This is a genomic window from Nocardia sp. NPDC004573, assembly GCF_053602135.1.
This window is the reverse complement of the sequence record NZ_JBSGDA010000035.1, coordinates 1-56473: the sequence shown is the minus strand read 5'-3', so window position 1 is coordinate 56473 and position 56473 is coordinate 1. Positions and strand designations below refer to the sequence as shown.

The following is a 56473-nucleotide window of genomic DNA, read 5'->3' as shown; positions in this document are numbered from 1 at the left end:
AGCCGATCGGTGCGGCGCCGGTCGATGGCGAGCGCCCGGGCGTGGATGGCCTCGGGCGGGTCGGGCCAGCGCCGGAATTCGATCACCGCGAGATGGTCGGGTCGCTGCCGGTCGGGTACGCGCGTGGTGTCGGTGTGCCAGCCCTGGTCCGCGAAGGCGGTGCGCGCGTGATGCAGCACGGCCCCGCAGCTGATCACCAGTTGGCGGCCGTGCGGGTCGGTGGAGGGCAGCAGGCGGTCGGCGTCGGTGTACAGGTGCAGGCGCGTGCCGTCGAACACCCAGCGCCACGGCTGGGTGTTGTGCACCGAAGGCGCCCGGGAGGCGAGGCGCAGCGCAGTCATGAGGTCTCGGCGCTCGGGCACCGAGCGAGCGGGGGCTTCATCGTTCGCGGTCATGCTCCCAGCCTCCGCGGACCGGCTCCGAGGGGATACGGGCGTTCCGCCCGTGATACGAGGTCCTTGGTCCCTCAGATATCTGTCGCGGCTTCGGGGGTTGGTACGGACGCGCGGCGGTGTTCTTCATGGCGTCCTACTCCTCGGTCTCCGGCACCCGGGCACGCAGGATCGCCACCCCCCACCACAACAGCCGGACCGCGAGGGCGGCATAGACCACGACACCGAGGTACACCAGGCTCGCGCCATAGTCGCGGGCCCAGTCGGGAAGCATCACGACGAGCGCCACGAGCATCCCGAGCAACATGATCGAAGCGAGCACCACCGCGGGGACCGCCAAGGGCACGGCCTCCGGGTCCGGTGCCCCGTCCAGCGGGCGTCGGGGAATGAGACGCGGCGACATAGAACACAGCTTGCTCGGGCAGTGCGGCCGACGGGAGGGTACTGCTACCCGGAAAGCATGGGTCGAACGTCCCGTTTCCGGTGCGGCTCAGTCCGCGTGCTCTGCGGCCCCGGGCATGTCGAGGATCTCGTCGAGTGGGCGGCGTGGCGTCTGAGGGGCATGTTCGGCAGTGGCGGGTGTCGAGCCGACACGAACCAATACTTGTGGAACATCCGAGCCATCGAGCAGCGTGCGGACGGCGGCGCGGCTCTGCGGGACTTCGGTCAGGTGGGTGAGGGGGCAGGTCGCGTATCCGGCGAGGGTGCATTCCAAGAGCACCGTGGAGAGCGCCTCGCCGCACCGCACCAGGTCGTCGGCGGTGTCGTCACCGGTGGACAGGACGATTACGACCGAATGGTCGTCGGCGACCTCCTCATGCCGTTCCCCGGTGACGGTGGGGAACTTGCGGCCCACGCTCACATGCTGCCGTTCCTGCTCCGAGATCAGAGCTTCCTTGGGAACCCCTGCGTCGGCGATGACGTGTCCTGTCCACCACTGGAGTTCGGCGTGGTAGCCAGGGTCATAGCGGCGCAGCGACGCGCTCATCTCCGATGCCCGGGCCAACGTGGGGCGGCTGTCGTCGTGCAGCACGGTCAGAGTGGCGTCGGCGGGATCGACGGTGCTGCGCAACACGGTTTCGAAATCAGACCATCCGGCGGGCGCCGCGAACGGCAGTCGGTCGGTGTGCCTGCGCAGGATCGCGTCGGCGCGGGCACGGTCCCCCTCGGTCACGAAGCCGGCCGGTCGGAACGTGATGGTCGCCAGATGAGTACGCCGGTTCGGGTCCGGGAAGCGTGCGACGAGGATCCGCCAACCCGCGGCGGCCATGGCCGCGCGGAGATGGCCCAGTGCTATGCCGCAGCTGATCAGCATCTGGCGCCCGGCGGTGTCGGTGGCCGGAAGTCGGCGTTCGGGCACGGCGAACAGCCGTAGCGCGTGGCCGTCGAATGTCCAGTGCCAGGGCTGGCTGTTGTGCAGCGACGGCGCCCGGCCGGCGAGGAGGACGGCCTTCTCGATGGTTTGTCCGGTGGGTAGCTCGTTCATATTGCCGACGCTAGGTGTCCCTCGCCGAGGGGAAAGGAGTCGTTGGTCCCCGATTTCGCCGCTGGTGGCCCCATGTCACGCGGCTGTTGCGGACTTTCGTCCCTGGACGCGGCGCCCGCGGTTCGGTCAGGCTGGGACTGTGCGCAACGGTGTGCCGGGAACGCCGCAGATTGATTCCCGCCGCCACGGCGTGGTGATCTTCGATATGGACGGGGTGGTGACCGACACCGCGTCGATGCACGCTGCCCGGCCGTGGATCGCTATCACTTCACAACGGACGGCCTGATGGAGGAGGACGAAACCCTCTACGACGCTTTCGATGTCACACAGCGTGCCGGAATCCTGCCCCCGGCAATTCCGCGCGCTGTTGACCGCATTCAAGATTCCGCCCCTCGCCAACCGTCTGCGAAAGTGACGCCGATACCCGTCCTACTTGCGATAGGCGCTGAATGCGGCGCGCAGGTCGGCGATGATGAGGTCGGGTTCTTCCATGGCGGCGAAGTGGCCGCCCCGGTCGAATTCGGTCCACCGCACGATGTTGTTGTTCTGTTCGGCGATGCGGCGCACCGGGGCGCCGATGTTGTGCGGCAGAACTGCCACGGCGACCGGAACGCCGGTGTAGGGCTCGGGCGTTCCCCAGGTGGCCGCCCCCTCGTAGTAGTAGCGTGCCGAGGAGCCCGCGGTGCCGTTGAGCCAGTAGATCATGACGTTGGTCAGCATCGCGTCGCGGTCGACGGCGTCCTCGGGAGCGTTCGTGGAATCTGTCCAGTCCTTGAATCGTTCGACGATCCAGGCCAATTGCGCGACCGGTGAATCGGTGAGCGCGTAGGACAGCGTCTGCGGGCGGGTGGCTTGCAGCATCGCGTACGCGCCGAGTTCGTACTCGTAGCGGCGAGCCAGCTCGACCGCACGCTGTTCGGCCGGATCGTCGGGGTCGGCCGTCTCGGGGGTGGCCGAGGCCATATCCGTCAGGTGTACGGCGACGACGTGCTCGGCATCGATCGCCGCCAGCTCGCGGGAAATGGCTGCGCCGGTGTCTTCACCGTGCGCGGCGTACCGGTCGTAGCCGAGGCGATCCATCAGCACCGCCCAGGCCCGGGCGGCCCGCCTGGTCGACCAGCCCACCGCGGGGCCGGACAACCCGTACCCGGGGATGGTCGGCACCACGACGTGAAAGGCATCCTCGGCCTTGCCGTCGTGCGCCACCGGGTCGGTCAACGGCCCGATCACGTCGAGGAACTCCACGATCGAGCCGGGCCATCCGTGTGTGAGCACCAGCGGCAGCGCGTCGGGCTCAGCCGAACGGACGTGGATGAAATGCACATGGTGGCCGTCGATCTCGGTACGGAACTGCGGGAAGGAGTTCAGCCGGGCCTCTTGGGCGCGCCAGTCGTAGGTGTTGCGCCAGTAGTCGGCCAGTTCCCTGGTGTAGTCGAGTGGAATGCCGTGCGCCCAGCCCACCCCGGGGGCCGAATCGGGCCAGCGGGTGGCATCGAGCCGTCGATTCAAATCATCGAGCTGCTCTTGGGGGACGTCGATCCGGAAGGGAGTGATCTCTGTGCTCATGGAAATCACCCTAGGATCGACCTAGGACAACTTCCGCCCTAGGTTTCGGGCAGAATTTCGGTGTGTTGGAAACATCGGCCAGACTGCTCGAACTGTTGTCGCTATTGCAGACCCCCCGCGACTGGACCGGCGCCGAACTCGCCGAACGCCTGCGGGTCGATGTGCGAACCGTCCGCCGCGACGTCGGCAAGCTGCGCACCCTCGGCTATCCCGTGGACGCGGTCGCGGGCGCGGCCGGATACCGGTTGGGCGCGGGAGCGCGGCTGCCCCCGCTGCTGTTGAGCGATGACGAGGCAGTCGCCGTCGTTCTCGGGCTGCGCACCGCGGCGGGTGGGACCATCGCAGGCATCGAGGAGAGTTCGCTGCGGGCGCTGGCCAAACTGGAGCGGATCCTTCCGACCCGGCTGCGCCACCGCGTATCGGCACTGCAGGCCGCCACGGTCAGCATGCCGGCGGGAACCCCGGCGGTGGACCCGGACGTGCTGACCGCTATCGCCGGCGCGATCCGCGACCGCGAACAGCTCCGCTTCGACTACCGCACGCACACCGGGACCGAAATCCGCCGGGCGGCGGAACCGCATCGGCTCGTGCACACCGGCCGGCACTGGTACCTGGTCGGCTGGGACGTCGATCGGGCCGATTGGCGCACATACCGTGTCGACCGCCTGCGTCCGCGCATCCCGAACGGCCCGCGGTTCAGGCCGCGCGAGGCGCCGGAGCCGGGGCTGGCCGATTTCGTCTCCCACGGCGTCAGCACCGCTCCCTACCGGTACCGGGCGCGCATCACCCTCGACGTACCCGCAACCGTGGCCGCCGCACGCATCGCACCCACCGTCGGTCTCGTCGAGGCGATCGACGACGGACACTGCCTGCTGCACACCGGCTCCAACTCGCTAGACGAATTGGCGGTTTACATAGGGCTCTTCGGCTTCGGATTCCGAGTCCACGAACCCCCCGAACTCATCGCCCACTTGCGTGCACTGGCAGACCGTGTCGCCGAGGCAATCTCTTCCGAAGATCGACGAGCGCACGAAGAGCGAACAAGGGGCTTCTCGACCTGAAGTTCCGTCACAGAGCTGCGGCGAGAGCAAAGCGCCTATGGCGCACATCACGCGGTCGAGGTGTTACAGGGATCGGGTCGGCGGTGTCTGATGCACGACCGAACGCGGACCCGGTTCCGAACCGGGGTCGCCGAGAACTCGACGAGGAGCACTCCATGAACCTCACACTGTGGATCGCTGCCGGACTGCTGGCCGCCGTCGCCTTGGGCAGCGGCATCACCAAGACGTTCGTGCCCCAGCAGAAACTGGCCGCAGCCCCCGGCGGCAGATGGACCGGGCAGGTCGGCGTCGGCTTCGTCAAGACGCTCGGAGTTCTCGAGATCCTGGCCGCCGCCGGGCTGATTCTGCCCGCCGTGCTCGACATCGCGCCGATGGTGGTGCCGGTGACCGCCATCTGCTGGATCGTGCTGATGATCGGCGCGATCATCACTCACCTCCGCGACGGCGAGGCCGAGTTCATCCTGCTGAACATCGCCTACCTCGCCCTGGCTGCCTACGTCGCCTGGGGCCGACTCGGGCCCGAATCTTTCGGCAGCTGACCTATGCGGGAAGCTCGTCCAGCTCGGATCAGTCGCCGCGCCCACTGCTGCCCGGCGAGTGCGGCTGCGACCATCGCCATTTCCGCACAGCTTCGGAATTCAGCGTGGCGCCCATCTTTTCGCCGCAACGTGGTCGTGGGCGGGAACGACCTCGATCCCTGGGGGGAGACGATGCAGGCGGTGGATGGCGGCGAAGGCGGCGGATCGATCGTGATCGACCAGCAGCCCCGGCAGCGGCGGCTTCTGGCGGAGCAGCGTGATCTGCTCACGGCGCCAGACCGCGTCGCCGGCCAGCAGCACGTAGCCGCCGTCTTGCACGGCGAGCACGAGCCCGATGCTGCCCGGCGTGTGTCCGGCGAGGTCCACCGCCAGGACCGAGCCGTCACCGAACAGGTCGTGGCTTCGGGAGAAACTCAGTACGGGAGGACCGTCGAGATCGAAGCAGGGCGTGGGCCGCGCGCCGAGCGGCTCGGCGACTCCCATGGGTGCCGTCGCGGGGTTCGTCGCCCATTCCAATTCGGCCGTGGCGACCCGCAGCGCGAGTGCTTCCGGGAGATCGAGCAGTCCGGCCACGTGGTCCCAGTGGATGTGCGTCGCGATCGCGAAGTCGATGTCCTCGGGGGCGACGGCCGACAGCGCCAGAGAATCCGCCAGTCCGACAAGCGCTTCCGCGGGAGCGACGAGCCTGCGATACGGGCGGCGCAGCTGCGGCAGGATCCGCGCGTGCACGTCGGTGCACATCGCCGGATCGACTATGAAACGGGCCCGTGGGTGTTCGACCAGGAAGCTGGTCATCGCGATCGCCACGGTGGACGGTGGCCGCGCTCCTTCGATCACTCCGTAGGCCGGGACCGGGCGCACGCCGTGGACCAGCGCGGTCAACCGGACCCGGGCACGCGCCGCGGGCAGGTCCGCGTCGGTGATCGAATCGAGCAGCTGTGGGTCGCGGCGGCGTGGGCGCAACGTACGCCACGGCATCGACATCCCGGCCGTGCAACACGACCACCATGTCTCGACGGCACCGGTCCGCGCCGTCAATGGTCCGGCTGATGGCACTCGCACATTCGCCCCTTCCGGCCCGACCCGACAGCGACACGGTCGAGGAACAGCTTACAAAGGCCACGTACTATGTGAATAAGTATTCAGCCAAACAAAGTTGCCTACTTCCGATGGTCAACCGCAATACATGCGAATAAGTTGATCGCGATTCATATTCCGGATACGGCTTGCCGTGTACCTAGGGAGGCGAGAGGCGATGGCAGAATCAACACGTGCCGGCGAAAGCAGTGCGGCATCGACGGCGCGGCGGCTGGCCGTGCTCTTGTTCGGCGTGGGAATACTGCACTTCCTCACGCCGACCGTTCGATTCGGTGATTCCCGCGCGGCTGCCCGGCCGGCCCCGCCTGTACACCCACGGGTCCGGCGTCGCCGAACTCGTCGTGGCGGCCGCACTCGTGACGCCGCGGACCCGGCGTCGGGCCGGGCGGTGGGCGGCTTGGTTGTTCCTGGCGGTATGGGGTTCCGGTAGTAACCGCCGAAAAATCAACGGATATGGCGTAGCCGCGGCTGATTCCTGGTGAGGGCCCGGTTCGGCCTGCGGTGGAGGCGGACTACTGGTTGGCTTGGCTCCCAACGTGGTTGGTTGCTGGGAGGTCGGTTTCGTGGCGACGCGGGTGTTCGCGGATGAGGAGTTGGCGCGTCTGCGGGAGTTCCCGGAGATCGGCCGGGAGCAGCTGTTCCGGTTCTTCACGCTCTCGCCGGCGGATCTGGCGTTCGTCGATCCCGGCCGCGGTCGTGGCCCGGCTGATCGGCTGGGTATCGCGATCGCGTTGTGCACGTTGCCGTGGCTGGGATTCGTGCCCGATCGTGTGGTGACCGCCCCGCCGGTCGCGGTAGCGCGGTTGGCCGAGCAGCTGCGGCTCGACGGTAGCGAGATGCGTTCCTACGGCCGCCGCGCCCAGACCCGCACCGATCATCTACGCCTGGTCGCTCAGTATCTGGGCTGGCGGGCGGCGGGTGCGCTCGAACTCAAGGAGCTCGACGAGTTTCTGCTCGCGCGGGCGATGGAGCATGATTCCCCGACTCTGCTGTTCCGGTTGGGGTGTGAGTATCTGATCTCGGCGCGGGTGATCCGGCCCGGTCCGGTGACCATGGTCGAACGCGTCGCCCACGCCCGCGAGCAGGCCCAGCGCGAGACCTACGACCGGCTGGCCCACGAGTTCACCCCGGCCCGCTGCGCCGAGTTGGACGCACTGCTGACCACCGATGCCTCGCTGGGGGTTTCGCGGTTGCGGTGGCTGTCGACCGGGCCGGTGGAGGCGTCCGCGGCTGCGGTGCGCGCCGAGGTCGACAAGCTGGCGTTCCTGCGCGGCCTGGGTGCCGACCGGCTCGATATGTCGGTGCTGCCCGCCGAGCGGCGACGGTTCCTGGCCACGATGGGGCGCCGGTTGACCCCGCAGGCGTTGGAACGCCGGGATCCGCAGCGGCGGTATCCGATCCTGCTCACCGTGCTGGCGCAGTCCGGAACCGACGTGCTCGACGAGGTCGTGGCCTTGTTCGATCAGGCGATCTCGGCGAAGTTCGGTGCCGCCGAACGCCGGATGCAGCAGGAATTGGCCGAACGCGGCAAATCCGGAGAGGACCGCCAGGCCCTGCTGGACGACCTGCTGGCGATCGTGACCGATCCTGCGGTGGCCCGATGAGGAGATCGGTGCGTTGATCCGCGGCGATGCGATCGGGTGGGAACGTCTGCGGGCGGCGATCGCGCGGGCCAAACCCCGGTTGCCGCGTGATCACGGGCACCTGGCCGCGCTGGACTCCTCCTACAATTACCTGCGTCAGTTCACCCCCGCGGTGCTGTCGACGGTGGAGTTCGCGGGCGGGACCGCGGCGACGGAGTTGTTGATCGCGGTCGCGATGCTGCGTGAACTCAACGCGACCGCGCGGCGGAAGGTGTTCGACGAGGCCCCGACCGGGTTCGTGCCCGCGAAGTGGCGCGGCTACCTCGACGCGGCGCGCAAGTCCGGCAGCGCGACGGCCTACCGGCACTACTGGGAGCTGTGCGTGATGCTCGGGCTGCGCGACGGGCTGCGCAGCGGGGACGTGTACGCTCACGCCGCTACGCCGACCCGGCCGCCTACCTGCTCACACCGCAGCGGTGGGAACCGCAGCGCGGCGAGTTCTGCCGTTCGGTCGGGCGATCGGCCGATCCCGGCGTCGCCCTGGCCGCCGTCGTCGAAGAACTGCACACCGCGGTCGATGAACTCGAGACCATGCTCGCCGAAGGTGAGGGGCCGGTACGCCTGGACGGCGAGTCCGGGGAGCTGATCATCTCCCCGCTGACCGCCGAGGACGTTCCGGCCGAGGCGATCTCGCTCAAGGCCGAGCTGACCGAGATGCTGCCGTTCGCGCCGATCGTGTCGTTGCTGATCGAGTTGGACAAGCGCACCGGCTACCTGGACTGTTTCACCCACGCCGGTGGCCAGGCAACCCGCACGCCGGAGTTGAAACGCAACCTGATCGCGGTGCTGCTCGCGCACTCGACCAACCTCGGGTTGACCCGGATGGCCGAGGCCTGCGGCATCTCCTACGACATCTTGTCCTGGACCGACGAATGGTATGTGCGCGAGGAAACCCTGCGCGCGGCCAACCTAGTACTCATCGACTACCACCAGCGGCTCCCGCTGACCCCGGTGTTCGGCACCGGGACCTTGTCGTCGAGCGACGGGCAGCGGTTCCCCACGCGCGGGAAATCCACCACCGCGCGGCCGATGAGCCGCTACTTCGCCGGTGAGGGCCTGTCGACCTACACCCATGTCACCGACACCCACGCCACCTACGGCACCAAGGTGATCGTGGCGACCAGACGCGAAGCCCACTACGTGCTCGACGAGATCCTGGGCAACGCCACCGATCTGCCGATCACCGAACACGCCACCGACACCCACGGGGTCACCCTGGTCAACTTCGGCCTGTTCGACCTTCTCGGAATGCAGCTTTCCCCGCGCATCCGGGACCTGGGCCGCATCACCCTCTACCGGCCCGGCCCGCGCGGCGACGCCGAGTCCCGGTTCCCGCACGCGGGCCCGCTGATGACCCGCAAAGCCAACCTCGATCTGATCGCCGGGCACTGGGACGACCTGCTTCGGCTGGCTGGCTCGCTGAAGTTCGGACACGCCACCGCCTCCCTGCACGCACTACGCCGCGACCTGCTCTACGCCCACGAGGGCACGATCCGCGCCCGCCAGCTCGCCGACCAGACCGAGCAAGCGTGGTGCCTGACCCTGGCCACCAACGCCGTGATCGCCTGGACCACCGAGTACTACGGCCTCGCGGTCGAGCAGATGCGCCGGGCCGGGCACCGCATCGACGACGAGGTCCTGGCCCACATCAGCCCCGCGCACAGCGCCAACATCAACTTCTTCGGCGCGATCGAAGTCGACATCGAGGGCGAACTCGCCGCGCTCGGCCCGACGGGCTACCGGCCGCTGCGGGTGCGCGACACCCTGTTCTGACCGGTCCCGGCGTTACCCCAGGGCCCGGTTCGTGTGCTCGTGGTCGAGCCATTCGGTGGTCCTCATGTCCGGGATCAGGTCCGCGCAGGATCGTCCGTCCTGGGTCCAGTCGTGGTCCCAGGCCCGTGAGTGGTGCGGTCCGGCGATGTAGCCGAAGGAGTACGGGCGCCCTCGACTCCGATCCGCAGCGTGTCGGCGGTGATGCCCGCCCACTGGCGTCCGGTGTGCCGGCTGATCACCCGCCGTGCCCGGCCGGTCCAGACGTGCAGGGCGTATTTCGGGCTCGCTGTGGGCGACGCCGGGATTCCATGCCGGCTCCTGGGTCGACTGCGCGGGCGGGGCGTCTGGTCGGCCGGTGACCGCGGCGCCGAAGGGGCGGCGCGGCAGTGGGGGCGATGCGGTTCGGCGTCGCGTTGGTCGGTGACATGCGTACTCCAGGTCCACGCTTCCCGCCGGGCGGTGTACGTCGGGGACCTCGCGGTTCCGAATGGCGAGCCCGACATATGCAGAAGTTAGGACTTACTGCGTGCGAAGAGAATCGCTTGCTGAGCTTTCGCATCCGGGTCGAGCAGCATCTGGGCCTCGACCACGAATCCGGCATCGTGCAGCCACGATGCCACCTGGTTCGGCTGACGTCGGTGGACATGGACCTTCATCGGGTGACCGCCGTAGCCCTCTGTCTTCAACAGCGACTCGCCGCCGACGTGAAACAGGAGTTGCAACGGTCCGCCGGGACGCAATGCTTGGTGGAAGCGCCCGAATACAGTCGGCACCTCGTCGTCTGGGATGTGGATCAAAGACTGCCAGGCGAGCAGGCCGGCCACCGAAGCGACGGGCAGGTTCAGTTCCGTCATCGAGCCCACCTCGAACCGCAGGCCGGGGTGGTCGCGCCGGGCCACGTCGATCATCGCCGGGGAGAGGTCGATACCGAAGGCGTCGACACCGAGCTCATGCAGGTGGGCGGTGACTTCACCGGGGCCGCAGCCGACGTCCGCGACCGGTCCGCCGCCAGCGGTCCGCACGCTGTCGGCGAACAATGCCAGAGCCGCGCGAAGGTACTGGTGTCCGGCGAGGGCGCCGCGCACTTGGTCGGCATAGCTGACCGCAACCGTGTCATAAGAGGTTCGGGTGTCGGCCAACCAATCATCCGTGGTCATGACCGGCACGATATTCCATGATCGCGGCGGACTCGGCGCTACCCGGGAACGGCGAAGGTGCCTCCACCCGGCCGGGTGGAGGCACCGGTAGGCAGGACGGCGTTGCTCATTGCGCGGGCCCGAGAGACCCTGGCCGACTCTGTCATACGGTGGCGTGGGCATCGGTGACTGCGGCGAACGGCGGTACGCGTCTGGCCGTGACCGCTCAACGATAGCAGTGATACCCCGGATAATGGCCTGTTATCCGGGGTATTGTGAGGTTCGATCTGCGGCGGACCTGCTCCGGCGCGTACACGAAGCGGCCCCGTTATCCGGGGCAAGCACTGACAAGGGGAATCCGATGGCCGCGAGGGTGACCCGGCTGCGCACCGTACCGCCGGCGCGCACCCTGCGCACCGCCGCCGAAGAGTTCCTAGACACCATCGGCTCGGCGAACACCCGCCGCGCCTACGGCATCGCCGTCGTCAAGACCGTCGACCAGCTCGACGCCCGCCACGACGGACTCACCGCCGCCAGCCGCGCCCTGGACTCGGTCACCGACACCGAAGTCGGCGCCGCACTGGAAACCCTCTGGGGCACCGCCGCGGTGAACACCTGGAACGCGCGCCGCGCCGCAGTCGGCAAATGGCTGTCCTGGTGCGCCGAGCAGGGCTGGACCGCACCGAGCGTCCCGGCCTCGGCCGCGCGGTCCACACCGCCGGACTCCGACACCCCCGTCCGCTCGCGTACCGCGATCGACCGGCTCATCGCCCGCCGCGAGATCCACCTGCGGGAGAAGACGCTGTGGCGGATGCTGTACGAAACCTGTGCCCGTGCCGAGGAACTGCTCCAGCTCAACATCGAAGACCTCGACCTCGCAGGGCGGTGCGCGGCGGTGAAGTCCAAGGGCGCCAAACCCCGTACCCGCCGCCGCGGCGCCGCCCACCACGAATACGTCCTCGAGAACGTGTACTGGGACGCGGGCACCGCCCGCCTGCTGCCCCGGCTCATCCGCGACCGCACCCGCGGCCCTGTTTTCGTGACCCACCGCCGGCCGGGGCCCGGCAAGTACCTCGCCGACCGCGACGTCTGTCCCAACACCGGCCTGGCCCGGCTGTCCTACGACCAGGCCCGCGACCTGCTCGACGCCGCCACCGCCGTCGATGGACCCCGGACCGGCTGGGACCTGCACGAACTGCGCCACTCCGGCCTGACCCACCTCGGGGAATCCGGGGCCAGCCTGCTGGAACTGATGGCCAAGTCCCGCCACCGCAAAGCCGAGAACCTGCGCCGATACTTCAAACCGTCCCCACAGGCGATGCGCGAGCTGACCTCGATCTTGGGCCCGGGAGCCGAACGCCGACGCTGACCAGCAGCTACGTCATATCCGTTGGTTTTTCGGCGGTTACTACCGGAACCCCGGTATTCCCGGCCAACGTTCAGATGGCGGTCGACTGGCTGCGCAACGACCGTATTCCGGCGCCGTTGAAGGCAGTGGCCTTGGCCCCCAGATTCCGCTGGTCCTCGCCGCACGCAAGGTGCACAGAGCCGACAACGGTCGACCCTGGGCGAGGCCGCCGGTCGAGCCCCGCGAGCCTGCGGCGCGCTGCCCCGATACGCGCGATGATGGAAGGGTGCGCACCCGCTATCACGATCACCTCGAGCAGTTGGCCGATCAACTGCGGGTGATGTGCGCACGCAACCGCGAAGCCATCGCGATGGCCACCGACGCCCTTCTCGGCGCGGACCTGGAACTGGCCGAGCGCACCATCGACTACTGCGCCGAAACCGTCGCTATGCGCGAGGAGACCGAGCATGCCGCGATGACACTGCTGGCGCTCGAAGCCCCTGTCGCGGGAGAACTCCGGCGGGTGGTGACCGCGCTGCAATTGGTCGACGACCTCACCCGTATGAGCGCGCTGACCGAGCACATCGCCCGCGCCGCGCGGCGCAGGCATCCCGCCGACGCGGTCCCCGAACCGGTGCGAACTCTGGTGACCCGCATGGGGGAGACCGCGGTCGACTTGGCGGATGCCGCGGTCGGCGTACTGACCACCGCCGACCCCGGCGACGCAGCGGACCTCGACGCGCGTGACGACACGATGGACGACCTGCACCGCGACTTGCTCGCGGCGATCCTCGCCGACGAATGGGACAACGGCACCGCCGCGGCCGTGGACGTCACCCTGCTGGGCCGCTACTACGAACGTTTCGCCGACCATGCCGTAGAGGTCGGCCGCCGCACTCTCTATATGACCACCGGTCACCGCCCCGACGACGCACCCGCGCACTCCGGCTAGATCGAGGCCAGGCGCAGCGAACACCGGCGACGATGCGGCCTGCCCGCAGATGCCGGCTGAAATCTGCCGCAGCACAAAAAATCCAGGCCGGTCCCGAAGGGCCGGCCTGGATTCCGTCGATGCCGATCAGGCAAGGTCGAACCGATCGTTCTCGACCACCTTGACCCACGCGGCGACGAAGTCGTTCACGAACTTCGCTCCGGCGTCGTCCTGGGCGTAGACCTCGGCTACCGCGCGCAGCACCGAGTGCGACCCGAAGATGAGGTCATTGGCGGTGGCGGTCCACTTGGCGGCGCCGGAGGCCCGGTCGAAGCCTTCGTAGACGTTCTCCGCGGACTCCGACGCCTTCCACTCGGTGTTCTGGTCGAGCAGATTGACGAAGAAGTCGTTCGTCAGCACGCCCGGCCGATCGGTGAACACGCCGTGACCGGTGCCGCCGTAGTTGGCGCCCAAGGCGCGCAAGCCGCCGATGAGCACCGTCAACTCCGGAGCGGTCACGTCCAGCATGTACGCCCGGTCGAGCAGCAGGCGCTCGAGCGGGGCTTTCTCGCCGGTCCGCACGTAGTTGCGGAAGCCGTCGGCCCGCGGTTCCAGAACCGCGAAGGAGTCCACGTCGGTGTTCTCCTGCGTCGCGTCCGTCCGCCCGGGAGAGAACGGCACGGTGATCTGATGACCGGCGTCCTTGGCGGCCTTCTCGACTGCCGCGGAACCGGCCAGGATGATCAGGTCGGCCAGCGAGACCTTCTTGCCGCCGGAGGCCGAACCGTTGAAGTCCTGCTGGATCTGCTCGAGCACCGGCAGCACCTTCGCCAGCTCGTCCGGCTCGTTGACTTCCCAGTTCTTCTGCGGCTCGAGGCGGATCCGAGCGCCGTTGGCGCCGCCGCGCTTGTCGGTGCTGCGGTAACTGGCCGCCGCGGCCCACGCGGTCTTGACCAACTGTGCCACCGACAGACCGGACTCCAGCACCCTGCTCTTGAGCGCCGCGATGTCGGACTCGTCGATCAGCTCGTGGTCGACCTCGGGGACGGGATCCTGCCACAGCTGCGGCTCGGGGACCCACGGGCCCAGGTAGCGGGTGATCGGGCCCATGTCGCGGTGCAGCAGCTTGTACCACGCCTTGGCGAAGGCCTCGGCCAGTTCCTCGGGATGCTCCAGCCAGCGACGGGTGATCTCGCCGTAGATCGGGTCCTCGCGCAGCGCCAAGTCGGTGGTCAGCATCGTCGGGGTCCGTGCGGGCCCGTCGAACGGGTCGGGGATGGTGCCCTCGCCCGCGCCGTCCTTCGGCTTCCACTGCCATGCCCCGGCGGGGCTCTTGGTCAGCTCCCACTCGTAGCCGTACAGGTTCTGCAGGAAGCCGTTGCCCCACTTGGTCGGCGTCGACGTCCAGACGACCTCGAGGCCGCTGGTGATGGCGTCCTTCCCCTTGCCGGAGCCGTAGGCGCTCTTCCAGCCGAGGCCCTGCTGCTCGATGGGTGCGCCTTCGGGCTCGGCGCCGACCAGTCCGGCATCGCCCGCACCGTGGGTCTTGCCGAAGCTGTGGCCGCCGACGATCAGCGCGGCGGTCTCTTCGTCGTTCATCGCCATGCGGGCGAACGTCTCGCGGATGTCGCGCGCCGCGGCCACCGGATCCGGGCGGCCGTTGGGCCCTTCCGGGTTCACATAGATCAGGCCCATCTGGACGGCGCCGAGGGGGCCCGCCAGTTCGCGGTCACCGCTGTAGCGCTCGTCGCCGAGCCAGGTGTCCTCCGGACCCCAGAAGACCTCTTCCGGCTCCCAGATGTCGGGGCGGCCGAAGCCGAAGCCGAAGGTTTTGAAGCCCATCGACTCCAGGGCCACGTTGCCGGCGAACACCAGCAGGTCGGCCCACGAGATCTTGTTGCCGTACTTCTGCTTGACCGGCCACAGCAGGCGGCGCGCCTTGTCCAGGTTCGCGTTGTCCGGCCAGCTGTTCAGGGGCGCGAAACGTTGTGCGCCCTGACCGCCGCCGCCGCGGCCGTCGGCGATGCGGTAGGTGCCCGCGGCGTGCCAGCTCATCCGGATGAACAGGCCGCCGTAGTGGCCGTAGTCGGCGGGCCACCAGTCCTGCGAATTGGTCATGACCGCCGCGACGTCGGCCTTGAGGGCATCGACATCGAGCTTCTTGAACTCTTCCGGGTAGTCGAAATCCTCGCCCAGCGGGTTGGACTTGGACGAATGGGCGTGCAGCACCGAGACATCGATCTGCTCCGGCCACCAGTCCTTGTTGCTGCGGGGGCGATGGTCCGTCTTCGCGGTGGGGGACGGGATCGCCGGGTTCTCGCTCTCGCTCGCGCTGTGCGTCTGGGTGTCAGGATTGGGTGGGCGGCTATCGGATGACACAGCATTCCTTCCTGAAATGAGTGATGGGGGCTGCGATCACGGATGTGATCTGGAAGCTTGTCTTGCCACACAGTCGGGGCACAGGCCCCAATAGATGACCTCGGCCTCATCGATCGAGAACCCGCTGTCGTCGGACGCGGTCAAACAGGGGGCGTCGCCGATGGCGCAGTCGACATCGGCGATCACCCCGCACGTCCGGCATACGACGTGGTGGTGATTGTCACCGACCCGCGATTCGTAGCGGGCGACCGATCCGGACGGCTGGATACGCCGGACGAGGCCGGTGGCGGTGAGCGCGTTCAACGAGTCGTACACCGTTTGATGGGACACCTCGGGCAGCGCGGAACGCACGGCGCGGATGATCGACTCCGTGTCGGCGTGCGGATGGTCGTGCACCGCGCTCAGCACCGCGACCCGGGGGCGGGTCACCCGCAGCGAAACTCCTCGCAGCATCTGCTGGAAGTCCGAGGCCGTTGGCATGCACGGAAGTCTTGTCCGTTTTCTGGAACGAGTCAAGAGTTTGTTTCGAAGTCGCAACCCCCGTTGCGCGGCACCGGGCGACCGCGTGCGCAGCGTACCCAGCGACACGTCATGCCCGGGAGCGTTTGCCCAGATCCGATCTCAGAGCGCCGCACGGCGGATCGAGTTGCCGGACCACGAGCGGTCCAGCGGCCGCTGAAACCGCTCCTGGTCGGGCGCTATGGTGTAATGCCGGTCATGGGCGGGGATCGGTGCGGCTGCGGCACAGCGGCGACAGGTGGCGATCACGTGCCAATGCGTGGGCCGGCATCAAGGCCGGAACACCGAACGAATGCACCCTTCCTTCTTGTGCTTGAAGATGTCGTAGCCATACACCGCATCGCTGAGCGGCATGTCGTGGGTGATCAGATAGGACGGGTCGAGGTCGCCCTGCTGAATGTAATCGAACATCCGGGGCACGAACCGCTGACCGTATTGTTGTGCGGTGCGAATGGTGAGACCTTTGTTGGTCACCGCGCCCATGGGGAATTTGTCGGTCAAGCCGTAGATGCCGAGCACCGAGACGACGCCACCCTTCCGGCACGCGAGAATCGCTTCGCGCAGTGGGGTCGCACGATCGGATTCGAGCCGCAGCAGCTGTTTGGCTCGATCGTAGAACTGCTGGAGCCCGGTGCCGTGGCCTTCCATTCCGACGGCATCGATGCAGGCGTCAGGGCCCCGGCCACCGGTGCTCTCGCGCAGGGTCTCCTGGACGCTGTCGACCGCGGTGTAGTTGATCGTTTCCGCACCGAACTGCTCACTCGCCATGCTCAGCCGCTCGGGAAAACGGTCGATGACGAAAACGCGGTCGGCGCCGAGCAGGCGGGCGGTGTGCCCGGCCATCAAGCCGACGCCACCGCTGCCCCAGACCGCGACGGTGTCACCCGGGTGGATGTCACAGAATTCGGCGCCCATCAAGCCCGTCGGCACCGCGTCGGACAAGAACAATGCCTGCTCGTCGGTGATGCCTTCCGGGATCCGGAAACAGTTGACGTCGCCGAACGGGACGCGGAGATATTGCGCGTGGGACCCCTGATAGCCGCCGAAGGGGTGGGTGTAGCCGTAGATGCCGCCGGTGGGGTAACCGAAAACCGGTTGTTGCAGGGCGCTGTTGGGATTGGTCGTGTCGCAGAGCGAATACAGTTCGTGGTCGCAATACCAGCACGAGGAGCACCCGATGAACGACGGGACGACGACGCGGTCGCCCACCTTTGTCGAAGTGACTTCGGTGCCGATTTCGACGACTTCGCCCATGAATTCGTGTCCGAAGACGTCACCTTCCCGCATTCCCGGCAGGTATCCGTCGATGAAATGTAGGTCGGACCCGCAGGTGGTGGTCAGCCGAACCTGCACGATGACATCGTGCGGATTGACCAGCCGCGGATCGGGGACGGTCTCAACAGCCAGATCGTTGACGCCGTTCCAGCAGAGCGCTTGCATGTCGCCTCCTGTTCATCGAGCGGAAGAGCGGGCGCTCGGATTGTGGGCCAGGGTGGGTATCTCGCCGGTCTGCAGACGGGCTCGGGCCCGGTAGAGGGCGGTGAACATCGCCGCACCGGTCAGCAGGTCGGGCAGCGGGGTGCGCGCCCGCATCGTCACCTCCGTCCCGAGGTCCTGCGGCGCGTCCCGGAAGCTCAGTTCGATCTCGAGGCCTTCGGCGGACGTGGCGTCTTCCCCGGCCGAGCCGACGAACCGGAGGTGCCCTTCGTCCGCGCGCAGCGTGGTCTTCCAGGTCGTGCGGCCGTCGGTGCCCGACTGCAACGTCCACTCGTAGGTGGACGGTTCCGTCGTCCGTACCTCGGCGACGTCGCCCAGCACCTCGGACAGCTTCGCCGGGTCGCGCCAGAATTGCTGGACTTCGGCGCGCGGACGGGCGATCGTCACCGTTTGACTGCTCGAGTAGCTGCTCGCCGACTCGATCACCCGTCCCACCAGATCGCTCAGCAGGTGTTTGGTGTCATCGATGTAGTGCATGAGCCCTCCTCTCGCTCTCCGTCGTCGCGGGTCTTGCGCGCTCGAAAAGCGCCGTGCCTGCGGTCTCGCGGACACGGGATGTCTGCCGCAAAGGAACGCGGCTGCCGCAAGTCCTGTGCGGTCTCGGAGCGGCTACCCCGGGCCGCCGATGCCAAACCGCATTCGCCCGGAAGCGTCGAATCCGGGCAGCGTCCGACGTCGCTGCACCGCGTCGAGACAGTGCCGTTTCGAGTCGACCGATAGCGACAGGGCCTGCCACTCCGGCGAAGTGCGTCGGGAGCCTGATCGCGCCACCATGCCGCGCCTTGACCGATCTCGCGGGCTGCGCGAGGCGGGCAACGGCAAGTGCGGTCGCCGTATGGGCGCTTCGCACCTTTCCCGGCGCCGGTCAGGGGTGTTCGCGGGGTCAGAGGTCGCCGCTCACCGAGGGCGGCCGATCTCGGCCTTCTTCGCCGCCAGTCGCGCGGTGAACTCGGGAGATTCGAGGGACGCGACCTGAGGCCCGATCTCCGCGTCGACGGCGTCGGCGTGGGCGTCCAGGTTCGCGGTGTGGCGCATGGTGCGCTTGGTGGTGAGGAGCAGCTCGCGCGGCGCTTCGGCGGCGCCCGCGGCGAAGTCGAGCGCTCCGGCGAGCAGCGCGTCGTGATCGCCGTCGATCACCCGGTGCGCCAATCCGGCGTCGAGTGCGGCCTCGGCGCCGAGGATCTCCCCGAACAGGGTCATCGCGACGGCCCGTTGCCGCCCGACGGCGTGTTGCAGCATCCAGGTCATCCCGCCGCCGGGATGGAGGCCCAGCCGCAGGAACCGCGCGTCGAACCGGGCGCCTGGCCCGGCGATCCGGATATCGGCGGCCAGCGCCAGGTTGAGTCCCGCGCCGACCGCGGCGCCGCCGACCGCCGCAATGGTGGGCAGTGCACAGCGCGCGACCGCCAGGAAGCCGTCGTAGATCACCCGCAGACCCTCCTCTCGGGCCGCACCGAGCGCGCTCAGATCGGCGCCCGCGCAGAATGCGGGCGGGGTTCCCGTGACGATCACGGCGTGCACCCCGGTATCGCGCTCCGCCTCGGCCACCGCGGCGGCGAGTTGCCCGGACAGCGCCGGTGTCAACGCGTTACGCCGATCCGGATCGTGCACGGTGATGACCGCGACCTTGTCCCGCCGCTCACTCCTGATCTCCGCCATGAACCGGATCGTAACCGCCTCGGCTCGGCCGATCGGTTCACGCGGCACGGTTGTCGAGCCAGGTCCGGTAGCGGCGTAGCGCACGACGCTGGAGCGCGGTCTCCTCTAGGAGAGCGACTTTGGGATTGATGCCGGGGCGCGTGCGCCGGCCGACGCCCAGGCGGCGAAGCTGGCCGGCGCCGACTACATGATGTTCACCGGCTCCACCGCCAGCGGCCGCCGGATCGCCCGCGGAGCAGGGGAGCGCCCGATCGGAGCATCACTGGAACTCGGCGGCAAGAACGCGATGATCGTCCTCCCGGACGCCGACATCGAGAAGGCGACCGCGGGAGCCGTCGCCGCCTGCTTCCCGTCGGCGGGTCAGCTGTGCGTGTCCATCGAGCGCCTGTACGTCGCTGAGCAGATCTACGACGAGTTCGTCGCGGCCTTCGTGGCGCGCACGCGCAAGCTGCGCTTGGGCGCCACGTACGACTTCTCCGTCGACGTGGGTTCGCTGACCACGCCCGCGCAGCTCGAGACGGTCACCGAGCACGTGGCCGACGCCGTCGCCAAGGGTGCGACCGTCCTCGCGGGCGGCCGTGTGCGGCCGGACCTGGGGCCCTTGTCCCACGAACCGACGATCCTGGCCGACGTCACGCCGGAGATGACGCTGTTCGCCCAGGAAACCTTCGGCCCTGTGGTCTCGATCTACCCCCTACCGGGGCGTGGGGGAGGCGATCACCATGGCGAATGCCACCCCGTACGGCCTCAACGCCGTCGTCTGGTCCCGCAACGGGGCCCGGGGGCGGGCAGTCGCGGCTCGGTTGCGCGCCGGCACCGTCAACGTCAACGAAGCTTTCGCCGCCGCCTGGGGCAGCATCGACGCTCCCATGGGCGGCATGGGCGACTCCGGACTCGGTCGCAGGCACGGCGCCGACGCGCTGCTGAAGTACACCGAACCGCAGACCGTCGCGCAGCAGCGCCTGCAAGGTTTCAGCCCGCCGCGCGGTGTCACCCATGACCGGTGGTCCCGAATCTCGACCCGCGCACTCCGGACATTGCGACGGGTGGGTGCACACTGAATCGACCGAGTGCGTACCAGTGATGAGACCACGTGGAGAAGTAGATCAACGACGCACGAAGGAAGATCACGCATGACCAAGCGCATCTTGAACGTCGTCACCAACGTCGGCCACTACGACGACCCGTCCCACCCGACCGGACTGTGGCTGTCGGAGCTCACCCACGCCTGGCAGGTCTTCGAAGAGCACGGATTCGAGCAGACCATCGCCAGTCCGGCGGGCGGTCTCGCTCCCTTGGAACCGCGGTCGCTGAAGTTCCCCAGCTACGACAAGACCGCGAAGGCGTGGCGGGCCGATCCGGCGCGGATGGCGCTGCTGGAGAACACCGCGAGCCCCGACCGGATCGACTCGGCCGACTACGACGCCATCTACTTCACCGGCGGGCATGGGGTGATGTACGACTTCCCCGACAGCGAGGGCCTGCAGCGCATCACCCGGGAGATCTACGAACGCGGTGGGATCGTCGCCTCGGTCTGCCACGGCTACTGCGGCTTGCTCAATACGAAGCTCTCCGACGGCACGTACCTCGTCGCCGGACGCAGGCTCACCGGGTTCGCCTGGCAGGAGGAAGTCCTCGCCCGAGTGGACAAGCTCGTGCCCTACAACGTCGAGGACGAGGTGAAGAAGCGCGGCGCCCGCTACGAGAAGGCCAAGCTGCCGTTCGTCCCCCACGCGGTGGCCGACGGGAATCTCGTGACCGGGCAGAACCCCGCATCAGCGAAAAGGACCGCGAAGAAAGTCGCCGCCCTCCTGTGACTCACCTTCATAGGCGCCCGGCCCGCATTCGGCCGACACGTACACCGACCGTGCGGCAGATCCCGTCGCGGATCCGATCCAACCGCCGCCGATAGGTCCGGGGACGCCGGTCGGTCGCGCGAACCCGAAACGGCAATCCTCCAGCCGCTTCAGCCTCTTCGATTCGCACTGAGTCGAAGGTCGCCGCGTGCAGGGCAGAAAGGTGGTTCGCGCGGTCGGCGTCGTCGACGCGCCCACCTTTCGGATCGTGCCGAGGACAACTCTCGACACGAAATCACGCATGCTCAACGATCGCTGCACTGCGACGCGCCGGTGCGTTGCCGATCGATGAGGGAGAGTGAGCGTGAAAGCGCGCAGCAGGTGCAAGTCGTCATTCCGGAACTCGCGGAGGAACTCGGTTTCTTCGACGGCAAAGTGAAGCTGGAATGGCAGCGCAACACCATCAGCGGCCCGCAGGACATCCAGTCGGCGGCCACCGGGCAGGTCGATTTCGGCGGTGCGTTCGGAGGCGCGGTCGCAAAGCTGGCGCAGGGCGGTGCGCCGATCACGGCGGTGGTGAACTACTACGGATCCGACGAGAAGACCTTCACCGGGTTCTACGTTCCCGAGAACAGCCCGATCAGAACGCCGAACACCGAGGACGCCGTCCGGCGCGGGCAGGTCGACGTCGCGGCATTGAGCGGGCAGTTCCAGCAGCGTGCGATCGCCAATGGCGGATTGCGTCCGGTGTTCACCGATTACGAGGAGTGCGGCCCGTTCAACGGCGGGCAGTACGTCTTTCGTAACGACTTCATCGCCAAGAATCCCGACAGTGTCCGGGCTTTCGTCGACGGGGTGGCCAAGGCCATCGAATGGCAGAAGACGACTCCCCATGACCAGATCATCGCGAAGTTCACCGAGATCATCGAGAAGCGGAAGCGTTCGGGCGAGGACGCTTCGTCGGTGAAGTACTGGCAGTCGGTCGGCGTGCCCGCCACCCACGGCGTGATCGTCGATGCCGATTTCCTGCGCTGGGAGGACTGGCTGCGGGATACCGGCGCGATCAACGGCGCGTTCGAGCCGTCGAAGTTCTACACGAACAAGTACAACCCGTACGCGAAGTAGCGCGTTGGACAGATCAGGCTCCGCTGTCGCGCGAGCCTGATCTGTCGGAACTACAGCTTGAACGCACGATTGATCCGTTTGGGCCATGAGATGTATGTCGGGATGTATCGAGCCATGACTCCGGCCCCGAGCGCCGATACGCCGCCGATGGTCAGGACCGCTACGGCCAGCGGACTGATCGCTGTCAGTCCACTGATCGCCAACGGCCCGACGAAATAGCCGCCGTCATGGGTGAGCCGCCACGCCGCGAGGAACTCGGCACGGCCGGCGGCGGGCGCGATGTCGGCGCCGATGGTCATGATGACCCCGTTGCCGATTCCGTTGCCGATCCCCATGACGATGGCCGCGATGCTGAGCGTCAGCGCCGAATCCGTCAGCGGCACAGAGATATACCCGAGCCCCAGAATCACCAGCGAAGGCACCGCTATGAATCGCCTTCCGTAACGGTCCATCAAATGGCCGGCCGGATAGGCGCACACCACATCGAGCCCCGCCCCGATACCGAAGATCAGACTCGCGGTGGCGGCATCGATTCCGACGTGGTCGGCCCACAGTGGCAGCACCGCCTCCCGGGACGAACGTGCCGCGCCCATCAACAAGGAACCGGTGCCCAAGGTCAGCAACAGTCGACGATGGGTGCGGACGACTCCGGCAAGCGACAGCGGCGGGCGCGAATTCGCTCCGGCTGCCGAACCCTGCGGATCCGGCAGCCTGGCCATCAGCCATCCGGCGATCATGATCGCGATCAACTGGACCACGAATCCGCCGCGTGTGCCGAAGCCGATGATCGTGGCCGCCCCGAGAAACGGTCCGACGAAGAAGCCGAGGCGCATGGCTCCGCCGAACAGCGACATCGCGCGCGCTCTTCGCTCGAAGGGAACGACCTCGGACAAATAACTCATCCGGGCGAGTCCCCATACCGCGTTGGACAACCCGACAATTGCCAGACCGACGCCCAAGGCCGGTACCGTCGGGGCGAACAAGCACAACAGCACCCCGATCGAACCCGCGGCGCTCGCGGCGATGATCGATATCCGCTCCCCGAGCCGGGCAACGACCTGACCGGCGGGAATATCGCCCAGTATCTGGCCGAGGCCGACCAGCGCGACGGTCAGGCCCGCGACGGCCGACGACGCACCCAAGTCAAGGGCGGTGAGCGCCATGACCGGCGCCGCGGCTCCCATACCGATCCCATACGCCGCCGCGGGCACGTAGACGGTGAACAACCATGGCCGAAGCGAAGCGATTTCGACCGAAGTCTCGTCCTGCCGCGACGCGGTCATGGGCGCACTCGGGAATTCACGGGCAGAACTGCGCCGCATCGCGGATCACGCGGAGGATTCATCGAGACCCGGAAGTATAGGGCGTCAAGAACTTCGCAACCTTCAGAGATAGGATCATGGGACCATATGGTCCGCAACTGTACGGATATCCCTATCGCTGCCACATTGTGAAAATCGGCGTGATTCTAACCGGAGACCGCCGGGATTCCTGGAACAACCTGCGAGAGCTGTTCTCCGGGCCGTTCATCGCCACGCGATCCCGCTATCAGGAATCCGTCGGGGCAGGCGTCCGGACGGCGATTTCGCCGCTCAATGCGTAGTCGCCGGACAGTCGCAGCCCGTCTCCGCTCCAGAATCGGCCCGGGTCGTACCAATCCGGGCTGCGGTGCTGCGGCAGCAGGCCCATGGCTTGATAGGTGGCGGCGACGATCTCGGCGCAGTACGCGTTCTCCAGTTCCCGCGCGGCCGATCGGTCCCGCGTGCGGCGGGGGAGGCGTGCGCGGCCGCGTAGCCAGCGCCCCGCCATGCCCGCGGTGGAGGGGAACGGGGTGCCGTCGAGCCGGGCGATGGCGCGTAGCACGCTGTCCTCCATCTCCCGGCCGGCAGGAGGGTTCAGCTGGCGCAACCAGGCTCGCTGGCCGTAGCGGTGGGCCCACACCAGCACGGCGTCGCGCAGATTGTGCAACTGCGCGCCGCGGTGGGCGGTTCCCGACCACATGTCGGGCAGGGACCGTCCGAGTTCCGCGTGCCAGATCAGCGCGGGCAGATCATCGATCACCACGGACATCCCGACATGGTTCACCGGACTGTTGGTCGTCATGCGGATCACGCGGTCGGCCGTGGAATGCCCACGAAACAACCAGATGTCGCCCGTTCTGGTGACCTCGACCGCACGGTCGAGACTGATGCCCGTCCCCGTCATGGTCGTAGCCTATGCGGTATGAGGTGGTGGAAGGCAGTGGGATTGGCGGGTGTGGCCGGTGTGGTTGCCACCGGTGTCGTGGTGGTGCGCGCGGAGCGCCGCCGCCGTGCCTACACACCGGACCAGGTGCGCGAGCAACTGCACGCGCGATTGGCCCAGGTGACTCCGGAGACGGTCGAATCCGCCGCCGCGCAACCGTGGGGCGCGTTCGATATCCGTGGGCTGCTCGGGCGATTGTTCCGTCGCCGGGCACAGCAGCGGAAGTAGTGGCGCCGCTGCCCTATGAGGCGATGCGAGCCATCGGCGCGAAGCCCAGTTCGGCGAGCGCGGCCGCGCCGCGGTCGGCATGATCGCCGCCGGCCAGTACCCTGGTCCGCGCCGCCTGGTAGGGGCAACCGGCTGTCTCGAACGCATCCGCCGTGGCGAGCAGCCGTTCGTGGTCCTCGGACAGCAGTGCTTCGGCTCGCTGCACGATGGCGCCTGCGACGGGATTTCCGGCGACGACGGTCCGGGCCTCGGCCAAGCGCTCGACGGCATCGGCAGCCCCGGCGAGCACACCGGCTTCGGCCCGCAGCGCCACATACCAGTGCAGCCAGATCCAGGTGACCCATCGCCACACCTCGCGCGGCTCGGTCGCCATCCGTTCGAGTGCCTCGTGCACCTGCCCCCGGTGGAGCAAGGCGAGAGCGTCGAAGACCGCGCCGTATCCGTGCGTGCGCGCTGGTGACGTACCGAGCCCACGAACCACCGCGTCCCACTCGCCGCGAGCTTCCTGGTCGTCACGGAGCTGGTGAATCATCGCCACACCGGCCACCGCCGGACCGAGACCCGACTTGGCGGGATCGCCGATTCGTTGCCATGCCTCGAGGAAGCGAACACTCTGGGCGCGAACGTCGTCGACGTTGCCCGCCAACGCGTCGGTCACCAGCAGCCAGCTCGTCGCGCGATGTCCGACCTCGGCCAGCAAGGGATGATCCGCGAGCTGTTGTGCCCATCGGCGGGCGCTACGCAGGTCCCCGGCGCCGAGCTCGGCTTCGGCGGCCTCACCGAGCGCGTCGATCAGCTCAGGGGTGCCGACCGGAGTATGCGGGGTGGACTCCAGCAGCACCATTCGCCGTCGTGCGACGGCCGCGGCGGTGAAGGTGTCACCGGCCAGGCTGTGGGCGCCCGCGAGTGTGTCCAGTGCGGCGGACTCGGCAAGCGGATCGCGCGTACGGTGCGCGAGTTCGACCGCACGCTCGGCCCGCGCCACGATCTCCGGCACGTCGCCGGACGAGTGCTGCGCGGTGAGCGCATCGGTGAGCACCCGCCCGGCCTCGGCCAGCGCCACAGCGGCCCGAGCCGCCGGATCGTCACCGGCGAGCTGCTGCGCCTCGGTGATGAGTGCGGTCGCCTCCTCCGGTGGCAGGGGACGGACGAACTTGCTGGCGAACCGGTACGCGTTGGCGGCGGCGGTCGCCAGGTCGCGGGCCGCGCCGGCGGAGTCACCGGACCGGAGGGCTGCCTCAGCGGCCGCGCGGTGGAGGCGATGCATGTCGTCGCCCCGCATCTGGCATCCGGCCGCGGCCGCGGCGTGCCGGAACATCACGGCGGCGGTGGCCGGGTCGTCCGCGAGTGCGGCCGCCTGCTCGTAGCGCATCTGGGACTCGCCGATCAGATTCCGGGTGAAGCACAGTTGCGCCATGTGCTCGGCCAAGCGGGACGCCTCCGCGCGCCGCCCCGGTTGGTCGGCCGCCCACGCCATCGCAGCCCGGAAATCATCGGCCACCGCGTCGAATCGTGGCCGCCATTCCGCGCGTACCACCGTCAGATCGGCAGCCACGGCCAGACACCAGCTCAGGTGACGAGACCGGATATCGGCGAGTTCACCGGCTTCGGTGAGCTGCTCCGTTCCGTACTGACGAATGGTTTCCAGCGCCCGGTATTCGGTGCCGGCCGGGGACGCCGTCACCACCAGCAGGCTCTGCTCGGCGAGCCGGGCCAATCCGTCGGCGACAACGCTTTTCCCGGAGGCGGCCACCTGCGCGGCGGCCGCGACGGTGAACGACGTCATGAACACCGACACCCGCCGCAGCAGCACGCGATCGTCGGGCTCCAGCAGGGCGTGGCTCCAGTCCAAGGCCGCTCGGACCGACCGGTGCCGCTCCTCGGTGCGCGAGCCCCCGGCCAGCATCCGGAGTTGATCGGACAGCCCGGCTTCGAGGCCGTCCAGTCCGAGTGTGGTCCAGCGGGCGGCGGCCAGTTCGATCGCCAGCGCGACGCCGTCCAGCCGCGCGCAGAACGCGGCAACCTGGTCGCGCAGCGCCTGATTCGGCGGCCAGCCGCCTGCCTCCGCGCGCTGCATGAACAACTCGACCGCATCCGACGCACCCTCGCCGGCCAACGACATCGGCGGGACCGTGTACGCCCGTTCGAACGGCACCATCAGCCGCGCGCGGCTGGTCGCCAGTACCGTCACCCCGGGACACGTCGCGAGCAACCGCTCGAGGAACGGCGCCACTCCGTCGCGCACATGTTCGCAGTTGTCCAGCACGAGCAAGGCGTGGCGGTCGGCCAGCGCGGCGGGCACCGACTCGTCCATGGCGCGTCCGGGCTGCTCGCCGAGTCCGAGGGCGAGGCCGACCGTTCCGGCGACCGCGGACGTGTCGGGACTGGTGAGGGGGACCAGGTCGACGAACCACACGCCGTCGGGGTACTCGCCGGCCAGCTCCGCGGCGACCGTCAGCGCGAGCCGGGTCTTGCCGACCCCGCCGGGACCGACCGCGGTCACCTGCCGGTGTTTCCTGATCATCGCGGTGAGCTCGGCGCGCTCCCGGCCGCGGCCGACGAACGTGGTCAGCGGGGTCGGCAGCACCGGCGCCGGGCGCGACCGGTCGGGGCGAGCCGGAGCGGACGCGCGCTGGGCCAGCGCCCTTCGGTCCGGAACCTCCAGCTTGCGCAGCAGTGAGGAGACATGACTTTCCACGGTGCGCACGGAGATGAACAGACGCGCACCGATCTCTGCGTTGCTGAGATGGTCCCCCACCAGCGTCAGCACCTCGGCTTCCCGAGCCGAGATCTCCACCGTCGCCACCATGGCACCGATTCTGCCGCATTCCCTCCGGCCCGGACTGCGCGGTCGGTTCTACCCCGGGATGCTGCCGTGGATGATCCGTGCGTCGATCCGTGGCCGGTTCCGTGGTCGCCACGGATGTGGATCGGTGGTGCCGGAGGAGATGCTGTGAGCACACCCGGTTCACCTCGGCAGACGAGCACCGGGACCACCTGACCGACGACTCGAAGGAGTGAACGTGCCCAGCTCTCCCACGCAGGGAATCAAGACCGTGCTGCATCCCGTGTCGGACTTGGCGGCGGCCAAGACGCTGTACACCGCCCTGCTCGGCGTGGCGCCGCAGACCGACACGTCCTACTACGTCGGCTTCGACGCCGAAGGCCAGCACATCGGGCTGGTGCCGACCGGCGGACCGCAAGGGATGACCGCGCCGGTGGCCTACTGGCACGTGCCGGACATCGAGGCGAAGCTCGCGGAGGTGAGCGCCGCGGGCGCCACCGTCACCGAGTCCGCGCACGACGTCGGCGGCGGCCGCCTGGTCGCCACCGTCACCGATACCGACGGCAACGTCCTCGGGCTCATCCAGGACCGCTGAGCGCCGAACCGGCCACCACCCTCATCCGCCACACGCCACGAAGGAAACCAGCTCATGACCACGCAGCAGACCACCGCCCGCACCAGCACCAAGACCAAGGCCGCCGTCGGATTCACCGACGAGGAGCGAGCCGCGATGAAAGAGCACGCCGCAGAGCTGAGGACGGCCGCGCGCCGCGGCTCGCGGGCGGCGAAGGCGGACGGGGAGAACGACGTCCTCGCGAAGATCGCCGGGATGTCGGAATCCGACCGCGTCATGGCCGAGCGGCTGCACGCGATCATCAAAGCCAGCGCTCCGGACCTGTCCCCGAAACTCTGGTACGGCATGCCCGCGTACGCCAAGGACGGCAAGGTCGTCTGCTTCTTCCAGAGCGCGGCGAAGTTCAAATCGCGCTACGCCACCTTCGGTTTCAACGACATCGCCAACCTGGACGACGGCACCGTGTGGCCGACGGCTTTCGCCCTGACGAAGCTGACCGCGGCCGACGAGGCGAGGATCGGCGACCTCGTGAAGAAGGCGGTGGGCTGACCACCGCCGCCGGCCCGGCGGGCGAACTGTCGGCCGACGTCAGGTCACGATGCGGAGGGGATGTTCGAGCAGGTCTTTCAGTTGCTGGAGGAATTGCGCGGCCACGGCTCCGTCGATGACGCGGTGGTCGGCGGACATGGTGACGCGCAGGATCTTCCGGGTCACCACCTGGCCGTCGTCCAGGCGCAGTTCGTCGGTGGCGGCGCCGACGGCCAGGATGGCGGCCTCCGGTGGGTTGATCACGGCGGTGAAATGCTCGATACCGAACATTCCCAGGTTGGAGATGGTGAAGGTGCCGCCGCTCATTTCGTCGGCGCGCAGCTTGCGCTCGCGGGCACGTTCGGCTTTGTCACGGCTTTCGGCGGCGATCTCGGACACGCTCTTCCGATCCGCGTCGCGCAGCACCGGGACGAGGAGGCCTGCGGGGGTCGCGACTGCCATGCCGAGGTGAATACCTCGGTGCCGCCACACCTTCTCACCCGCGAACGAGACATTGACCGAAGGGTTACTCCGCAGCGTCACGGCGACGGCTTTGATCAGCAGATCGTTCACGCTGACCTTGGTGCCGGTCGGAGCCAGCGTGGCGTTCACCTGGGCACGGAATCCGAACAGCTCGGTCACATCGACGGCAGCGGTCAGATAGATGTGCGGAGCCTGCTGCTTGCTCTCGGTGAGCCGCGTGGCCGACACCCGTTGGATGCCGGTCAGCGGAATTTCCTCGTAGTCGCCTGGGGCCGGAACCGAGATGTCCGCCATGGGAGCGGGGGCGGGTGAGGTCGGCGTATCGAGTTGGGCTGCACGATGGGCGGTTTCGACGTCTTGACGGATGACGCGTCCACCTGGACCGGTGCCCACCACACTGGAGATGTCGACACCGAGTTCGTCGGCGACCTTGCGCGCCAGCGGCGACGTCTTCTTCCGATCCGCCGTTCCGCGGGAACCGGCGACGGATTCGCTGACGGCGGCAACCGGAACCGATCGGGAATCCGACACGGCGCCGTTGTCGCGGACAGCCGGCGCGACGGGTGCGGCGGCCGGAGCGGGTGCGCTACCACTCGAGCTGCTCACGGCGGCTCCGCTGCCGTCGCCGATGAGCCCGATGGGCGTGCCGATCGGCACCCGAGCACCCGCTGCGGCGAGGATCTGCTCGAGCACGCCGTCGTCGTAGGCCTCCAGTTCCATGAGGGCCTTGTCGGTTTCGATCTCGGCGAGGACTTCGCCTCGCTGGACCGGATCGCCCACTTGCTTGAGCCAAGAGACGATGACGCCTTCCTCCATGGTGTCGGAGAGGCGGGGCATGGTGATTTCGGGCATGTATGCGTCCTCTGGTGTCTCAGCGTCGCTTGCCGACGGCCGCGAGGGTTTCCACGGCGGCGCTGTAGAGCGAATCGGCCGACGGCAGGGCGAGCCGTTCGAGCGGCTTGGCATAGGGGAGCGGCACCTCGGCCATGGCCACCCGGCGCACCGGGGCGTCCAGATAGTCGAAGGCGCCGTCGGAGATGGAGGCGGCCACCTCTGCGCCGATGCCGTAGGTGAGCCAGTCGTCCTCGCCGATCACCGCGCAGCCGGTCTTGCGGACGGATTCGACCAGCGTGGCCCGGTCCAGCGGACGAAGGCTGCGCAGGTCGACGACCTCGGCCGAGAAACCGTCGGCGGCGAGACGCTCGGCGACCTCGGAGCACACCGTGGCCATGCGGGAGTAGCCGATCAGCGTGATGTCGGAACCGCTTCGCGTCACCGCGGCCTTGCCGATCTGCGCAGCCGGAAGGCTTTCCGGCACTTCGCCTTTGGTGTTGTACAGCGACAGGTTCTCCAGGAAGAGCACCGGATCGTCGTCTTCGATGGCAGCCTTGAGCAGCGCCCGCGCGTCGGCAGGGGTGCTCGGTGCGACCACCTTCAAGCCCGGGACGAACGCGTAATACAGCTCCACGTTCTGCGAATGCGTCGCGCCGAGCTGTTGGCCCCCGCCACCCGGGGTGCGGATGACCATCGGCACGCTGGTCTGCCCGCCGAACATGCCGTAGATCTTCGCGGCGTGGTTGACGATCTGATCCAGCGCCAGCAGCGAGAAGTTGATCGTCATGATCTCGACGACCGGACGCAGGCCGAGCATGGCGGCACCGATGGCGGCACCGACGAAGCCCTCTTCGGCGATGGGAGTGTCGCGTACCCGCTTCTCGCCGAATTCGGTGAGCAGTCCGGCGGTGATCTTGTAGGAGCCTTCGAAGACGCCGATCTCCTCCCCGATGAGGAAGACATCCTCGTCGCGCCGCATCTCCTCGCGGAGGGTTTCGCGCAGCGCTTCACGATAGGTCATGACAGCCACGGTGGGCTCCTTAAGCGGTGAAGAGCGGGTCGGCGGGCAGGCGGCGCGAGTCGCCCGCCACGGGCGTCGCGTAGGTGAAGTCGAACAGGCTCGACGGCTCCGGATGCGGGCTGGCATCGGCGAATTCGACCGCGGCGGCGACCGCGGCGGCCACCTCGGTTTCGACCGCGGCCACGGTCTGATCGTTCAGCACACCGGCGGCCAGCAACACCGCACGCCAGCGGTCGACGGGATCGTTGCTCCGGGCGGTCGCCACCGCTTCCTCGGTGCGATATTTCGCCGGGTCGACCACGGAATGCCCTTTGAGACGGTGACTGACCGCTTCGAGCAGCGCGGGTTTCCGCTCCCGTCGCGCGGTTTCGATCAGCTCACCGGCCACCTCGCGGACGGCGAGGACATCGGTGCCGTCCACGCGCTCGCCACGCATGCGGTAGGAGGCGGCACGCTTCCACAGGTCCGGTTCGGCGGAGGAGCGTTCGACCGTGGTGCCCATGCCGGTCTGGTTGTTGATCACCAGGAACACCACCGGCAGGTTCCACAGGGCCGCGATGTTCAGCGACTCGTGGAACGCGCCGATGTTCGTCGTGCCCTCGCCCATCTGGCACACCACCACGTCGTCGTCGCCGCGGTAGTCGATGGCCAGCGCCGCGCCGACGGCCAGCGGAACCTGACCGCCAACGATGGCGTAACCGCCGAGCAGGCGGGTCGCGGTGTCGTACATGTGCATGGAACCGCCCCAGCCCTTGGAGGTGCCGGTGGAACGGCCGTACAGTTCCGCCATGACCCGGCCCGGCTCGATGCCTTTGGCCAGCGCGTAGCCGTGCTCGCGGTAGTTGGTGAACAGGTAGTCGGTGGGGCGCATGGCCGCGCCGAGCCCGACCACGGTGGCCTCTTCACCCAGGTTGAGATGGCAGTATCCGCCGATCTTGGCTTGCTGGTAGCTCTGCGCGGTGCGCTCTTCGAAGCGGCGCACGAACAGCATGTCGCGGTACAGCCCGCGCAGCGTATCGGGATCCTCGGCAGCGAGGCGTGTGTCGGCCTGATCCATCGATGTTTGCGCGGCGCGGTTCGTCCGGCTCTGTGTGGCCGCAGACCGCGTCGTCTCGCGGCTCGGTTTGCGAGAGGTGGTGCTGGTGGTCACGGCAGGTCTCCTCAACGCTTGCGGGGCGCGATGTGCACGGGCAGTCCGAGTCCGGCCAGGGCCGCCTCCATGCCAATCTCGCCGAGGGTGGGGTGGGCATGGATGGTGTCGGCGAGTTCGTCGAGAGTCGCCTCCAGCGAAATGGCCAGAGCCCCTTCGGTGATCAGGTCACTGGCCGACGGTCCGATGATGTGCACGCCGAGCACTTCGCGGTGCCGTCGTCCGGCAACGATTTTGACGAAACCTTCGGTGTCGCCGAAGGTCTGGGCCCGGCCGAGTGCCGCGAAGGGGAACCGCGCGGTGACGACGTCGTGCCCGGCGGCGCGGGCCTTCGCTTCGGTGAACCCGACGCCGGCGATCTCGGGGTGGGTGAAGGTGGCGGCGGGTATCACGGTGTAGTCGATGTGCGCCGGGTGGCCGGCGATCACATCGGCGGCGGTGAGCCCCTGATGCGAGGCGACGTGTGCGAGCAGGGCGCGCCCGGTGACGTCTCCGATGGCGTAGACGTGCTCGACTCCGGTACGCAGCTGTTCATCGACGGGGATGAAACCGCGAGCGTCGGTGCTTATTCCGGCGATGTCCAAGCCGAGGCCGGCGGTGTTGGGGCGGCGCCCGACGCCGACGAGCACCACGTCCGCGTCGAGTTCTCGCGCGTGCTCGCCTGCCACGGTAACGCGCAGCACGTCGGCCTGCGCGATGGACTCGACCGTGGAACCGGTGAGCACGGTGATGCCCCGCTTGGTGAACGACCGCCCCAGGGCGGCGCCCACATCGGCGTCCTCGAGCGGGACCAGGGTGTCCTGCATCTCGACGATGGTGACCTGAGAGCCGAAACTCGCGAACAGGCTGGCCCATTCCGCGCCGACCGCGCTGCCGCCGATGACGACCAGTCGTGCGGGCACATCGGTCAGCCCGAAGGCACCGTCGGAGGTGATGACGCCCGGCAGGTCCGCGCCCGGAATCGGCAGCCGCGCAGGCACCGATCCGGTCGCGATGATCACGTCCTTCGCGCTGATCGTGCGGGTCGCGGTCCCGGTCGGTGCGGCGGCATAGCGAGGGCCGCCGGGGAAGATCGGCGATCGACCCGCCTCGAACACTTCGACACCGGTCGGGCCGGTGAAGCGGGCGTGCCCCTCGATGACCGTGACACCGTTCGCGGCGAGCAGGCTCGCCACACCGTCGGTGAGTTGCTTGACGATGCCGTCTTTGCGCTGGCGCACCGCGGCGAAGTCATAGCGTACATTGTCGGCGTAGACGCCGAAATCGGCTGCGGTGGTGAGGGTCTTGAAGATCTCCGCCGAGCGCAGCATCGCTTTGGTCGGAATGCAGCCCCAGTTCAGGCAGACTCCGCCCGGGCGCTCCTTCTCCACCAAACCGACGCGCAGGCCGCGTTGGGCCGCGCGGATGGCCGCGACGTATCCGCCCGGGCCGCCGCCGACCACCAGTAGATCGAAATCCGGCACTCGTGGTGCTCCTCGTCCTCGATGATCAGATCCACCGCCGGTTGTGGGGTGGATCATCGCTATCGAGTGTTGCCGTAGCGGAGTGCACAAACAATTGCCATCAAGCCCAGTAGTGCGTTTGTCGAATTGGGCGCTGAGCCCAATCGGGTGCGGCCCGTGCCGTGGGATCAGGCTCTGTCCGGTGCCTCGACGAGGTCGAGCGCGGCCAGCGCCAGGGACAGTTCCACATAGTTGCGCTGGCCTTCGAGCGGGCGGCCGAGCAGGGTCGAGACGCGGTGGAGTCGATTGATGACGGTGTTGCGATGGCAGTGCAGTCGCGCCGCGGCATGGGCGGCGGAGCAGTCGTGCGCCAGCCAGGCAGCCAGGGTGTCCAGCAGCGTCCTGCGCTCGGCGGCGGCCAAGGCCAGGATCGGACCGAGCGTGTGCGCGACCAGCATGTCGGTCAGGTCGGTCGAGCGCAGGAGCAGCGCGTGCTGGAAGCGCTGATGCAGCGGTACGAGTCCCGTCGTGTCCCGAGGCAAGGTCTGCAGGGTCAGCAGTGCCCAGCCGTGCGCCGTGCCGACCTGCGCGAGCCCGCTCACCGCGGGAGAGGCGCCCGCACGTCCGCGGATGCGCGGTTCGATCCGTCGTAACACGGCGGCGACGTCGTGGCGCTCGACCGCTATCAGCCCCACCGTCGAGTCGACGCGATCGTGCCACACCGACCGGATGCCGATCGCCGCCAACGCGGCTTCCGTGCCGGTGTGCACCGCCTCTGCGCCGCCGTCGGCCACGACGACGAGGTAGGCGCTGGCGACCGGAAGGTTCAGTTCACGGGCGGCGCGCGTGGCGAAGGTCGTGTCGTGGGCGCGGCCGGCGAGCAGGTCCTCGAGCAGAGCGTGGCGGCGGCGTTCGTCGCTGCGCAACTGTTCGAGTTCGGTGCGGCGGTAGGAGGTGACCAGCGACGAGGACAATCCGTCGATCACCGCCCACAACGCGGTGCCGACCGCGCGAATCGCGCCGGGGGCGAGTTCGTCCGCCTTGTCGAGCAGGACCTCCCACACGATGCGGCCGCCGAGCCGGAAGGTGCGCAGCATGGCTTCGAGCGGTACACCCTGTTCGGCGCGGCGGCGGCCGATGGACGCGGCGACTTCGTCATCGAACGCGGTCGTAGGAGAGCCGAGCAGGTCGAGGATGCGGGTCACGTACCGGCGGCAGCCGTCGACCAGGTCGGCGCGGGCGACCGTCGAGTAATCGGTCCATTCCGGGTTGTCGGTGAAGATCTCCGCGATCAGCCGGTCGGTCAGAGCCGGAATCTCCGCCCGGCAGGCGCCTACCAACTCCTGTGTGCACGTTGCCGGGATCGCCTTGTTCGATGTCGACATGTCGCTCGGAGCCCTTCTCGTCGGCCGTGCCCACGACTGCGCAGGCGGCGGCATGTCCCGACCGTATCGGGTCGGGACGATTCGTTCGGCGGGGAGTGCGGGTATCCGGATTCGCGGTTGGTCCCGGCTTTCGCCACCGCGGATGCGGCAATATGCTATGGATCGTGTCGAATCTACGGATCAGTGAAGCCGCCGCGTTGCTGGGCGTCAGCGACGACACGGTGCGTCGATGGATCGATCAGGGCCGTCTCACCGCGGTGCAGCTCGACAACGGCCGCAAAGGAGTCGGCGGCCGTGAGCTCGCCGAATTCCTGCGGGCCAATGCCGAGGCGCCCGCGCCCGGTGCGACGGTGGCCGCGTCGGCCCGCAATCGAATGCGCGGAATCGTGACCCGGGTGGTGAAGGACACGGTGATGGCGCAGGTGGAGATGCAGGCCGGACCGTTCCGGCTGGTGTCGCTGCTGAGCCGTGAATCGGTCGACGAGCTCGGCCTGGAAGTCGGCAGCGTCGCTGTCGCGTCGGTGAAGTCCACGCACGTCGTCGTGGAGATACCGGAAAGTTGACGAGGGTGGCAATGTTTCGCAAGTTGGGTGTCGCGACCGCGACCGTGCTGGCTGTCGTGACCCCGACGGGCTGCGGCTCGCAGGACACGACCGAGCACGCCGACGGGCAGCACGTGTCGGGCACGGTGACCGTGTTCGCCGCGGCCTCGCTCACCGAGACGTTCGGCGAACTGGGCAAGCGGTTCGAGGCCGCGCATCCGGGTGTCGAGGTGGTCTACAGCTTCGGCGCGAGTTCCGCACTCGCTCAACAGATCATCCAAGGCGCACCGGCCGACGTGTTCGCCTCGGCCGCTCCGAAAAACATGCAGCAGGTGCGCGACAAGGGCGAGGTCACGACCGCGCCGGTGACCTTCGTGCGCAACCGGCTCGAGATCGCGGTCCCGAAGGGCAATCCGGGGCGCATCACCGGGTTGGCCGATTTCGGCAAGACCGAGCCCAAGCTCGCGTTGTGCGCGGAGCAGGTGCCCTGCGGTGCCGCGGCCCAGACGGTGTTCGAGACCGCGGGCATCACTCCGCAGCCCGATACCCGCGAGCAGGACGTCAAGGCGGTGCTGACCAAGGTCACGCTCGGGGAGGTCGACGCCGCGCTCGTGTATCGCACCGACGTCCACGCCGCGGGCGGCAAGGTCGAGGGCATCGACTTCCCGGAATCGGCCGTGGCGATCAACGACTACCCGGTCGCGCCACTGGCGCATGCGCCGAACGCGGCGGCCGCCGCGGCCTTCGTCGACTTCGTGACCTCGGAGAAGGCCGAGTCGGTCTTCGCCGCGGCGGGATTCGACACCCCGTGATCGCGCCTTCGCGGCGGCGGGCGGTACTCGGACGGCGACCGGTCGCGCTGATGCTGCCCGCCGTCTGCGGGCTGGCGTTCCTGCTCGTGCCACTGATCGGGCTGCTCTGGCGGGCGCCGTGGGCCACCATGCCGGATCGGCTGTTCAGTGCCGAAGTCGGCCGCGCGCTGCGGCTCTCCTTGGTGTGCGCCACCGCGGCCACAGCGATCTGCCTGGTGCTCGGCATTCCCCTGGCCTGGGTGCTCGCGCGCGCCGCACTGCCGGGGCGCGGGCTGATCCGCGCCTTGGTCACCGTGCCGCTGGTGTTGCCGCCGGTGGTCGGCGGTGTCGCGCTGCTGCTGGTCCTCGGCCGGCGTGGGCTGGTCGGGCAGTACCTCTACGAATGGACGGGTGTCTCCCTGCCGTTCACCACCGCCGGTGTGATCGTGGCCGAAGCGTTCGTGGCCATGCCCTTCCTGGTGATCTCCGTGGAAGGAGCGCTGCGGGCGGCCGATCCGCGCTTCGAGGAAGCGGCAGCCACGCTCGGCGCCACCCGGTGGTACGCGTTCCGCCGGGTGACGTTGCCGTCGGTCCTGCCCGGCGTGGTGGCGGGCGCGGTGCTGTGCTGGGCGCGTGCGCTCGGCGAGTTCGGCGCCACGATCACGTTCGCAGGCAACTTCCCCGGCCGCACGACCACCATGCCGCTGGCGGTCTATCTCGCGCTGGAGACCGACCCGGACGCCGCGATCGTACTCAGCCTGGTGCTGCTGGCCGTCTCGGTCGCGGTGCTGGTCGCGATGCGCGAACGCTGGATACGGGGGGCGATGTGAGTTTGGCGGCCGATCTGCGCATCCAGCGCGGACGTTTCGCGCTCGAGTTGCCGCTGCTCGCCGCACCGGGCGAAGTGGTCGCCTTGCTGGGGCCCAACGGGGCAGGCAAGACCACGGCTTTGCGTGCCCTGGCGGGGCTGATCGCACTGACCGCCGGCCATATCCGGCTGGACGACGTCACCTGGGATGCGCCACCGTCGGCCTTCGTGCCCGCCGAACGCAGGCAGGTCGGCGTCGTATTCCAGGACTATCTGCTGTTCGGGCACCTGTCGGCGGTGGAGAACGTCGCCTTCGGCCTGCGCGCCCGCGGTTATCGCCGCGCCACCGCGCGGGAGCGCGCCACCCGATGGCTCACGCGTGTCGGACTGGCGGATTACGCGCAGCACAAACCCCGGGCGCTGTCGGGCGGGCAAGCCCAGCGGGTGGCACTGGCCCGGGCGCTGGCCATCGAACCACAGCTGTTGCTGCTCGATGAACCACTCGCCGCCCTGGACGCGGGCACCAGAGTCCAAGTGCGCTCGGACCTCGCTCACCACCTGCGCGATTACCCTGGCCACACCGTCCTGGTCACCCATGACCCGCTCGACGCCATGGTCCTCGCCGACCGGCTGGTCATCCTCGAGGACGGCGCCGTCGTCCAGCAGGGTCCGCCGGCGCAAGTGGCGGCGACGCCCCGCTCGGATTACGTGGCCACCCTGATGGGCCTCAATCTCTACCGCGGCAGCGCGCGGGGCGCGAGCGTCGATCTGGACGGCGGCGGCAGCATCACCCTCGCCGAACCCACGCAGGGTCGCGTCCACGTGGCATTCAGCCCCAATGCGGTGAGCCTGCACCCGCAGCAACCTGTCGGCAGCCCCCGCAACAGCTGGCCGGTCACCATCACCGGGATCGAGCAGCACGCGCACATCACACGCATTCGTCTGGACGGGGCGCCACCTGTTCTCGCCGACATCACGCCGGCCACGGTGGCCGAATTGCACCTGCATCCGGGGCAGCGACTGTGGGCCGCGGTGAAGGCCACCGAAACCCGTTCGTATCCGGCGTGACGCCCGAGAGTTGTGGCCGAACCTCGGTCACTTTGCTTCAATCGATGTATGTGCAGGTGGATGGCTTATTCCGGGGAGCCGATCCTGGCCGAGGACCTTTTGTTCCGGCCGGTGCACTCGTTGATCGATCAGAGCTTGCACTCCCGGCTCGGGGCGACGACCACGAACGGTGACGGGTTCGGGATCGGATGGTACGGCGAAGGTCCGCGCCCCGCGGTGTTCAAGGACATCGAACCGGCGTGGAACGACCGCAACCTGCGGGAGGTCGCGGCGCAGGTGCGCACGCGGCTGTTCTTCGCGCACGTGCGCGCGTCGACCGGAACGGCGGTGCAACGCAGCAACTGTCACCCGTTCCGGCACGGGCATTGGTTGTGGATGCACAACGGATCGGTGCTCGGTTTCCACCAGTTCAAGCGCGATCTGGTGACGGCGGTCGAGCCTGCCTTGTTCGCCGACATCGAAGGTTCGACGGATTCCGAAGTGCTCTTCTTCCTGGCGCTGACCTTCGGGCTCGTCGACGACCCGTTCACCGCGGTCGCCCGCGCGGTCGGCTTCGTCGAAGACGTCGCCCGCGCCCACCAGGTCGACGCCCCGGTGCAGATGACGGTAGCGACCACCGATGGCGACTCGATGTGGTTCTTCCGATACTCCACCGAACGGCGGTCGCGGTCGCTGTACTACTCCAACGACGTCGCGAAGGTGCGCGCGCTGCATCCGGAGGTGCAAGCGTTGCGCGAGCTGGGCGAGGACGCCCGCTTCGTGGTCTCCGAGCCGCTGCGCGACCTGCCCGGGGCGTGGAACGAGGTCGAGGAATCCTCGGCAGGCGTCGTCCGCCTCGGCCACGACGAAACGCGTCCGTTCCAGCCGATCGCCCCCTGACCTCCCGGCCGTGCACTTCCCACGGGAAGACGGCGAATCCGATTCCGACGCTACATGTTTGGTCCGGCCGGGCCGCAGGACGGACAGATGTCGCGACGGTTAGGCTGCCTTGTGCGCGGACTGTCGTCGGTATCGAAATTGTGGTCGGTGTGGGCGGTCACCCGCATACTGATGGTGGTGTTCACGGGAGTGACCGCACTGCCGCACAGCATTTGGGACGCTTCGGCCGCGGACTTGACGCTCTACCGCGAATGGGCCCAGCTCATCGTGGAACACAACGTCTTTCCCCTGGACGACGAGCGGTGGCAGTACCCGCCGGGAGCGGGCGCGTTGCTGGCGGTGCCCTGGCTGCTCGGTGGCGGGTTCGGATACAACTGGTTGTTCTTCGCGCTGGTGGCCGCGGCGGACGCGAGCGTGCTCGGCTTGCTGCTCCGGGCCGCGCGGGGTGAGCACTCGGCCACGGCGCAGGCCGGGCCGTGGCTATGGACCATCGGTGTGGCGTTGCTGGGGCGGGTCTGTTACGGACGATTCGACCTGATCGTGGCCGCGGCCGCGGTGGCGGCACTGCTGTGGTCGACGCGCCGCCCCGCCGCGGCAGGCGCGGCCGCTGCCGCGGGCGTGCTGCTGAAAATGTGGCCGGTGGTGGTCGTGCTGGGTTTGCGTCGGCGGGCGCTCGGGCGCGTGAGTGCGGCGACGATCGGTGTCGGTGCGGCGGCGGCCGTAGTACTGACAGCATGGGCTCCCGGTGCGTGGTCATTTCTGGAGTTCCAGTCGAAGCGCGGCCTGCAGATCGAATCTGTCGCCGTCACACCACTTTTGATTGCCCGCTTGATGCACAGCGGTTGGTCCATCGTGCATCGATACGGGGCAGACGAGTTGGTCGGGCCCGCGGTGTCGGCCGTGGCTCGCGGCTGCGTGGCCGCCACGATCGTCGGCGGCGCGGTGTTGCTCGCCATCTGGTGGCGCATGCGGCCTCCGGCAGCGGATCTGGCGTTGGCCGCGGTGCTGATCGCCTTGGTGACCAGCCGGGTACTCAGCCCGCAATACCTGGTCTGGGCCGTGGCGGTGGCCGCGGTCTGCGCGCTCGACCCGCGCACCACGCAACGGCCTGTGCTGCTGATGGTGCTGGCGACGGCGCTGCTGAGCCAGGTGGAATTCCCGTTCGTCTACGACCGGGTGGCCACCGGAAGCTGGCCGGGAGTACTGGTTCTGACAGTGCGCAACGGCCTGCTGCTGTATACGACCGTGTGGTCCGTGGCACGCCTGTGCCACAACACGTCTGGGCAATCCGGCGAAAACGGGGACCAGCGAGCCACTTCCGCGCTGGCGGCCGCCGCTTCCCACGGCGAGAGCGTTCGCGAGAGCAGTGCAGTTCCGGCCGGCGGCTGACGACGTGAACGACTGACCGCAGTCGATCCGACCGGCACAGCCGCCGACCTACCGCAGATCGCTGCCTTCCGGCGTGGCACAGTCGCGGCGGGGGCGGGCTTTCGGATCAGAGCTCGGAGACCAGGCTCGCCGCGGCGTCGATCGCGGCGGCCTCGTGATCGAGTAGGACGTCGCCACCCTGTGTCGAGACGATCGGCGTGTACGGGTCGTCCACGAATTCTTCGCCGAGCAGTTCACGCAGCACCGCGAGCCCGCAGAACGGAACGTAGTGCGGGCTGTAGCCACCTTCTTGCACGAAGGCGATACGGCCGGAGCTTGTTCCGTCCGCGATCTCCAGCATCCGCCGGGTCAGGTGCCGGAAGCCGCCGCTGGTGACCATCTGCCGAGCCAGCGGATCGAGAATGCTCGCGTCGAAGCCCGAAGCGACGAGGATCAATTCGGGCGCGAAGGTGCGCAACGCCGGCTCGACCACTCGGTCGATCGCATGGAGATACGCGGCGTCACCGCTGCCAGGGGGAAGCGGCACATTGATCGCGTAGCCGTATCCGTCACCCGAACCACGCTCCTCCCGGTAACCGGATTCGGGCGGGAAACAGAGATGCTGGTGGATGGAGATGGTCAGCACCGAGGGATCCTCGTACCAGATGTCCTGAGTGCCGTTGCCGTGGTGGACATCCCAGTCGACCACGGCGATCCGCCGCACGCCGAGGACTTCTTTCGCGTAGGCGGCGGCGATGGAGACGTTGTTGAAGATGCAGAAGCCCATGCCGGTAGCACGGGTCGCGTGGTGCCCCGGCGGATTCACCAGCGCGTAACCATTGTCGACCGTACCGTCGACCACCCGCTCGACGAGCGCGATCGCCCCGCCCGCCGAAAGCGCGGCGATCTCGTAGCCGCCCCTGCCGAAGGACGAGACGCCGTCGCCCGCGTCCCCTCCTTTCGGCTGCATGCTCTCGGCCTTGATCCGCTCCAGATGTTGCGCGGTGTGCACCCGCAGTATGTCCGCCTCGGTGGCGGGTGCCGCATCGATCGAATGCAGCTTTTCGAGCAGGCCGGATACCGCCACCAATTCGTGGAACCGCCGTTTGGTGTCCGGATGCGCGAGGTGATGGCCGATCGGCTGAAGACCGACCGTGACGTCGGACGGGAACAAGCTTCCGCTACCCGTGTCGGCCCACCCGTAGAGGGTGTTCCACACGTAACCAGTTGCCATGGAGATCTCCTGCAGTTGGCGGACCACCACCGTCCGCCTGGTCCGATCTTGGTCTCGGGGGCGACCGCGCCCATTACAAGCACAGCAGCGACCACACCGCAACTGGGAAGCTTGTCACCTGCGGCGGCGCAGGCAAATTTTCCACCAGCGGGGAGGCTTCCGGTCGGGGCGCAAGCGGGTTCCGGGAAAGATGGCGTGTCGTCAGCACCCGGCAGCCGGCCCGGCCTGGCAGCTCAGCGTGAGAGGGAATCGAATTCGATGAGGATGAACCGAACACTTCGCCTTGCCATCGGGGCGATCGCCGTCGCCCTCGTCGCGACCGCCTGCGGTGGCGGCGGCGACGCCGCGACCACCGAAGATCACGTGCGCGAGGGCAAGTTGACCATCGGCATCAAGTTCGACCAGCCCGGTCTGGGCTTCCGCGAGGCGGACGGCTCGTTCCAAGGCTACGACGTGGAGATCGCCAAGTACGTGGCAGGCAAGCTCGGCGTTCCGCCCGAGGGGATCACCTTCAAAGAAACGCCGACGGCGCAACGCGAGACGATGATCATGAACGGCGAGGTGGACTTCATCGTGGCCACCTACTCGATCACCGAGGAGCGCAAGAAGAAAGTCGATTTCGCCGGACCGTACTTCATCTCCGGGCAGGCCCTCCTGGTGAAGAACGAGACCACCGATATCACCGGTGTCGAGTCGCTGACCGGCAACAAGAAGCTCTGCTCGGTCAAAGGCTCTACTCCCGCGCAATACGTCAAGGACCACTACGCCAAAGACGTACAGCTGGTCGAACTGGACAATTACTCGCAGTGCATCCAAGCTTTGCGCAGCGGCGCGGTCGACGTGGTGACCACCGACGACATCATCCTCGCCGGCTTCGCGGGGCAGGTGTCGGGCGAACTGAAGCTGGTCGGCGATACGTTCACCACCGAGAAATACGGCATCGGCCTGAAAAAGGGTGATCAACAGACCCGCGCCAAGATCAATGACGCGATCGAGCAGATGGTCGCCGACGGTTCGTGGCAGAAGGCGTTCGAGAACACTATCGGCCCGCTGCGCGGCTCGACTCTGACGCCACCCTCGGTCGATCGATACTGATGCGCCTGCACGCGCGGGTGGCTCGGTGCGACGAGCGGGTCCCGGGCGCGAGGCAATGCCGTAGACCCAGCCTGAAAGGGTTCAGGAAGTCGGCTGCTGCCAGGCGGCGGTGTATCGGCGCTGCGCCGCCGCCTGTTGCCCGCCGTCGATCTGCCGGATGACCGGCACGAGCAGAGCCGCGGTCAGCGCGAAGAACCCGGTCGTCGCCCACCAAAGGATCGGCTGCTGCAGCAGCAGCGCGAGCCAGGTCCATATCCAGGTCGTCAGCCAGCTCAGCCACCAGAACGCCACCAGCGGGCTATAACCCGCGCGGGCGGCCCCACCCGGACGGCCGGCTCGGTGCACGTCGCCGACGACAAGAGCGGGAAGGACGAGATTTCCCAGGGGGAGAAACCAGCTGCCGAGCGTCCAGCCACGCCCGAGCGTATGCACGTTCGGGTCCGAGTGCTCGGCATTGATCCTGGCTCGCCACAACCAGCACAGGAACAGCACCCCGGCGAGCATGAGCGTGAAGCCCCAAATGAGGATCCCCAGGAGGGTGAGGGGTGCCCACGCGTCCATCGCGGCCTCGTATTCCGCCGTGCCGGTGGGGGTTTCACGCACCGTCTGGTAGTTGGGCGACGCGACGGCGATCAGCGCCGGGCCGACGAACACGGTACAGCTCAGCACGGCCGCGACGCTTCCGAGACCACCAGGCGCGAGCTGCGGCACCGGGCGTCCGCCCGGAACCGATGGTGCCGCGGCGGCCGCTTCCGGCTCCGGGTCGGCGCCGATGTACTCCGCCCGCTCGGCCTGCCAACGCCCGATCCGGGTCAGTAGCACAGTGAGCAGGCCCGCCGCGACGGTGAGCAGGATCAGGCCCGTGAAGTGGACCAGTAACCCAGCATCTGCGGACCCCGCCGCATCCTCGAGTCCGCGCCTGACGCCGATCGAGAGAAGGTAGGCCAGGAAATACAAAGTAGCTGCGAGGACGAAGGAGAACCACCAGACGACGACGTACCCCGTCGTCGAGGAGGGGGCCAGGCGCATGGCGTTCCGTGGGGTGGCCGGGTCGCTCGCCCGCTGGATATCGTCGACCAGAATGGGCGGAACAATCCAGTTCACCACTGGGAGAAAACCTACGATGGCCCACGCACGGGGAAGCCGATGCTGTGCCGAGCACAGCGATTCGGCATTGCGCCGAGCACGGTAGACCCAGGTGATGAACAGCAGGCCCGTGACCATCTGCAAGCTCATGGCGATCCACGTGACGGCGCCGACGGCCGCCACCCACCGCTTCACCGAGTCCTCGGAGGCGCCGAATCCGTCCGCTTCCCATTCCTGAAGGCGCGCACTCAGCTGCCAGTTCAGCACCAATTCGACCGCGCGCAGACCCGTCACCGCTGTGGCCCCGGCAACGATGACGAGCCCGAGCCCGCGCACCGAGCGGAACGACGCCGGCACGCCCGAAGAGGAAAAGCCCGCTCTGCGTCCGTCTTCGGTGTGGCCCGTGACCATGATTCCCCCGTGACGTCAGCGAAAACAACCTGCCAGTATGGCATGGCCTCGACGCGTGGGCTATGCCGCGAAACCGGCCGAGCAGTTACCGGCGCTGCGGCAAGACCACCCGAAAAGTTGCGCACACTCTTTTCGACTCCGGCCGTGCCCGCACGGCTGGACCGGCGGTCACGCGATGCGGTAGGAGAAGAGTTTGTCCAACTCAGGACCCAGATCTTCGATGTCGAAGTCCCGCTCGTAGGTGACGACGATCTTGTCGGCCGGCAGATCGGGGGAGACCCAGTATTCCATCCCGCTGTAGGTCTTGCCGATGCGAAGCAGCCGGGTCGCGTCGATCTCTCGATCCCATCCGGGAATTCCGTCGGGAAAGCCGGCCTCGGCGGCGTAGGTCCGCATGGTGCGCGGGGACAGGATCCCGTAGGACTCCCAGTCCTCGGCGGTGTAACCAGCATGCACCTCGCGCAGGAAGATGCGTATCGGGGTGGGAATTCCCGCCCACAGCGGTGGCGTGGAATCGCGTGCGGAACCGGGGTCCCAACCGATCCACACCACCCACGGTTCGTCGACGCCCGCGGCGGCGTAGACGAGCACACACTCGCCGCGCAGCAGACACACGCGCACGTCTGCGAGCTGTTCATCGAGCGCCGCGGTGAATCTCGGAAGCAGTCCGACCAGATCGCTGTTCCACAGGGAACGCGCGAGCCGCCCGCGCTCGGCCGGTTCACCGGACTCCGCGATCGGGCGCCACTGTTCCGGGACCGGAGCGCTGTCCACCGTCGTGGCGTCGACGAAGACGACCGGGCTGTCCTCCTCGAGGGCGGTGACGATGTCCTCGGGGTCGATCCGGGGCACTATCTGCCTCCCTGAAATTCGAGGAGATCCTGAATCAAGCGCGTCAGTTCCGCTCTGATCCGGTTCTCCAGGGCCACCTGCGCGGCCTGCCAGTTCGGGTCGACCCCGAGTATGTCACCTACGCTGCGTGATCCCTTGGCCCGGTTCGCGGCAAACGACAGCCATTGCAGATCGAGCGCGGCATTGGCGACCATGATCATGTATTCAGGTGTCAAAGCGAGGAATCCTGGCATGTGGAACAGTTCGGCCAGCGGCACGACGTGGTCCAGCGATACCGCGGAGCCCCCTTTGGCGTCCTTGCCTATCCAGCCGCCCGGGTAGGCCGGGTCGCGATCGCCGACCGCGGGCCGGGACTGCCCCTGGAGTGGACCGGTGACCTTGCTCTTGCTGGGCGGACTGATCTCGCGCATGACCTCGTACAGTTCGCGAGCAGGTGATTGTTTCGGCACGGAGTATCCCTGCTTACCGCCGCTGGGGTAGGGCAGTGCGTATCCGGGCGGAACCTTGTTCTTCGCCGCGGTGGCTTTGTCCATCTGGCGCGGGGATGCCTGGGCCGGTAGGCCGGCATCCGCCAGTCGCTGCACCGTGCCGACACATCTGCGTAGATTGTCCTTGGCGCCGGCGTATTCCTGATTCAGCCTGCGCGCCTCGGCGTTGTACGCTTCGTACGCCGCTTGCTGGCGCGGATCGAACACATTAGGGCGCGCATTGTGTTGCGCGATGGCCTGTTCGACACGTGCTACAGCCACTTCTTGCGCTTCGCACAAACGTTTCGGTGGCGCGGGAGCGGGCTGCGTAGACGTCGGCAGCGGCGGAGGAGGCGGTTGAGCGCTCCCCGCCGGAGCGCCGACCAACGCGGCGCACACCAGGAGCGCCGCCAGCATCACTATGCCGAGGCGGCTGGATTCAGCAGGCCGATGCGCCATGGTCCCCTCCGTAATCTTCACGGTAGCACCGCTTTCCGACCATGAGCTACCGTGAAATGCGATCGCCATCGACCCGGGGGAGCAGGCGCAGTGACCGATTCACCACCACCTCGATTTCAACTCTCCCGTACCGGATTGCTCGTGCTCATCACGCTTTTCGCGCTGACGGGCATCGGCGGCGCTGTCGCCCTCGTGATTGTGCAGGTAGGAGCGGAAGACACCGACGATGCCCAAGTACGCGCGGTGATAGCGGATTTCGCGAGCGTCGTCGAGTCGGGCAGCACGCAGCAGGTGGTCGAACTGCTCTGCGCCGAGGAGGCCGCGACCTTTGCCGACCGCGTCTCCGGTGGCGAAGAAGCCGAGAAGGGCGGTTCGACCGAGGACGGCCGGCGGCAGCGCCCGGTCGACATCTCCGGCATCGTCATCCGGGGCGACATCGCTTCAGCTCAGGTCGCGCGTCCGCCTAGCGCGCCTCGGCCACTGTACCTGCGCAGGGAAGACACCCGCTGGAAAGTATGCGCACCGGCCGCGGAACAGTTCGGATAGAAGCACCGCCGTGAGGTGGCGAACCTACGTCCCCTGAACCAGATCGGCCGTGCCGCCATCAGCGCCGCAGTTCGATACGACGGCGACTGCTCGCCGACGAGCGAACACTTCGACCAGTTGGTGAGATACCAACCGGCTTTGGCGGTGCCGCGTGCACCCAGACCGCCGCAGTACCTCCGATATCGACCGGGATGCCGATCGGCGTCGGGTTGTACCCCGGCGACGATGCCGATGTCGTCGGGCCGCATATCTGAACCCGAATCGGCTGTAGGGATTCCTCCCAGAATCGAGCAGGTAGGCGTAGGTGCACAGCGGCAGCGCGGCCGCGTTGGCCGGGCGCCGATGCACACGCAGTGAGCGCCGCGCCGGGGCCGACGGACTGCGCGACGCCTATCAGCCCTGCGCGAGGCGCACTACCGCTGCGGCGGACAACGAAACTGCTCGGTGTATCTCGGTTTCCGTAGGAGGGCATGCGGGCGGTAGGCGTCGGCGTCGTACGGGCGCGGGTTTCCGAACCCGCGCTCTACTCCCAGGTCGCCGTGTCGGGGTCGATGCCGTGGGCGCGCGCGCTGGCGTCGATGATTCGACGGAACCACGCGGCAAGGCCGACGCGGATGCCGTCGTAGTGGGCGGCGAATGCCCGATCGGCCTCGAATCTGCGGCCGAGACAGACCTGCATCTGCCGGGTGAGGGGAAAGTACGACGCGAAAACTTGCCGGTGCCGCTCGACGAGTCGATTCGCTTCCGGGCTACCGGGTGTGACGCCCGCATCCATCGCCTCCCCGAGGGCGCGGTCGAGGCAGGCGATGTCGTTGGCGATGGCCTGCCATTCTTCCGGACCGCGAGAGGCTGACCGTTCGGCGTACTGCAACCATTGCGTCGTGTCTCCATAGCGCTCACGAGCTTGGGCGGGCCAGTCCGGGTTCCATCGGGGGCCGAAGAGCGCGGCCTGCTGCTGAACGCTCAGCAGCAGGCCGCGCTCGTGGGCGTCGATCATCCGATCCACTCCCGCCCCGAGCTGCTGGAGGCGGTCGATCCGTTCGTCGATCAGGGTGCGCTGTGCGCGCAATGCGCCGGGCACGTCCGCGGTCGGATCGTTCAAGATGGCCCGGACATCCTCCAACCCGAGGCCGATCTCACGGTAGACGACGATGCGCTGCAGGCGTTCCAGATCGTCAGCGGTGTAGAGCCGGTATCCGGCGGCCGTGCGCAGCGACGGTCGCGCCAGACCGCTCTCATCCCAGTGGTGCAGCGCGCGGACTGTCACGCCCAGACGCGCCGAGACCTGACCGACGGTCACACCATCGGCGTCGGTGGCATCAGGCATGCTCATCATTGTCGCCGCGACCGACGCCCGGCGCGGTGATCCCGATGGCCGCGAGGCTCCGCGCCTCCTGGCTCGCCGGGTCGAAGGGCTTCGCCGCGGTGAAAACGATCCGCGCGTTCTCGGGGGTGATCACCACGACATCGCGGGTGTTCCAAGGAGGATCCCGCGGGCTGTCGACCGAGTTCGGGCGCAACGCACGACAGGCCTCGACCAGGGGTTCGACCTGGTCGAGCACGCACGCGAAGCTGAAGGTGATCGTCGGCGCCTGCTCCGGAACACTCTCCGCCGCGACGAGAAGGGCGTCCTGGAAAGCCCATCGGCGCAAATGCACAAGCCTGCCCGGGATAGCGAACAGCTCGAAGAACCCGAGCCCACGGACCCAGAAGTCCACCGACGCCGCCAGATCGCTCGTGGGAATCGTCACGAACGCCGGCATTCCATAGATGCCTCGGAACGGCTCCGGCGCAACGGCATCCGGACCGGGGGTAGGTACGGGACTCATCTCGAAGGCGTTGTAGAACTCACTCATGCGCCCCACCCTTCAGCCTCACGCAACGTGAGGGTCAAGCGGAATTCCTGAGTTCGTTCGCGGCTCGCGCGGTCCGTCCGGCCGACGGACCCGGACAACGCGGCGTGCCGTTAACGATCGTGTCAACCGGTACATGAAACCTGTTTGGGCAGGTAGTCGCCACGATCACTGTTCTTGTTCGGTTGCCAGCTCGTGATTTCACCGAGGCTGTTTCGGGCCTTTCGGAACACTTTCGATGGAACGACTGCCGGAACGAGTATTGTTCCGGTTCGCCCAGGTCGCCCACCATCGGTGGCGACTTGACCGGCGCGGTATCGTGTTGTTCCACTTCCACGGAAGCGGAACAGACTGCCAACCGATGCCCGTGGTCGATCCGGAGAGGATGCTTGCGCTGCAGTCCGCTCGATAGGATTGCGTGCGGCTCGGGCCGGCTTCCGGATTACTGGGCCGATAACAGGTACCGTGTCGGCCTAGCCGCTGATCTCGCGGCGGCCTGGGTCGTTGGTGAGTAGCTGGGAGCAACCGGTGGATGGAAACGGGCAGATCAAACTGGGTCTGTACGAGCATTTTACCGGCCATCGCTATAACGTGACCGGGTTCGGGCATGCGGTCACTGGTGACGGTGCGGAGGAGCTGCCCGGCGCCGAGGTGGTCATCTATCACGCGATGTTCACCTCGCCGGTGTTCGGCGATCAGCATGTGTGGGTCCGGACGGTTAGCAACTTCACCGAGGAAGTGGACATTGACGGCCGCCGTGTTCCCCGATTCCGGTACGTGGGGACGGATACCCGGCCCACCCTCGCTAGCCAGCGGCCGTATACATAGCCGCCGGCAAGACAGGACAAGATGCGTATTCCAGCCGGTGCCGCCCCGCGGCGGACCCTTGCGATAGACGAGGTTCTTCCGTCAGTTGATCTCCGCCCCTTTGTCGGCGGCGTCCATACTGACGTGGAAGCCGTTGCAACGCTCGATATTACAGATCCAGGTACGGGTCGGGCGATTGCCCGGCTGCCAGCAGCGCAGCACGCGGACGTGCACCGTGCGGTCGGGGCGGCTCGGCAGGCGTTCGATGAGGGGCCCTGGCCCAGAATGACACCGACCGAACGGGGGGCGTGCCTTATCCGGCTGGCAGGGCTCATCGAACGTGACCAGGCCGAACTGGCATTGCTGGAATCGCTCGACACCGGCAAGCTCTTCGCTGGGGTCCAGAGCTGGGACATCGGCACCGCCGCCCAGACCTACCGTTATTACGCCGAGCTTGCTAGCCATGCCGTGGACCAGGCCCTACCCACACCTGACGGTGTTCAAGTGACCCTGCGCCGCGAGCCGGTCGGCGTGTGCGCCGTCATTGTCGCGTGGAACTTCCCGTTCGCTTGTGCGGCATGGAAACTCGCCCCCGCACTGGCCGCTGGGTGCACGGTCGTGGTCAAAGCGCCCGAGCGAGCGCCGCTGTCGCTGCATGCGCTGGCCGCTCGGATAGCCGAGGCGGGCTTCCCGCCGGGCGTGGTCAACATCATCACGGGGATCGGCCAAGTGGCAGGCACCGCGCTGGTGTCCGATCCGCGGATCGACATGATCAGTTTTACCGGCAGCACCGCCACCGCCCGCGCCATCACCCGCGCCTCGGCGTGGCGTATCCCGCCGATTGTCACCGAACTAGGTGGCAAGGGTGCGAACGCAGTCTTCCCGGACGCGGACCTGGACCGGGCGCTGGCTGCGACGGTAGACGGTGCGTTCGGCGTGGCCGGGCAAAACTGTTGTGCCGTCAGCAGACTGCTCGTCCACCGAGACATCTACGACGACTTCGTAAGCAGTCTCACCGACCACGCCCAGCGGCGTCGGCTCGGTGACCAGTTCGATGATGCCACCGAGCAAGGACCGCAAATCGACGAGACGCACCTGGAGGCAATCGACTCGATGGTTCAGGACGCGCTCGCTGACGGCGCCCACGCCGAAACCGGTGCAGCGCTCGGCCTACCCGGCCCCTTGCACTATCAACCTACTGTCCTGACCAATGTGAGCCCCCAGGCAAAGATCTCCCACGACGAGGTTTTCGGCCCAGTGGTGTGCATCTACCCGTTCCACAATCTCGACGAGGCCATCACCATCGCCAATAACTCCATTTACGGGCTGTCAGCCTCGGTATGGACCACCAGCACCGGTACCGCCGACCGGTTCACCGACTCCGTTCGGGTAGGCACCGTCTGGGTGAACTGCTTCGGATACTTCATGCCCCACATCCCCTGGGGTGGGGTAAAACTGTCCGGTAACGGACGCGAACTCGGGCCTGCCGGAATCAGCGAATACCTTGTCACGAAAACCGTCTGCCGCGCACTCTAAGACACCACCTGGTCTCGGCGCGACAACAACGTTGGTGCTGGTTCGATCGGGGCCGCGCCGTGCTCGTCGCGCGACGTCGCGTGAGCGATGGCCTGGGCTGATCAGCCGCCGCTGAGGGTGAGCCGGCTGGTCATGTTCAGCTTGACCTCCCCGTAGGGCAGGACGTGTTCCCAGAACAGCGGGGTCACCCCGCGCTTGTCGGCGGCGGTGACGAGGACCTCGCCGGTGTCGGGTCGTCAATGAGATCTTGGACCATCGGGGTGTTGATGTAGACCAGCGAGGCTCGCACGATTCGCAGGCACTGCACGCTCAGTTGCTGCCTGTCGGTCTGATACACCAGCTCACGCCAGTCCGCGCTCACCCCGCGATGAGCCGGGATCGTTTCCTCAGACGGGTATCACGCGCGAGCTACACCGCGCCAACACCTCTCGACCGGGTTTCGGAAGCGTTCATGTACCAGGTGACACGATTGTTAACGGCACCCCAACGCGCCGGGTGCGGCTCCGCCTCGTAATCCCCAGTTCTGCGATGTCGTCGCCGCCAAACGGCTCCGGGAGCTCGTATCTCCAGACATGCCGAGCTCTCGGGGGAGCGGTCAATCCGTGCGAATCCAGGCGGGCATGATCCGTGTCTCGCTGATTCGCCAGCCCGCCGGCGTCCGCACCGCAACGCAGGCCTGCCGGAGACCTCCTGTCTGGTGGGGTGGCTGACCGTCGCGGTAGTAGTACACGATCGAGTTCGACGAGACATCGGCCTGGTCGCCGTCCACGTTCACCAGCAGGTCGGTGGTCGTGTGCTGAGTATGTTGCCCTTCGACCTCGGCTTGCCGCATGTAGTCGACGACCTTATCGATGCCGCGGACTCGGATGCGCGGCGAATCGACCTCCACATCGTCGGTGAAGACGGTGCCGGCATCCTCCCACCGCTGCTCGTCGAGCAGGCGGGCGAAGCGGCTGAACAGATCGGCGATTTCGATGCGGTCGGCGATCACGGTATTCGTGGACATGACACCCCTTTATTGGAGACTCCAACATTGGCATCGCCAACTATACAGCTATTAGTTGGCCTTGCCAACGATCTGGGCTTCCCTGGAAGCACCTATGACCGCGATGCTGCGGACTGCTCGCTGAGCCCGAACACGACCGTAACGCGTTCGAGAACTCCCACTGCGCAGCGAAAGCCGGACCGCTCTCGGCACAATGTCCGGGTGAGTTACGAACTGTGTGATGATGCGTCGGCCGCCGACTGGCTCGTCGAGCAGCGCCTTCCGTGGCATCGGCTCGTTGACTCGCGGCCCAACGGGATATCCCGGTTATGCCCGGGTGAGGTTCATTCCCGATCCGAGCTTTCCCGGGCAGAAAACCAGCGACATCGACTTCGAACCGCACGGATTGCCGGAGAAAGACCAGGTTGGCGCAGCGCTGGAGATCTTGTCTCGATACACGACCACGCCGGGCGAGTGCTACTTCTGCCTGTGGAACGGATGGCCGACCACCGCCATCGAGTCACCACCCAACTTCCGCATTCCCCACCGCGACTACTGGCTGTTCCGCGGCGCACTGGCGGACTACGCAGACTGGAACAGCGACAACCCCGCGCAGTGGCCCTATGGCGACTGCCCGGATCCCGCGTTCATCTGGCCGGCAGACCACACCTGGTGCGTCACCAACGATGTCGATCCCCACTTCGCCTCCATCGGAGCCGACCCCGAAGCGATAGATCTCATCGTGATCGACCAACGAATCGACGCGGTACTCGACGATCCAGCACGACAGCCACCGCACTGGCTCTAACCCATACGGAACCCAGCTAGGCGCGCGTGACGTAACACCCGAGAGCCGATCAGACGGATGACGAACTTGGCGTCGAAGGCTCTGCCTTACCGATCGTTACCAGATATTCGCAACAACTTGCCCTAACGAAAGCAGTGGGCACCTGACGCGTTTCGTGATCCGGCGTGCGATAAAGCGTGCGGTTCCGGCCGAACCAGCATGGAGACGATGACAGGGAGGGGCGCCGACAGCGGCCTACGACCTCAATCCCATCTGGTGGGGTAGTGGCCCACGGCCTCGACGGGCCGCTCCTTGATGCCGCGGGCAAGCCTGGCGTAGTCGGCTGCGGACTTCTCGGAGAGCCCGAACATGACCGTCAGGTGCAGCGGGTCGGCGTTTGTCGAGAGCGCTTCATGCAGGATGCGGTCACCGACAGACATGTTGGGCTTGCCGCAGCCGCTCGGTCTGGTCCTGTTGAGAACCTGCGCCGCTACTTCAAACCGTCCTCGCAAGGCGATGCGCGAACTGGCCAGCCTCATCGGCCCCGGGACTTCCCGCACCCACTGACCAGCCCACTACGCCATATCCGCTCGAAATTCGGCCGATACTACGGCGACCCCTCTATGACCAGCTGTTGCACATCACGAAACCGAAAACCGCAGAGGGGAACTCCTGATGACCACCCCGACCCCGCGCCGGCACGCCATGGCCGACCACGCCGCCGATACCGCCGTGGAGCAGTCGTGCCGGTTGCCGCGGCGGGTGTCCTGTGCCAGTGAAAGTGAGCCACTGAGCTCGCCACTGCTCGGCGGCGTCCCCGGCGACGAACTGCCGCTGGCTGACTACCGAACCCGGCCCTCACCAGCGCACGGAAGAACGATGCCACGCCGGCCGGGATCAAGAGCGGTTGTCGGTGGTGGGTGCCAAGATCAACGCATGGGAGTTATCTACGGCTACTTCGCTGCTGCGGACGATGACGACGCGATCCGGGCCGTGGTGCGCGAGGACGACGAACCGACCGCGACGGGCTATGACGGGTTCGATGTCAACGGCGTAGACCCGACTATCGACCTGCTGCCGGCGGAAGTGATCCTTACAGGCCGGCCGGACGAGACTGTCCAGGCCGACCCGCGGCATGGCCACCTTCTCGCGACTGTCGACGAGGGAGAGCTGGTGTGTCTGTCGCTGACGGATTCCCTGCGTGATGCGCTCGCCGCCACTGATCACGCTTCGCTGCACGGTCTTGCCCGGGAATGGGCCGCCTCTGACGTGTTCCCCACACCGCCGGATCCAGACGGCCTTGCGTGGTTCCTCGACCAGGCCGCCGGCCTGGCCAGCCGGGCGGTTGTGCGAGGACAACGCCTCTACTGCTGGATCTGTGTCTGACGAGCTTCGTGAGTGCCTTGGCCGTAAGGGTGCGGGGTCCCCGACGAACCCGCCAGCGATCGGGCCGTATCACCGACAAACTGAAGCAGTTCGGCGAGAGCGCGGGCATCCCCGAGTTCGAGACGAACCTCGGGCGAATCAGCCATGGAGCCGCTCCTCTGCGATGTGGCCATCGTTGCCAGTTCCCACAATCGCCACACAGCCCGACGCGCTCCACAGCGGCACCGGCCCCCCGCGCAGGGCTGTCGGGCGGTGTCAGATTTCACCCTTACGGCCAGGATGTGGATCTCGGGCAGGGCGGTGACCCAATCGCGGTGGCGGGCGCCGAGAGTTTGCTCGGTGATCGCCATGTACCCATGGGGTTCTTCGGCAGCGTGGGCAGCAGTTTGAGCCCGGCGGTGGGTTCGTTGGGAAATCGGGCGCGCACGCGTTGCTGCTGGCGGGTGATGACCGCTGCGGTGGCTTCCTGGATCGGTAGGCGACGCCCGGTAGATCACCGAACCACCCCGACGGCGGACTGGCTTTCGTCTTGCCAGTCCGCGCGCAGCTCAGCTTTCGATTTGCCGGTTGACCTCGTCCAGCACTGCCTTGTAGGCCAGATCGTCATAAGATCTGGCCGCTATCTTCGCGACTTTCTTTGCGACGTGCTGGAAACCTTCATCGACTGCCTTCCACAGAGAGTCGAAATGCTCAGCCTGATGGAAGCGGTACCGCACCGCGGTCTCGGCCGGTGCGTCCTCAGGTAGCCACGAGACAAAGCAGAACTTGCCGCGGCTCCCCCCGTCGGCAAGCTCGTCCGTGAACAGGCACCAGGCCCAGCGGCAATCGGATTTCGGAAGCTGCCCGCGGAACGTGTCATAGTCTCCGCTGACCGTCGACAACTTGGGAATATTCTTGTGTCGCGAAAGTTCGACAACCGCATACTCGGTAGGTCGGCCATACCACAAATATGCTGCAGCTCTGCCCCACAGGGCGCTGTAGTTGTCCATGTACCGACTCCCATCCTATGGATAGGTACGATGATATCGCGCACAGCATCGGAGAATCGTTCTGCCACAACAATATTCCTCTTCACTGCAGGCCGGGCCACCGCTACCCCGCCGCGGGGGCGTCACCTCGGGGTACCGGTAGTAACCGCCGAAAAGCAACGGATTTGCCGCGCTCCTTGGGAGATGCAGCCGCAAGGGTGAGATTGAACGGGCCGGAACGGGCTCTCTGTAGCGCTCTCAACGGGAGATACGGCATAGCTGCCCGAATTTCGGCGGATCCAGTTTCTGTTCCAGCCGACTGTACCCCTTGACGGTGATCCGGACCATCGTTCCGGGCGTGCGCAGAGCAGGCACGAATATCCGCTTGCGTGGGCTCTTATTCTGGAGCGTTCGGGTCATCAGCTTGTCGCGATAGGAGAGTTGTGGTCACCGTCTCAGCGAAATATCCGCTTCCGCACCATCTTTGGGTTCACAACGACGTGTTGGGGTCTCGGTTCGACACCTACATCGGTAATGTTCGCGCCACTGTGGTGGCCCCGCCTGTACCCGGTGATCTGGCGGTGAATCTGTGGCACCCCGAGCTGTCTGACGTGCCCGAGGACGCATGGGATCATACGATCCCATGGACGACCCAATACGCCGCGTGGGGTGCCGATGACGGCACAGCGTTGCGCCACGTAGGCATCGAACTGCGCGAGGAAGGTCGAATTGTCGATCCCCGCATCCCCTTCCACGCTGATCGGCCTGCGGACAAGGTGTTCGATCATGCGGCCAGGCATATTCCCTACTGGTTTGCGCGAGTCGAAGACTGGGTGACCGCGGTGACCGGCGAGGATGTCTACTCGCGCGAACCACTCTTCGCTGCCAACGCCATCGGGCCCGGTCTGTTGGCGTGGCAGGACGGAAGGTGGCGGGAGGCTGGGATGACCATCGAGACTCCCCGGCCGGTTCTGTTGTCCGCGGACCTCTTCGCGGCGGTCCTGGAACGGGTCGGTGAGAATGTCGAACCGCCGATCGAGTGGCAGCTGGTGGGCACCGCCCGCCGGGCGTACTTGCGCGGCGATGCTCGCAAAACGATCCTGGACGCGGCGACCGCCGTCGAGGCCTGCCTGATCGAGCAGATACGGCTGGTCGAATCGACCACAGGTGAGAATTACAAAGGCAAACCCGGGATGCAGCAGCGATCACAGTGGCTCGCCGCCAGGCACCCCGCCTATCAGGAGCATGCATCCCTGGATCTGCTCCGAAGGTCCCGAAACGACGCGATCCATGCGGGCGGGGTCATCAACTCAGACGACGCCGCCGACGCGTTGCGCGCCGCGATCGCCACCGTAAACGCACTGGGACAGAGCCCAGATCCCCGGGCGCAGTGATGAAGCGGTATCCGGCGCGCCACAGTCTCGGTCGACTCGGCAGGCATGACGTAATCGAAGACGAGGCATACGTTCCCGCCCGAGGGCTGGGTGGTGGATCCGCGGCGATACCGACTACCTGAATACCGGTGCCTGCCAGTCCGGCGCCCCATCTTGTGTCCGGAGCGTTCCGTGCTCGCTGTGTGCCGACGTAGCAACACGGCCTTGCCCCGATCAGGCGCTGGTGCCGCGTTGGGGCATGACGGTGCACTCGGCCCGGCTGGATGTGGTCGGTCAGTTCACGGCCGTCCCCACCTTCAGCGCGCTACCGAGCGGGCTGTCGGCGCTGATTCAACTCCGCTGCTGCCGCGGTGGTCGGGTGTATTGGTCAGCTGAGGCCGTATCCGATTCCGAACGTGACGGCCAGCCATCTGAGGACCCCGTGGAGGCCGGCGCCGAGATCGAGGCCGAAGAAGCCCATCGATCTCATCTCCTTCCGAGACCGAAATTTCTGCGGTTCCCCGACCTGGTCATGATCTTATCGCTGGTC

Annotated in this window: 54 protein-coding genes and 2 pseudogenes (1 of these 56 cut by a window edge); 28 read left to right on the top strand and 28 right to left on the bottom strand. The window is 67.4% G+C overall.

Features of this window, described 5'->3' with window-relative positions:
- The 3 genes from ACWEKR_RS33210 to ACWEKR_RS33200 all read right to left on the bottom strand — a co-directional run.
- Positions 1-395, bottom strand: partial view of an Acg family FMN-binding oxidoreductase gene (locus ACWEKR_RS33210; RefSeq protein WP_452357867.1) — the 5' portion only. 613 nt of this gene lie to the left of the window's left edge; only the first 395 of its 1008 coding nucleotides appear in the window; its start codon is at positions 393-395; its stop codon lies off the left edge, out of view.
- Positions 396-528: 133 nt separating this feature from the next.
- A complete protein-coding gene (locus ACWEKR_RS33205; RefSeq protein WP_195091850.1) occupies positions 529-795 on the bottom strand; it encodes a hypothetical protein in 267 nt (88 codons plus the stop codon).
- Between the two features lie 87 nt (positions 796-882).
- Complete coding sequence (locus ACWEKR_RS33200; RefSeq protein ID WP_452357866.1) at positions 883-1878, bottom strand: Acg family FMN-binding oxidoreductase; 996 nt, start codon at positions 1876-1878, stop codon at positions 883-885.
- A gap of 139 nt (positions 1879-2017) precedes the next feature.
- Here ACWEKR_RS33200 and ACWEKR_RS33195 point away from each other — a divergent pair, with 139 nt between their 5' ends.
- A complete protein-coding gene (locus ACWEKR_RS33195) occupies positions 2018-2164 on the top strand; it encodes a hypothetical protein (RefSeq protein ID WP_452357865.1) in 147 nt (48 codons plus the stop codon).
- A 143-nt stretch (positions 2165-2307) separates the two neighbouring features.
- Here ACWEKR_RS33195 and ACWEKR_RS33190 read toward each other — a convergent pair whose 3' ends face one another.
- Entirely contained in the window at positions 2308-3444 is a 1137-nt protein-coding gene (locus ACWEKR_RS33190; RefSeq protein WP_452357864.1) for an epoxide hydrolase family protein, read from the bottom strand.
- Between the two features lie 62 nt (positions 3445-3506).
- On the opposite strand from ACWEKR_RS33190, the gene ACWEKR_RS33185 reads away from it, so the two are divergent.
- Both ACWEKR_RS33185 and ACWEKR_RS33180 read left to right on the top strand, forming a co-directional pair.
- A complete protein-coding gene (locus tag ACWEKR_RS33185) occupies positions 3507-4505 on the top strand; it encodes a helix-turn-helix transcriptional regulator (RefSeq protein ID WP_452357863.1) in 999 nt (332 codons plus the stop codon).
- 155 nt (positions 4506-4660) lie between these two features.
- Positions 4661-5044 (top strand): DoxX family protein, encoded by a 384-nt coding sequence (locus ACWEKR_RS33180; RefSeq protein WP_452357862.1) that lies wholly within the window; start codon positions 4661-4663, stop codon positions 5042-5044.
- Between the two features lie 99 nt (positions 5045-5143).
- Here ACWEKR_RS33180 and ACWEKR_RS33175 read toward each other — a convergent pair whose 3' ends face one another.
- Complete coding sequence (locus ACWEKR_RS33175; RefSeq protein ID WP_452357861.1) at positions 5144-6022, bottom strand: MBL fold metallo-hydrolase; 879 nt, start codon at positions 6020-6022, stop codon at positions 5144-5146.
- 683 nt (positions 6023-6705) lie between these two features.
- On the opposite strand from ACWEKR_RS33175, the pseudogene ACWEKR_RS33170 reads away from it, so the two are divergent.
- A pseudogene (locus tag ACWEKR_RS33170) lies at positions 6706-9558 on the top strand (Tn3 family transposase).
- 512 nt (positions 9559-10070) lie between these two features.
- On the opposite strand, the gene ACWEKR_RS33165 reads toward ACWEKR_RS33170, so the two are convergent.
- On the bottom strand, positions 10071-10715 hold the full coding sequence (locus ACWEKR_RS33165; RefSeq protein ID WP_378750739.1) for a class I SAM-dependent methyltransferase: 645 nt from the start codon (positions 10713-10715) through the stop codon (positions 10071-10073).
- Positions 10716-11055: 340 nt separating this feature from the next.
- Between ACWEKR_RS33165 and ACWEKR_RS33160 the strand changes: the two genes are divergently transcribed.
- Both ACWEKR_RS33160 and phoU read left to right on the top strand, forming a co-directional pair.
- Complete coding sequence (locus ACWEKR_RS33160) at positions 11056-12063, top strand: tyrosine-type recombinase/integrase (protein ID WP_452357860.1); 1008 nt, start codon at positions 11056-11058, stop codon at positions 12061-12063.
- A 265-nt stretch (positions 12064-12328) separates the two neighbouring features.
- Complete coding sequence (phoU, locus tag ACWEKR_RS33155; protein ID WP_452357859.1) at positions 12329-12994, top strand: phosphate signaling complex protein PhoU; 666 nt, start codon at positions 12329-12331, stop codon at positions 12992-12994.
- Between the two features lie 126 nt (positions 12995-13120).
- Here the strand turns inward: phoU and katG are convergent, their stop codons facing one another.
- From katG to ACWEKR_RS33130, 5 genes are all read right to left on the bottom strand, one after another.
- Complete coding sequence (gene katG, locus ACWEKR_RS33150) at positions 13121-15352, bottom strand: catalase/peroxidase HPI (RefSeq protein ID WP_452357858.1); 2232 nt, start codon at positions 15350-15352, stop codon at positions 13121-13123.
- 36 nt (positions 15353-15388) lie between these two features.
- A complete protein-coding gene (locus ACWEKR_RS33145; protein WP_452357857.1) occupies positions 15389-15832 on the bottom strand; it encodes a Fur family transcriptional regulator in 444 nt (147 codons plus the stop codon).
- A gap of 309 nt (positions 15833-16141) precedes the next feature.
- The gene (locus ACWEKR_RS33140; protein WP_452357856.1) at positions 16142-17311 is read right to left on the bottom strand and encodes a zinc-dependent alcohol dehydrogenase; all 1170 of its coding nucleotides are present in this window, start codon (positions 17309-17311) and stop codon (positions 16142-16144) included.
- Between the two features lie 12 nt (positions 17312-17323).
- Positions 17324-17845, bottom strand: coding sequence for an SRPBCC family protein (locus tag ACWEKR_RS33135; RefSeq protein WP_452357855.1), 522 nt, complete (start codon positions 17843-17845; stop codon positions 17324-17326).
- A gap of 420 nt (positions 17846-18265) precedes the next feature.
- On the bottom strand, positions 18266-19027 hold the full coding sequence (locus tag ACWEKR_RS33130; protein WP_452357854.1) for an enoyl-CoA hydratase: 762 nt from the start codon (positions 19025-19027) through the stop codon (positions 18266-18268).
- A gap of 187 nt (positions 19028-19214) precedes the next feature.
- Here ACWEKR_RS33130 and ACWEKR_RS33125 point away from each other — a divergent pair.
- The 4 genes and pseudogenes from ACWEKR_RS33125 to ACWEKR_RS33110 all read left to right on the top strand — a co-directional run.
- Positions 19215-19661: pseudogene (locus tag ACWEKR_RS33125) on the top strand (aldehyde dehydrogenase family protein); the annotation flags it as partial.
- A gap of 88 nt (positions 19662-19749) precedes the next feature.
- Entirely contained in the window at positions 19750-20088 is a 339-nt protein-coding gene (locus ACWEKR_RS33120) for an aldehyde dehydrogenase family protein (protein ID WP_452357853.1), read from the top strand.
- Between the two features lie 72 nt (positions 20089-20160).
- Complete coding sequence (locus ACWEKR_RS33115; RefSeq protein WP_452357852.1) at positions 20161-20844, top strand: type 1 glutamine amidotransferase domain-containing protein; 684 nt, start codon at positions 20161-20163, stop codon at positions 20842-20844.
- A gap of 327 nt (positions 20845-21171) precedes the next feature.
- Positions 21172-21948: an ABC transporter substrate-binding protein gene (locus ACWEKR_RS33110; protein ID WP_452357851.1), complete on the top strand. Its 777-nt coding sequence runs from the start codon at positions 21172-21174 to the stop codon at positions 21946-21948.
- 50 nt (positions 21949-21998) lie between these two features.
- Here ACWEKR_RS33110 and ACWEKR_RS33105 read toward each other — a convergent pair whose 3' ends face one another.
- Positions 21999-23231, bottom strand: a complete 1233-nt coding sequence (locus ACWEKR_RS33105) for an MFS transporter (RefSeq protein WP_452357850.1) — start codon at positions 23229-23231, stop codon at positions 21999-22001.
- Between the two features lie 265 nt (positions 23232-23496).
- The gene (locus ACWEKR_RS33100) at positions 23497-24153 is read right to left on the bottom strand and encodes a hypothetical protein (protein ID WP_452357849.1); all 657 of its coding nucleotides are present in this window, start codon (positions 24151-24153) and stop codon (positions 23497-23499) included.
- 18 nt (positions 24154-24171) lie between these two features.
- Here ACWEKR_RS33100 and ACWEKR_RS33095 point away from each other — a divergent pair, with 18 nt between their 5' ends.
- Positions 24172-24420 (top strand): hypothetical protein, encoded by a 249-nt coding sequence (locus ACWEKR_RS33095; protein ID WP_452357848.1) that lies wholly within the window; start codon positions 24172-24174, stop codon positions 24418-24420.
- A 13-nt stretch (positions 24421-24433) separates the two neighbouring features.
- On the opposite strand, the gene ACWEKR_RS33090 is transcribed toward ACWEKR_RS33095, so the two are convergent.
- Entirely contained in the window at positions 24434-27229 is a 2796-nt protein-coding gene (locus ACWEKR_RS33090; RefSeq protein ID WP_452357847.1) for an ATP-binding protein, read from the bottom strand.
- On the opposite strand from ACWEKR_RS33090, the gene ACWEKR_RS33085 reads away from it, so the two are divergent.
- The 3 genes from ACWEKR_RS33085 (at position 27228) to ACWEKR_RS33075 (ending at position 28328) form a co-directional block, all read left to right on the top strand.
- A complete protein-coding gene (locus tag ACWEKR_RS33085; protein ID WP_452357846.1) occupies positions 27228-27377 on the top strand; it encodes a hypothetical protein in 150 nt (49 codons plus the stop codon). The genes ACWEKR_RS33090 and ACWEKR_RS33085 overlap by 2 nt on opposite strands.
- A 66-nt stretch (positions 27378-27443) precedes the next feature.
- Positions 27444-27800, top strand: a complete 357-nt coding sequence (locus ACWEKR_RS33080; RefSeq protein ID WP_452357845.1) for a VOC family protein — start codon at positions 27444-27446, stop codon at positions 27798-27800.
- Between the two features lie 54 nt (positions 27801-27854).
- Complete coding sequence (locus ACWEKR_RS33075; RefSeq protein WP_452357844.1) at positions 27855-28328, top strand: iron chaperone; 474 nt, start codon at positions 27855-27857, stop codon at positions 28326-28328.
- A gap of 39 nt (positions 28329-28367) precedes the next feature.
- Here ACWEKR_RS33075 and ACWEKR_RS33070 read toward each other — a convergent pair whose 3' ends face one another.
- From ACWEKR_RS33070 to ACWEKR_RS33050, 5 genes are all read right to left on the bottom strand, one after another.
- Positions 28368-29642: a dihydrolipoamide acetyltransferase family protein gene (locus tag ACWEKR_RS33070; protein ID WP_452357843.1), complete on the bottom strand. Its 1275-nt coding sequence runs from the start codon at positions 29640-29642 to the stop codon at positions 28368-28370.
- A 19-nt stretch (positions 29643-29661) separates the two neighbouring features.
- On the bottom strand, positions 29662-30645 hold the full coding sequence (locus ACWEKR_RS33065; protein WP_452357842.1) for an alpha-ketoacid dehydrogenase subunit beta: 984 nt from the start codon (positions 30643-30645) through the stop codon (positions 29662-29664).
- Positions 30646-30664: 19 nt separating this feature from the next.
- Positions 30665-31795 (bottom strand): pyruvate dehydrogenase (acetyl-transferring) E1 component subunit alpha, encoded by a 1131-nt coding sequence (pdhA, locus tag ACWEKR_RS33060; protein WP_452357841.1) that lies wholly within the window; start codon positions 31793-31795, stop codon positions 30665-30667.
- A gap of 11 nt (positions 31796-31806) precedes the next feature.
- Positions 31807-33258 carry a dihydrolipoyl dehydrogenase gene (gene lpdA, locus ACWEKR_RS33055; RefSeq protein ID WP_452357840.1) on the bottom strand — a complete coding sequence of 484 codons (1452 nt, stop codon included), beginning with the start codon at positions 33256-33258 and terminating at the stop codon, positions 31807-31809.
- A 167-nt stretch (positions 33259-33425) separates the two neighbouring features.
- Positions 33426-34622: a PucR family transcriptional regulator gene (locus ACWEKR_RS33050; RefSeq protein WP_452357839.1), complete on the bottom strand. Its 1197-nt coding sequence runs from the start codon at positions 34620-34622 to the stop codon at positions 33426-33428.
- Between the two features lie 164 nt (positions 34623-34786).
- Between ACWEKR_RS33050 and ACWEKR_RS33045 the strand changes: the two genes are divergently transcribed.
- The 6 genes from ACWEKR_RS33045 (at position 34787) to ACWEKR_RS33020 (ending at position 40099) form a co-directional block, all read left to right on the top strand.
- Positions 34787-35185, top strand: a complete 399-nt coding sequence (locus ACWEKR_RS33045; RefSeq protein ID WP_195091895.1) for a TOBE domain-containing protein — start codon at positions 34787-34789, stop codon at positions 35183-35185.
- A gap of 11 nt (positions 35186-35196) precedes the next feature.
- Complete coding sequence (gene modA / locus ACWEKR_RS33040) at positions 35197-35976, top strand: molybdate ABC transporter substrate-binding protein (protein WP_452357838.1); 780 nt, start codon at positions 35197-35199, stop codon at positions 35974-35976.
- 50 nt (positions 35977-36026) lie between these two features.
- Positions 36027-36785: a molybdate ABC transporter permease subunit gene (modB, locus tag ACWEKR_RS33035; protein ID WP_452357871.1), complete on the top strand. Its 759-nt coding sequence runs from the start codon at positions 36027-36029 to the stop codon at positions 36783-36785.
- The gene (locus tag ACWEKR_RS33030) at positions 36782-37831 is read left to right on the top strand and encodes an ABC transporter ATP-binding protein (protein WP_452357837.1); all 1050 of its coding nucleotides are present in this window, start codon (positions 36782-36784) and stop codon (positions 37829-37831) included. Before modB ends, ACWEKR_RS33030 begins: the two co-directional genes overlap by 4 nt.
- A gap of 60 nt (positions 37832-37891) precedes the next feature.
- A complete protein-coding gene (locus ACWEKR_RS33025) occupies positions 37892-38710 on the top strand; it encodes a class II glutamine amidotransferase (RefSeq protein ID WP_452357836.1) in 819 nt (272 codons plus the stop codon).
- A gap of 87 nt (positions 38711-38797) precedes the next feature.
- A complete protein-coding gene (locus ACWEKR_RS33020) occupies positions 38798-40099 on the top strand; it encodes a glycosyltransferase family 87 protein (protein ID WP_452357835.1) in 1302 nt (433 codons plus the stop codon).
- 106 nt (positions 40100-40205) lie between these two features.
- Here ACWEKR_RS33020 and ACWEKR_RS33015 read toward each other — a convergent pair whose 3' ends face one another.
- Positions 40206-41312 (bottom strand): class II histone deacetylase, encoded by a 1107-nt coding sequence (locus tag ACWEKR_RS33015; protein ID WP_452357834.1) that lies wholly within the window; start codon positions 41310-41312, stop codon positions 40206-40208.
- Positions 41313-41570: 258 nt separating this feature from the next.
- On the opposite strand from ACWEKR_RS33015, the gene ACWEKR_RS33010 reads away from it, so the two are divergent.
- Positions 41571-42407, top strand: a complete 837-nt coding sequence (locus tag ACWEKR_RS33010; protein WP_452357870.1) for a glutamate ABC transporter substrate-binding protein — start codon at positions 41571-41573, stop codon at positions 42405-42407.
- Between the two features lie 81 nt (positions 42408-42488).
- Here the strand turns inward: ACWEKR_RS33010 and ACWEKR_RS33005 are convergent, their stop codons facing one another.
- From ACWEKR_RS33005 to ACWEKR_RS32995, 3 genes are all read right to left on the bottom strand, one after another.
- A complete protein-coding gene (locus tag ACWEKR_RS33005; protein ID WP_452357833.1) occupies positions 42489-43850 on the bottom strand; it encodes a DUF4328 domain-containing protein in 1362 nt (453 codons plus the stop codon).
- 222 nt (positions 43851-44072) lie between these two features.
- On the bottom strand, positions 44073-44756 hold the full coding sequence (locus ACWEKR_RS33000; RefSeq protein ID WP_452357832.1) for a hypothetical protein: 684 nt from the start codon (positions 44754-44756) through the stop codon (positions 44073-44075).
- Positions 44756-45703 (bottom strand): hypothetical protein, encoded by a 948-nt coding sequence (locus ACWEKR_RS32995; protein WP_452357831.1) that lies wholly within the window; start codon positions 45701-45703, stop codon positions 44756-44758. The genes ACWEKR_RS33000 and ACWEKR_RS32995 overlap by 1 nt, the downstream gene beginning before the upstream one ends.
- 69 nt (positions 45704-45772) lie before the next feature.
- Between ACWEKR_RS32995 and ACWEKR_RS32990 the strand changes: the two genes are divergently transcribed.
- Positions 45773-46228, top strand: a complete 456-nt coding sequence (locus ACWEKR_RS32990) for an Rv0361 family membrane protein (protein ID WP_452357830.1) — start codon at positions 45773-45775, stop codon at positions 46226-46228.
- A gap of 523 nt (positions 46229-46751) precedes the next feature.
- On the opposite strand, the gene ACWEKR_RS32985 is transcribed toward ACWEKR_RS32990, so the two are convergent.
- Both ACWEKR_RS32985 and ACWEKR_RS32980 read right to left on the bottom strand, forming a co-directional pair.
- Entirely contained in the window at positions 46752-47555 is an 804-nt protein-coding gene (locus ACWEKR_RS32985) for a MerR family transcriptional regulator (RefSeq protein ID WP_452357829.1), read from the bottom strand.
- The gene (locus ACWEKR_RS32980) at positions 47548-48084 is read right to left on the bottom strand and encodes a VOC family protein (protein WP_452357828.1); all 537 of its coding nucleotides are present in this window, start codon (positions 48082-48084) and stop codon (positions 47548-47550) included. The genes ACWEKR_RS32985 and ACWEKR_RS32980 overlap by 8 nt, the downstream gene beginning before the upstream one ends.
- Before the next feature lie 525 nt (positions 48085-48609).
- Here ACWEKR_RS32980 and ACWEKR_RS32975 point away from each other — a divergent pair.
- Complete coding sequence (locus tag ACWEKR_RS32975; RefSeq protein WP_452357827.1) at positions 48610-48909, top strand: DUF1653 domain-containing protein; 300 nt, start codon at positions 48610-48612, stop codon at positions 48907-48909.
- A gap of 123 nt (positions 48910-49032) precedes the next feature.
- On the top strand, positions 49033-50424 hold the full coding sequence (locus ACWEKR_RS32970) for an aldehyde dehydrogenase family protein (RefSeq protein WP_452357826.1): 1392 nt from the start codon (positions 49033-49035) through the stop codon (positions 50422-50424).
- Positions 50425-51019: 595 nt separating this feature from the next.
- Here ACWEKR_RS32970 and ACWEKR_RS32965 read toward each other — a convergent pair.
- Positions 51020-51415 carry a nuclear transport factor 2 family protein gene (locus tag ACWEKR_RS32965; protein ID WP_452357825.1) on the bottom strand — a complete coding sequence of 132 codons (396 nt, stop codon included), beginning with the start codon at positions 51413-51415 and terminating at the stop codon, positions 51020-51022.
- Positions 51416-51746: 331 nt separating this feature from the next.
- Between ACWEKR_RS32965 and ACWEKR_RS32960 the strand changes: the two genes are divergently transcribed.
- Positions 51747-52217, top strand: a complete 471-nt coding sequence (locus ACWEKR_RS32960) for a hypothetical protein (protein ID WP_452357824.1) — start codon at positions 51747-51749, stop codon at positions 52215-52217.
- Between the two features lie 242 nt (positions 52218-52459).
- On the opposite strand, the gene ACWEKR_RS32955 is transcribed toward ACWEKR_RS32960, so the two are convergent.
- A complete protein-coding gene (locus ACWEKR_RS32955; RefSeq protein ID WP_452357823.1) occupies positions 52460-52735 on the bottom strand; it encodes a hypothetical protein in 276 nt (91 codons plus the stop codon).
- A 397-nt stretch (positions 52736-53132) separates the two neighbouring features.
- Between ACWEKR_RS32955 and ACWEKR_RS32950 the strand changes: the two genes are divergently transcribed.
- Positions 53133-53582 (top strand): hypothetical protein, encoded by a 450-nt coding sequence (locus ACWEKR_RS32950; RefSeq protein ID WP_452357822.1) that lies wholly within the window; start codon positions 53133-53135, stop codon positions 53580-53582.
- Positions 53583-54130: 548 nt separating this feature from the next.
- Here ACWEKR_RS32950 and ACWEKR_RS32945 read toward each other — a convergent pair.
- Positions 54131-54571: a hypothetical protein gene (locus ACWEKR_RS32945; RefSeq protein ID WP_452357821.1), complete on the bottom strand. Its 441-nt coding sequence runs from the start codon at positions 54569-54571 to the stop codon at positions 54131-54133.
- A gap of 422 nt (positions 54572-54993) precedes the next feature.
- Between ACWEKR_RS32945 and ACWEKR_RS32940 the strand changes: the two genes are divergently transcribed.
- Positions 54994-55944 carry a hypothetical protein gene (locus tag ACWEKR_RS32940; RefSeq protein ID WP_452357820.1) on the top strand — a complete coding sequence of 317 codons (951 nt, stop codon included), beginning with the start codon at positions 54994-54996 and terminating at the stop codon, positions 55942-55944.
- A 238-nt stretch (positions 55945-56182) separates the two neighbouring features.
- The coding region (locus ACWEKR_RS32935) for a hypothetical protein (protein WP_452357819.1) at positions 56183-56473 on the top strand (291 nt) is incomplete at its 3' end.

Bases quoted from the DNA above. Each gene is read 5' to 3' on its own strand.
- ACWEKR_RS33205 (WP_195091850.1), bottom strand. From the start codon at position 795: ATGTCGCCGCGTCTCATTCCCCGACGCCCGCTGGACGGGGCACCGGAC.
- ACWEKR_RS33200 (WP_452357866.1), bottom strand. From the start codon at position 1,878: ATGAACGAGCTACCCACCGGACAAACCATCGAGAAGGCCGTCCTCCTC.
- ACWEKR_RS33190 (WP_452357864.1), bottom strand. From the start codon at position 3,444: ATGAGCACAGAGATCACTCCCTTCCGGATCGACGTCCCCCAAGAGCAG.
- ACWEKR_RS33180 (WP_452357862.1), top strand. From the start codon at position 4,661: ATGAACCTCACACTGTGGATCGCTGCCGGACTGCTGGCCGCCGTCGCC.
- ACWEKR_RS33175 (WP_452357861.1), bottom strand. From the start codon at position 6,022: ATGCCGTGGCGTACGTTGCGCCCACGCCGCCGCGACCCACAGCTGCTC.
- ACWEKR_RS33165 (WP_378750739.1), bottom strand. From the start codon at position 10,715: ATGACCACGGATGATTGGTTGGCCGACACCCGAACCTCTTATGACACG.
- ACWEKR_RS33160 (WP_452357860.1), top strand. From the start codon at position 11,056: ATGGCCGCGAGGGTGACCCGGCTGCGCACCGTACCGCCGGCGCGCACC.
- ACWEKR_RS33145 (WP_452357857.1), bottom strand. From the start codon at position 15,832: ATGCCAACGGCCTCGGACTTCCAGCAGATGCTGCGAGGAGTTTCGCTG.
- ACWEKR_RS33140 (WP_452357856.1), bottom strand. From the start codon at position 17,311: ATGCAAGCGCTCTGCTGGAACGGCGTCAACGATCTGGCTGTTGAGACC.
- ACWEKR_RS33135 (WP_452357855.1), bottom strand. From the start codon at position 17,845: ATGCACTACATCGATGACACCAAACACCTGCTGAGCGATCTGGTGGGA.
- ACWEKR_RS33130 (WP_452357854.1), bottom strand. From the start codon at position 19,027: ATGGCGGAGATCAGGAGTGAGCGGCGGGACAAGGTCGCGGTCATCACC.
- ACWEKR_RS33120 (WP_452357853.1), top strand. From the start codon at position 19,750: ATGGCGAATGCCACCCCGTACGGCCTCAACGCCGTCGTCTGGTCCCGC.
- ACWEKR_RS33115 (WP_452357852.1), top strand. From the start codon at position 20,161: ATGACCAAGCGCATCTTGAACGTCGTCACCAACGTCGGCCACTACGAC.
- ACWEKR_RS33110 (WP_452357851.1), top strand. From the start codon at position 21,172: ATGAGGGAGAGTGAGCGTGAAAGCGCGCAGCAGGTGCAAGTCGTCATT.
- ACWEKR_RS33105 (WP_452357850.1), bottom strand. From the start codon at position 23,231: ATGACCGCGTCGCGGCAGGACGAGACTTCGGTCGAAATCGCTTCGCTT.
- ACWEKR_RS33100 (WP_452357849.1), bottom strand. From the start codon at position 24,153: ATGACGGGGACGGGCATCAGTCTCGACCGTGCGGTCGAGGTCACCAGA.
- ACWEKR_RS33095 (WP_452357848.1), top strand. From the start codon at position 24,172: ATGAGGTGGTGGAAGGCAGTGGGATTGGCGGGTGTGGCCGGTGTGGTT.
- ACWEKR_RS33085 (WP_452357846.1), top strand. From the start codon at position 27,228: ATGGCACCGATTCTGCCGCATTCCCTCCGGCCCGGACTGCGCGGTCGG.
- ACWEKR_RS33090 (WP_452357847.1), bottom strand. From the start codon at position 27,229: ATGGTGGCGACGGTGGAGATCTCGGCTCGGGAAGCCGAGGTGCTGACG.
- ACWEKR_RS33075 (WP_452357844.1), top strand. From the start codon at position 27,855: ATGACCACGCAGCAGACCACCGCCCGCACCAGCACCAAGACCAAGGCC.
- ACWEKR_RS33070 (WP_452357843.1), bottom strand. From the start codon at position 29,642: ATGCCCGAAATCACCATGCCCCGCCTCTCCGACACCATGGAGGAAGGC.
- ACWEKR_RS33065 (WP_452357842.1), bottom strand. From the start codon at position 30,645: ATGACCTATCGTGAAGCGCTGCGCGAAACCCTCCGCGAGGAGATGCGG.
- ACWEKR_RS33050 (WP_452357839.1), bottom strand. From the start codon at position 34,622: ATGTCGACATCGAACAAGGCGATCCCGGCAACGTGCACACAGGAGTTG.
- modA (WP_452357838.1), top strand. From the start codon at position 35,197: ATGTTTCGCAAGTTGGGTGTCGCGACCGCGACCGTGCTGGCTGTCGTG.
- modB (WP_452357871.1), top strand. From the start codon at position 36,027: ATGCTGCCCGCCGTCTGCGGGCTGGCGTTCCTGCTCGTGCCACTGATC.
- ACWEKR_RS33025 (WP_452357836.1), top strand. From the start codon at position 37,892: ATGGCTTATTCCGGGGAGCCGATCCTGGCCGAGGACCTTTTGTTCCGG.
- ACWEKR_RS33020 (WP_452357835.1), top strand. From the start codon at position 38,798: ATGTCGCGACGGTTAGGCTGCCTTGTGCGCGGACTGTCGTCGGTATCG.
- ACWEKR_RS33015 (WP_452357834.1), bottom strand. From the start codon at position 41,312: ATGGCAACTGGTTACGTGTGGAACACCCTCTACGGGTGGGCCGACACG.
- ACWEKR_RS33010 (WP_452357870.1), top strand. From the start codon at position 41,571: ATGAGGATGAACCGAACACTTCGCCTTGCCATCGGGGCGATCGCCGTC.
- ACWEKR_RS32985 (WP_452357829.1), bottom strand. From the start codon at position 47,555: ATGCCTGATGCCACCGACGCCGATGGTGTGACCGTCGGTCAGGTCTCG.
- ACWEKR_RS32980 (WP_452357828.1), bottom strand. From the start codon at position 48,084: ATGAGTGAGTTCTACAACGCCTTCGAGATGAGTCCCGTACCTACCCCC.
- ACWEKR_RS32955 (WP_452357823.1), bottom strand. From the start codon at position 52,735: ATGAGGCTGGCCAGTTCGCGCATCGCCTTGCGAGGACGGTTTGAAGTA.
- ACWEKR_RS32950 (WP_452357822.1), top strand. From the start codon at position 53,133: ATGGGAGTTATCTACGGCTACTTCGCTGCTGCGGACGATGACGACGCG.
- ACWEKR_RS32945 (WP_452357821.1), bottom strand. From the start codon at position 54,571: ATGGACAACTACAGCGCCCTGTGGGGCAGAGCTGCAGCATATTTGTGG.